Genomic DNA, 57671 nt, shown 5'->3' on the forward strand with positions numbered 1-57671 from the left:
AACTGATGAGTTATGAGACAGCCTCTTTTATTTTTTACATACTAATTAAAGTGTCTATTTAGAGCTATGTAATGTGCTAAATAATGAATGATATAGACATGTGTATTTTTATTAATTTCATTGAGTTTTTGTATATTCTGATCTTTCATGTACGAAATTGTTCCTTGTAAACCTAGATGATGTGCCAGAATAACTTTAAGATAATCATCTTCCAGATAATTCAAGTGATGCATAAAATATTGAGCTACCGCATGTGTACTGGCTTTAACACATTCTCTCTTATCTGAATTTTTATAAATAAGTCCAAGTTCCAACGCAGTGTCATACTTAAATTGCCAAATTCCTTTCGCACCAGTACTACTTTCAGCTGTTGGATTCATATGACTTTCAAGAGCCGCGACATATTTTAGATCAGTGTGTAACTTGTATTTTGAAAGAATACCGTTTACATCAAAAATGGATTCATTAATTTGGCTAAGGTATTCGAAATAGAATTTTTTGGATTTTGTAAGTGATAAATACTTTTGGAGTATTCTTTTTTTACCGTCTTCATCAATTATAATTAACTGATTGGCCACCATTATACTATCGGGTACAACAGTAGTAGCAAATGCTCCCCCGTAGATAAAATAGACACAGAAGAGTAAGGGTATTAACTTAATCATTTAAAAAATACTTGGTTAATTGTTACAATTGATCAAACAACCCTATTTTCAAAATAGTTCAATTTATGTCGATATAGTACAAGTTTTTTCTTAAGACATGTATTTGTTAAAAACTATAGAATTTAGCTTATAAAAATGGCATTCTATAGTTTAGAGGTGAATTCTTAAAATTATAATCTATTAGAAAATGATTTTAGCATGAACATAATTTGATATTTTGTTTAATTAAACAATAAATATTACAAAGCAATAGATTAAAATAAGTAATTCTTCATTTCATCTCGTTACATTTAAATCATGAAACAACTCACAGTAATTTTTATCTTATTATTGACCTCTTGTCAGAATAAACCTCAAGTATTAGACGTACAAGGGCATAGAGGGTGTAGGGGAGTTTATCCAGAAAATACCGCACAAGCATTTTTAAAGGCCTTGGAACTCGGGGTAACTACTTTGGAAATGGATGTAGTGATCTCAAAGGATAAAAAAGTTGTTGTATCTCATGAACCATTTTTCTCTCACGAAATAGCCACTTCTCCAAATGGTCAATACATAGAGAAAGAGGATGAACTTAATCATAATCTTTATGCAATGACCTATTCTGAGATTAAAGAATATGATGTTGGACTAAGAAAGCATTTACGGTTTCCAAACCAAAAGAAATTCAAAGCTTACAAACCATTATTGAATGAAGTGATTGAAAATGCTGAGAAATATACAAGCTCAAATGGTATAAATAAGCCTTTTTATAATATCGAAATCAAACGAAATCCTAAATATGATAATATATATCATCCAGGGGTAAAAGAGTTTGTTCGACTAGTTTTAGATGAAATCAATCAATTTGACATCAAAGAAAGAGTAACTATTCAATCTTTTGATGTTGGTTCTTTACAAGAAGTTAAAAGAGTTGATCCGAGCCTTAGTTTGGTATTGCTGATCGAGAACACTAATTCGTTAGAAGATAACTTGCAAAAATTGGGTTTTATTCCTGAAATTTATAGTCCCTACTTTGAGATAGTGACTGAAGAATTAGCAACAAAATGCCATCAAAAAAATATCAAATTAATTCCTTGGACTGTAAATGAAGAGGATGATATACTTGAAATGATTCAATTAAATGTAGATGGTATAATCACAGATTACCCTCAGAGATTAAAAAATGTCATGGAAGAAGAAGGTATAAGAACTATGTGATATTCTCGATTTTCTTAAATTCATAATAGTAAATCAGCACGAATACTTTTCCCAAAAAAATGTAATTCAATTATTCATTTTTCACTCTTAGGTCTTAATTCACTACATTTGTTTCACTTTAAAAACAAACATATAGCAATGGCAAGTTTAGAGTGGAAAACAGTTAAAGAATACGAAGAAATTACCTTCAAGTCATTGGATGGTGTTGCTCGTATTGCAATCAATAGACCAGAATGCCGTAATGCATTCACACCAAAAACAGTTGATGAATTATGGGAAGCATTGATTATTTGCCATGAAAGTCAAGAAATTGGGGTCGTATTAATCACAGGTGAAGGACCTTCTCCAAAAGATGGAGGTTGGGCATTTTGTTCAGGTGGTGATCAACGTGTAAGATCAAATACTGGTTATAAAGGAACAAATGGAGTGAACCGTTTTAACATCTTAGATGTACAACGTCAAATCCGTTTTATGAATAAAGTAGTGATTGCTGTCGTACCAGGTTGGTGTGTTGGCGGTGGACACAGTTTACATGTAGTTTGTGATATGACGCTGGCTAGTAAAGAGCATGCTCAATTTAAGCAAACTGATGCTGATGTAGCTAGTTTTGATGGAGGCTTTGGTTCAGCTTATTTAGCGAGACAAGTTGGTCAAAAGAGAGCAAGAGAAATATTTTTCTTAGGTGCGACTTATACTGCACAAGAGGCTTTTGAAATGGGTATGGTCAACAAAGTGGTTCCTCATGATGAGTTAGAGCAAGAAGCATTTGACTGGGCACAAGAAATTATGACAAAAAGTCCAACTGCAATCAAAATGTTGAAGTTTGGATTCAACTTAATTGATGATGGTTTAGTAGGGCAGCAAGTATACGCAGGTGAAGCAACTCGTTTGGCTTACGGTACAGAAGAAGCCGTTGAAGGAAGAAATGCCTTTTTAGAAAAAAGGAAAAGAGATTTCTCTAAATTTCCAAAATTCCCGTGATTTATACATAATAATATCTATAAAGATTTCAAAGGCTTCACTTTCAGTATTAAAGTGGAGTCTTTTTTTGTATTCACTCTATGCTGTATAAAATCAATTTCTATTAGTATCAAATTGCAACTACCAAGAAACTCAAAAATTTTAATTTCCCAATATCGTTATATCTCTCTAAAAAGTATTATATTTTCCTCATCTTAAAAGTAAACTATATTTCATGAGTCCATCTTTCTTCAAAAGACGAATGAAATTCAATTATTTATCCAAAAAACAACTAAATGCAAATGGAATTAAAAGAGAAAACAACCGAAACTCTAGAGAAAGAATTAAAGTCTCTTCAAACTTTAACTGGAATGCTGGCCGGAATACTGGCACTTTTATTCATTGTGTGTATTTACGGGTTAATCAGTGAAGGTCCCAAAAGTACCATAACGGCTTTATTGACGGTGCCTATTGCTTTGGGTGCAATTCTACCAATGAATTATAAAAAAATAAAAGAAATTAAAATTGAATTAGAAGAGAGGTAAAATCAACTTCTTTTATCATTTTCTATGTTGAGAGATCTTTTTGGAAAAGGGGTCTCTCTTTTCTTTGTGTTTGTGGTGTGTGTTGAGAGGATAAAAAAATGGAATAAGAGTTGTAATTTGTATTCTACACTTTAAATAAATTATTAGATCGCTGTTTTATTATTCTATCATGAAATCAAAATTGTTTCACCTTATTTTATTGATTTTTTCTTCAGGATCGGCTTTTAGTCAAACAGACTTTTATGAAAAGCTTGCGGATTCAACACTAACGCTAACAAAACAGCATGTAGTTTACGATCCTTCTTATTTTAGATTAGATTATCCGAATGGAGATGTTCCATCAAATAGGGGAGTGTGTACTGATGTTGTCATTAGAGCCTATAGAAAACTTGGTATTGATTTACAAAAAGAGGTACATGAAGATATGGTTGCTCATTTTAATAAATATCCCAAAAATTGGGGTTTGACGAAAACAGATAAAAATATTGATCATAGAAGAGTACCCAACCTTATGACCTTTTTTGGTAGACATGGTTCGACGTTACCCATCACTCAAAATGCTAGTGATTATAAAGCAGGAGATATAGTTTGTTGGAATTTTGGAGGAGGTCTTACTCATATTGGTATCGTTTCTTCAGAAACAACGCTTTTCTCTAAAAGACCAATGATTATACATAATATGGGTAATGGTCAAGTATTGGAAGATATGTTATTTGATTATAAAATCATCGGGCACTATCGGTACAAAAAATAGATTATCTATTACAGTCTTCAACGTTCACTGAAGTGAAATGGTACATGTTTTCCATCTTCTCTAACTTCATAACCTTGGTATTGATGGTTTAGAATCATTTCATGTAAAAATTGATCAGACCCTTTTAATTTTAGTTTTGCTTTTTTTATATCTTCAAAATAGAAAATTGGACCTAGAACGTCATAAGCGTGACCTGAAAGTTCTGATAAGATTGTAAACTGAATATATACAGGAGAATGACTGATATCATTCATAACATTAGAATTATCATAATACAATAAATAGTCTTGCTCAAAAAGAATTGCAGCTTCATCAATATCTGTAGTACTACAATATTGTTCATTAGGGTCTATCGCTATAAAGGTCCAGCCTCTTAACTGGTACATTAATGTTTCAAAATTTGTACGGTTATTCTTATTTAATGGTGTGTATATTGGAAGCCGCCCTGTTTTGACAGCCTCCAAAATAGTATATGCCATATCCTTGTAAACATCATTACCTTTAAAAGTGGTATTGATATGAACCTCTTTGTACTTTTCTTGTGAAAATGAGATCAAAGATAAGCTCAAATAGCACAAGAAAAGTACACTTTTAAATCTAAATGGAGGCAATCTTTTCATCTAATGAAGCTTTTGAAAGTGGTACAATAGTAGTTTTGAACTTAATACTATTCATTTTTTCACTTGAAAGTTTTAGAAGTTCTCCTTCTGATAATTCACCAATTTCTACTTTTTCTTTATTTGTAAGAGGATTAAAAGAGAACAGTTTTACATTTGATAATGAGGCATCTACTAATACAAAATCGTTAACTATATTTTCACTATTTACAGTGTAGTATATTATAGTATTTAAATGTGGATAATAAGCGTAAACCTTATCGATATTTTTATTTTCAATTTTGAGTTGGTAGGTAATTAATTCCTCTTTACCGATGAGATAATCATAATTATACAAACCATTTCCTTTAATGTTCATGGTCTTATAAAGCCATACGGAGTTAGATGCTCCTTCTGTCCAGCTTGACCATTCAGAACCCCAGTCATCTGACTCATCTGAAAAACCTTCTTCTAAATTACCTTGTTTGGGTTTAAGAGCGCCCCAATCTTCTGAAGTAGAATTATTGGAAGCATAATCCAAAACAGGATTTTTTAAGTTATCCCATTTTTTATCTTGCACATTATATTGGAAACCATTGTAATGGTCATTACCATCAGATATATATGAGACCTTTATGTCTTTTTGAAAGTCTACTTTTTGGCCATTAGCGGTAACTTGTATGGAATACATTCCGCCAGACACATAAATTCCATTTTGATCTTTCATTTGTATGTCGTCTAATAACATATCGTAATAGTTCGCATACATTTTAATAGTGATATCTACCTCTTTCACATTTGGATCATTGATATGGAAAGTGTTTTCTTTGATATGAAGCAGTAAAGAATCTTCAAAAAAACCTAGAGTTCCACAAGAAGAGTTGTTCCATTCTTGTTGTTGGATGGATTGAGAGTGTACACTAAAGTATTGTAGTGTAAGGAAAAGAATGAGTGTGAAATTTTTCATCATAAATTAGTGGCATGAATTGAGTTAATTCGTATGTTGTTATTCTAGCTAATACTAGCTAAAATACAAGTAATCAAACATATAATAATAATTAAATAACCATTTTAATCATAGAAAACATCATACCAAATTTTTATTTTGGTAGTAATTGAAGGTTTCATTTTTGTGATGTATTCAATAATATATTTATTACTAACGTAATTTGTTTTTTGTATACGTTGAAATTCTTTAGTTTTTTAGATGTAGAAATAAATTGTAAAATAGGAAAAGAGAACTATTGATAAATCTGTATTTCAGAAATAGTAATGTAAGTTCCCTTTTCTTCTGAAGTAAATGCAACTTTTGCGTTTAATGCATTTACTCTGAACTTAATATTTTTGATTCCAATCCCTTCATTACTACTACATGTACTGAAACCAATTCCATTGTCCTCATAAAATATCGTCATCATGTGGGTTGTTTGGTCAAGCATAAAATCAATAAATATGTCAGTTGCTTCACTATGTTTTAAAGCGTTGCTAAATAGTTCTTGCAAGATTCTATAGCAATGATTTTTGACAACTTGTGATTGAATTGGAACATCAATAGTATAAGTTGTATGAATATTGAGGTGATTACTTTTATATTTTGCACATAGATCAAGGAGTATATCTTCAAAATCTTCTTTATCATATTCTGGAGATACCAATCCATGGCTTAAGCTTCTTACACTTTTAATAGTATGTTTTAATATTTCTTTTACGTTATCCGTATCAAGGTCTTTCGATTTATTAATCAAAGCCAAGTTGCCACCAACATGATCATGAAGTTCTCTACCAATTCTATTTCTTTCATCTTCTTGCCCTTTTATGACTGCTAAAGAATACTTTTGTTGTATCAGTTGATTTTGAATCTGTAGATCATTTCTTTCTTTAATGATAGATGACGTTTTCTTTAATATAAGGAGGAGGTAATAAATAATATCAAAAGTGAAAATGATAAAGTAGAGTGTTCGTGTAAAGTTGAGTTTTTTGTATACGCCCATATTGGGGAGTACAGAGAAAAACAACACAAAAATTGTTGTGATCAGAAAAATTACTAACGTTGGTATCGCTAGTTTTTCTTTTGACTTTATACCTAAAATAATAACCATTAGATAAAGGCAAAAAAGTACCAACGTAAAAATAGTAGAGAGTTGTGCAAGTAAGAAATTAACAATGTTGGGGTAATAAGATGAGAAGGGATACATTAAAATACTTATAAATCCTACAACACTTGCAATATGTACAATTTTAAAAGCAAATTTTGGAACTCTATTTTTATTGGAAAATATCAAGAACACATAAAAGTAGAATGTACTAATCGAATAAGAATAAGAACTGAAAACAAGAAGATACTTTGTTAAATTAAAGTGATTATGACTTAAAAGATTAGTGATGATACCGCTTTCAGATTCAAAGAATAAAAATGCACTGATTGAACTTAAAGTATAAAACAAGAAAAGCTTTTCTTGGATGATTAGTCCTAAAATTATCCCAATAAATAATAGACTTATCACAATTGTTCTTGTTGTGAGTTTAATGTTTTCTTCAAAGTCTACCTCCTTTTCAAACTCATCTTCACTGAGGACCCAAAACAGGTTATCAACTGGAAATCCTTTATTATTAATCTGATAATAGAAGTCGACTGTCTCTACTCCATTCAATGCAAAAGTAATTGGAATTCCCAAACTTCTGTCGTACTTGGTTGGTTTGGAATTATTTTCCATGTCAACAAGAAGTTTTGTTCCGCTTCTATCAACTTGCCAAAGTTTAAAGTCTTCAAATAGTATATAATTAAACCTTAGAACATAGTTTTCTTTTACTGTACTATGGACGGTAATTTTGTGGTATTGAGTATCAAAAAAATCGTAATTTTTAGGTGTGCACTCTGAATTACCAGGAATAGTATTGACATCAATTTCTGAAAGTGTACAGTGTGAAACGATTAAATTAGTATTCGTTTGAGCGTAAGTGTGTAACGTAAAAAGTAGTAATATAGAGGTGAAAAGTATTTTCATTATGTCAGTAAGTTTTCAACGGCATATTTGATTAATCCTGCCTTTGAATCAATCTTTAATTTTTGTTTAATTTTTTTTCCATGAGTGATGGCTGTATCCGGACTGATATTTAATAATTCGCCGATCTCCTTCATTGTTTTTCCCATTGCTATATATTTTAGGACTTGTTCTTCACGAGGAGAGATAGGAGTAAAGGTTTTATTGATGTCAATTGTATTATGATTAATTTTTGGACTCATGTACAGCTTATCATGCAAGACAGCATTTGTTGCATTTATAATATCTTCTACATTATCATCTTTAAGCATATAACCTTGAACACCAAGTTTTTGTGCCTTTCTAATAAGTGAAGGTTTATTGTGCATAGAGATGATGAGGTACTTAGAAATATCACCTCTTTCAATCACCTTTTCAATAAGTTCCAAACCTTTCATATTTGGCATATCCATGTCAACAAATACTAAGTCAAAATCAGAAAAATTATAAGCTAGTGAAAGAAGAGGATCGTGGATAGTAGTAACTTTTGATGGTATATATTTTTCAATAATCTGTTTCAGACCATTGCTAAATAATTCATGATCATCAATGATAAGAAATTTAAACATTTTAGATAAGTTGCATGAATATGAATACAATTAGATACCGAAAGGTAAGAGAAATATTAGTAGTATGAAATACCTATTTGTGGGTATTTTGATGGTTATGCACATTGTTATTCATTAAATAGGGAGCTTAGCTAGAGATCTATTTTAAATCTTTGATGAACTTATCAAGGTCTGTTTCTTTATCTAAATTCATTTTCTTTCTTAATCTATATCTGTTCATAATCACACTACGATTTGTAATATTCATGATATTTGCAATTTCATTATTGTTAAGGTTAAAACGAATCAATGCAATCAATCTGTGATCATTAGAAGTTAATTGAGGATACTTATTTTGAAGAAGAATAATAAAATCGTGGTGCAGTTCTGAGAACAATTTATAAAAGATGAAGTTTTTCTTATCATTGTTCATTTCATCATCTATTCTATCAATCCATAGTTTTGCATTTTTATGTTTTATGATGGATAGACCTTCACTCATCTGTCTTAGAAAATCATTTTTTCTTGACAATTCTTCAGCATACTGAATAAGTTGCTCATTTTTTATCTCAAGTGTTCTTTTATCGAGATCAATTTTTTGTTGTTTCTTTTGCTTCTTCTCGGCTTTTTTGTTGATCATAACCCATAGTTTATAAGATAGGATATAGGCGAAAAGTCCAATAATCAATAGAGGTAAAATAATCCAATAGGTTTGATACCATTTTTTTTGAATTGCTATAGCTACAGATACACTACTAGGAGCACTATTATTGATTTTAGATTCCACTCTGAATTCATAATTACCGCCTTTAAGCATTGTATACTCTCTTTCGTTGTTTTGACTCCAATCAGACCAATGATCATCAAAAGGAATAAGTCTCGTTCTGTATTCTACGATGTCATTTTTATCCTTTGTCACACCATACACTAGTTTGATATTATTCTCATTTTTCTTCAGTGTAATTGTAGGGTCGATAAAAGGATAAACATATTTCTTATTTTGATTCATTTTATCAGAGGTGATCACCTTGGATATAACAGGCGGAGGAAGTTGTATTGATCTGTACTTTGAGTTAGGATCAAACGTTTTAACACCTCTTTCAGTCGCAATATAAAGTTCTCCATTATGGAAGTGAATAAACTCATGATCTTTCAAGAATTGACCTTGTAATGATTTGAATAGATTGCTGTAATCATAAAAATTACCATTGACAATATTCATTCTCATATGCAGCTTTCCGTTACTGATATAGGCATAGGTTAATCCTTTATCAATTACTTTTAGTGCTGAAATTTGAGGATCTTCCAATTGATTGAGGGAAGGTAAGTTGATGACCTCAAATGATCCATTTTGGAAAGTAGATACTTTTCCTTCGACTAGAAAAAGTAATTCATCATTGTTTTGAGGGAATATTTTTTGGACAGAAGCATATTGTAAAATAGATAGTGTACTATTTCCTTTATATTGATATAAGACACCTGTATTACTCTTCGCCCAAATACAATTATTTTTTTGATCAAAGTATAATTTAGGACTTCCAGGATAATTTAAATTTTCTTTAGTGATTAATTTTTTATTTTGGATTATTGAAAGATATAAACCTGAGTAGGTCGACAAGAAATAATTCCCATTTAAAAATGAAATATCCATTACACCCATGTCAGTATAAAGCGGAATTAGTTTCTTGTTTACTAAGATAAATAACCCTTTGTCGTGACAGATAAAAATCGTATTATTAATTTTTTTGATATTCCAGACTTGCCCTTGTGATTGAGGGATAATTTTGAAATTTTCATCCCTTTCAGAAGCATACAGACCTTTATTAGTCGCTAATAAGACATTATGCTCATTTTGGATTATAACATTATATGTGGCACCACTATTAAAGATGGTTTTGATTTCTCTTTGCATTTCAATTCTTGAAATACCATAATCTAATCCACACCAAATATCACCATTTTCATCATTGAAAACAGCAAGAATAGTATCATCTTTTAATCCATCTTTTGAGGTGATATGCTGAATTATTTTTTGATCTGTAATCGAATAAATATAAAGTCCAGAAGATATTGTGCCTATCAAAATGGTATCACTGTCATATGATTTTACAGAAAAAAGACCTTCTTGAGAGATTTCACTAGGTAAATTAGTCACTTTCTGAATGAGGCCTCCGTTAAATGAAAAGACCGCACCGTTGGTATGTAAAATGTATAATTCATTTTTATGTGTAAAGAGAGCTCTGACTTTTTGATGTTCAGTAAGTTGGTCAATCACAACAAACTGATTGTTAATAATATGTCCTAATTGATTTTTATTGTCAGTAGCCCAAATTGAATTATTCCATTTTTTTAGACTAGAAAAACCACCAGTTGTTCTGACCCTATTTATTTGATCCGTCTTTTTATTATAGATAATGACTTGTTCTTCGGTTCGAAAGTAAACATTGTTGTGACTTGTTTCTATATCCCAAATTTGTCCACCTTTAACAGTTCCGCAGTGTTTATATTTTAAAACGGTATTATCATCTTTATAAAAAAAACCAAACTCAATATTTCCACCCGACCAGATGATATCACCTTCAGTTTTTAGAGAAATAATAACATCATTATTTTGAGTTGGTACTAGTTCCCATGAATCATTTATATTGACCAATAAACCTTGATTATTGGCAATGTATATTATTTCGTTTTTATCTTTTACTATATCCCAATTCTGTCTTCCAGCATTATAATCAAAACGATCATATGAGATGACCGAAGGAATCACTTTTTGGCCAACGCAAATTAAAACCTGCAATAAAAAAATTATAGTAATACTAATTTCTTTCATGAAGTTAAATTTACGCCTTTTTTTAAAGTTTATAAAAGAAAAGCATGTTATTCAACTTTTTCAGAAGAACAACATGCTTATATGTAATGTTATTTTTTTGATTAAATAGATGAAGCTTCTTTCTCCATATTCTTTTTACCAAAAAGCTCTTTTACGATGACATGAGGATAAACTGTATGTCTTTTTCCTTCATAATCTTCTGTATCAAAAAAGGATATTTTTCCATTTAACCTTTGTTTTATTGGTTTTGGTTTTCCGCTTTTAAAAGACAAAACATCTCCTTTTGAGTTTATACTCAAGAAAGGAAGTTTTGGTATTGGTAAATAAAGTCGGTTACTTTTAACGTACTTTTCTGGAGCATAATTAAACTCCTGTTTTCCTTTTAGAGGAACCCATTTAAGATTTTCTACGCTATTATCATAGATATCTCTATTGATGTGCCAGACCTTTTTTCCTTTTGCATTAAAAACGGGCAAAAATGTTCTTCCTACAAGTGTATGTAAATAGGCAGTACTTTTAATCTTCTTTCCCTCTTTTTCCTTTTTTAAGGTAACCTTAAGTTTTTCTGTCACATTACATTTATAAGCTTTCAAAAAATTAAAATTACCTTCCTCATAGTCTTGTTTTAATAAGACAAGGCCGTCCATGTTAATCATGTAATCGGGGAAACCGGGTATTTCTTCAAATCTTCTCAAGGTGAATGCTAGTTAAGTCTATAATTAATATTGTTTGCTAGATTTAATAATGGATATTTGTATCATATCTATATTCAGACTTGCAAAAACAACAACAAATCAATTTTTAGCAGATATGTGATTTGTTTTTGTATTGATAAATGAGTCCTAATTCACATATCCTACTTTCAAATATAAAAGTCATGAGTTCTTATACAAACATGGTTAACTTATATTAAAACAAAAATTATCTTATTAATTTTAAATATTAAAACAAATTAACATCAAAGTGAATGTTAATTCATAATACTAATCTATACCAACAATAATGAACAGATTATTTAGTTCTAAAGAAGACCGTGATCGATTTATTGAAACTATTATTCAAGAAGATAAACAGGATTGGCTTTACAACGAGATCAAAAAACAAGATAATCCTTACGGAAATCAATTAGCTTGGGCTTTATCTGCTCTTTGTGATTTGAACGGCGATTGGTTAGAAAAGCATAGAGATGATATTGTTGATTGGTTACCAAATTTCAAAACTCAAGGAATTAAACGTTCCATTTTACGGTCTGTTATTCCTTTATCACTGTCTACCGAAAAAGAAGGGGAGTGGGTTGATTATTTATTTGAAGTCATCCAAAGTATGGAGACTGATATTGCAGTGAAAGTACATGCAATAGAAATTTTAGCGAAGTATGTAATGCAATACCCTGAACTAGCCAATGAATTATACTTAATTCTTGAAGATGGAATGCCTTATTATGGTCCGGCATTAAAATCGCGAAGTAAAAAAGTAATGCAAAAACTGTCTAAAATTATGATCTGATAAAAGGTAAGTCCTTGAATTGGTTTTTATTTTTTATAGAAACTATTGTAAAATAGTGGTGTATTATCAGTGTTATGGGATATGTTATTTGTTTTGGAACTATCTTAATTTAACCAAAAGCTAAAGATATTAAAATGAGTCAACCTAAAATTTTACCCAACCTACAGCCCTTAAGAGGTTTTCTAGCATTATGTGTAGTCATCTTCCACATTCCAGAAATATCAAAAACGGTCAATATTGTTTCATTTTCAGATTGGCCTATTTTTCACAAAGGAGAAGAAGCAGTTTGGGTATTTTTTACATTAAGTGGTTTTCTAATAATAGGGCAATTATATAAAGAATTGAAAAACGGCAATGTCGCTATCAAGAAATTTTATGTTAGAAGAATGCTCAGGATTTACCCTGTTTATTATGTAGTACTTCTTTTTGGGTTTATATATTATAGTTTAATACTTCCTTTTTTTGATATTGAATATCCTGTAGAATATTCGATTATTGAAGGTTTAGCATGGTGTATTGGTTTTTTACCTAATGTATTTAAGGTATTATATGCTCCTGGAGCCATATTGTTAGTATTATGGTCTATAGGAATTGAAGAACAATTTTATTTGATGGTTGCTCCATTAGCCAAAATATCAAAACCTAAACCTTTTACCGTTGGGCTGATTGTTTTTACCATCATTAGTTTTGTTCTATTTTTTCTTCCTGATTTTGATTTTTTACGCAAATATCATTTTATTTATTTTTATATGTCTTTCGGAGGACTTTTATCTGTATTGCATTACGAAGGAAAAGTGAATTATTTAATCATTAAAAACGATATTCTTCGTATTCTGTATTACTTTATGTTTTTTGCCTACTTCTTTACCAATGCTTTTGTGTTTAGCGAAGATGTCTTCATTCATCTTTTCAGTTTCCCATTCTTTGGTATCTTCATTTTAAATATCTCAAATGAAAAGCTTTTTATTATAAATAATAAGATGTTAAACTATTTAGGAACGATATCATATGGTGTTTATATGTATCATATGATCGCCATCAATTTTGTTTTGTTTCTAATTATGAAGCTAGAAGATTATCTTAATCTTAGTGATTTTTCATTAATTCTTTTCATCAACATTACTTGTATTATTTTAACTATTATCATTTCTCATATTTCATTTTACCATTTTGAAAAACCATTTTTAAGATTAAAAAAGAAGTTTAATGCATAAAATTCCCAAAGTATATTTTTGTGAATTTTTTGAAATAGGATATTTCTAATAATATATATTCTCATAAAACTGAAATACGGTATAGAATATTGATTAAATCAAAAGTTTAGTAAATTATTAACGTACTTATACTACATTGTTTATACTATTGTGCTTTTCTACTAGAACCTTTAAAACCCAATAGTAACTAAACATAATAAAATCTAAACTCTTGAATCTCGACTTAATGAATATAAAAAAGATCACCATATCATTATTCATTTTTACGCTATATTCAATTCAAACTTACGCCCAGTTTGAAACTAATATTAATTATAAATTACTCGATTCACTCAAGGAATTAAGATATGATGTGGCGTATTCATTAAAGATTCAACAAGAAGATATTTTTGCAGCCAAAGAAGCCTTACACTCGACACAAAAAAGTTGGCTTTCTTCCTTTACGATTGGTATAAGTAGTTTTAGATATTCCTCTGATGGAACAGTTACGCAAGTTTCAGCTTTTTCTGATATTGGTGTCACACTCTCTCTCGATTTGTATTCTTTCACTTCGTTGAATAATAGAATAAAAATTGCAAGACATGAATTAAGGAAAAAAGAATTACAATATTTTAGTCAGCAAAAAGCTTTAGAAAGAGAGTTAGTAGGGGTATATTCCGCCTATTTATTAGCTGTTGAAAAACTGAAGTTATTGACTAGTCAAGAATCAAATCAAATAGAAATATTAAATATAGTCAAAGAGAAATTTTTACGAGGTGAGGCAAAAATTGATGATTACCTCGCGATAGAAGAACTTTTAGAAAAAACTCGAATTGCCAAAATTGAGGCTGAAGTAGCCTCTCAAATGGCTTATAAGGAATTACAAATACTAACCACTGATTAAGTAACTATATTAAGTGCAAACTATATATTACATATTATTTGAAGTCTTAAAACGATGGTATTTGTGGACAATTCCTCCGGCAATAGCAGCAGTATTCGTTTACACAAAAACGGCAGATTTTAAGAGCTTTGAATCCAAATCCAAACTTCAGTTTGAGCTAACAAGCGATGAAAACTTAACTTTGAATAGTAAATCGATAAAACTATTTGAGTATGGTTTCTTATTTAGTGATGTGATTGAGGTAGCTCGATTACAGCATGTTACTCAACGTATCCAATTGCGAATTCTAAAAGACGGTGTAGGAGATAAGCGATACTTTGATTTTGAAGTAGATGAAAACCTTTATGGCCCTAATGAAATCATCAATAGGATAGATTTTTTAATCGAAAAAAATAAACTATTGGATATGCAACGTCCAATAGATGTAGTGATTTTACAGTTATTAGAGAAAAATGGAATTACTCCAGCTGCAGTTGAATCCAAGATTAAAATTTCAAGAATTGGTTCTAGTAAGTATATGACAATTACAGCTGAAGATAAGCTTGCTAAAGTAGCCTATTTTTATGTAAAAGTAATGGCTGAAGAATGGACCCAAGAGTATAAAAATGAAATTGGGCATCAACTAACAGGTAAGAGAATTATTATAGAGGAAACAACGAATAAGGCCAAAGACGAGTTGGATTACTTACTTGACTCTTTAAGAAACTACCAAGAGCGTTTTAATGTTTTTAATGTAGAGGCTTCATCAGATGCTGTTAATGAGAGAATTTTGGAGTTACAGAAAATGTTAGGAACATTATCAAAAAACCATGCAGCAAGAAGAAGAGCTATTGATTATATAAAACATCAATTAGAAGTGAAAAAAGATTATGGTTATGCAAACGAAAATCAGGACTTACATGAACAGATAATACATTTAAAAGATTCTTTACAAAAGCTGAAATTAAGTCGTGAGTTTGATCAATTTAAAGCAGATCAGCTACCATTTGATTATCAGTCAAATTTAGAAAATGAAATATCACATCTTGAAAGTCGATTGCAGAACTCTCTAAATGAGACAATTATAAACACTACTTATGATCCCTCTGCAACTAAACAAAGTATAGTTTCAGATTTAGTTGTGCTAGAAATAGAATATGAAAAAGAGGAAGCCATGATTCCGGTAGTAAAATCACAACTTTGGGAGGTGAAAAGTGAAGGAAAAAGGTTAGTGGGTATTATATCACATGTAGATAACTTAAAACATAAAATCAATACAAAAGAAAAGCATTACCTCAAGCTTTTAGATAAACTAAATGTGGCTTTGGTGTTAGAGAAAGATGCAGGTAAAGATTTATTTGTGATCGAAGAAGCGAATTTCCCTCTCAAACCAAAGAGTTCTAAAAGAATGCTTTTGGTGATTGGTACTTTCATGGGAGGGTTACTATTAATCATAGTTGCTATTGTTGCCACATTAGCTTTAGATAAAAATCTACATAAGCCTTTCCAATTTGAACATGAAACAGTGATAAGTACCGTCGCCATTGTTTCAGGTCGAAGGCATAAAGTCAATAAAATTATTCAGAAAATACCAAAGTTGAACCAATTTATTCATAAGCGATGTCAGAAGAAAAATAAGGTATTAGACGCACTTGAACGAGATGTGATTAAATCCATCAGAAAGCAAGTTTTGGAAATTGACACTAACGAGTCAGGCATTATATTATTTAACTATGTAAGAAGTAATAAAATGCAATATCATACGGTAAAGAAGCTGTATGATTTTTTGCGTGTATTGGGAGTTGAAACTTTGATACTTTATGCAAATTGGGATCTTCCTGATGTTGATTTTGAAGATGCACCCGTCATTGGTAATAGTTATGCAGATGTAGAGACTGCGACAGCTTCAGGAATGATAGATCTTTCTAAGTATGCTGCATCGCCTTATGATTATGCGTTACCGAGTAAGTGGTTCAAAATGTTGAAAAGATTAAAAGAGCAATATAAATATATTTTCATTTTACCTCCTCCAATCTATCAATCATTGGAGTGGAAAGAGTGGATGGATTTGTCATCAGACCTTTACTACATGTATGAGTTACATTTTCCATTCAATGAAGATGATGCTAAAAATCAAAATGAGATGTATGAATCGCACCTCAATATTTTAGGTACTATAATTACGGAAGACGATGAATATTAATTACCTTGACCTAGCCCATACTATTTTTCAGTTCATAAGTTTCTATTTCTTATGCTACAGTTTTTACTGGATGATGACCCTTTTTATTGGATCCTTTTACAAGGAACCAAAAACTAGTTCTTTTCCTATGAAAGATAGGTGGTTGGTAGTCCTTCCTGCCTATGCACCTAATTCTACTTTTTTTGAAGTTTTAAAAAGTATAAGGGATCATCAACCCCCGAACTTTATAGAAATGAAAACCTATGTTTTATTTCAAAATACCAATGCAAAATTTATAGATCAATGCTATAAAAAGATGGATTTCCTTTGTAATCATAAAAGCTTCCATAATCAAGAAGGAAACTCTTATGTACATGCATTAAAATTTATTTGTCATCAAATTACATCTGATAATCAGTTAAAGCTTTTTGATCCTACACATATTATTTTATTGGATAAAGATAATATCATTGCTCCTGATTTCTTCTATAAAATGTATGCATTAAGAGGAAATGGTTACGACCTCATACAAGGGAAAAGATTACCATTATCACATGTCAATGGGGTAACATCTTATGATCAAATATCGGAGTCTCTGAATGATATGATGATGCGACAATACAGAGTGAAAATGGGATGGTTGCCTGAACTGAGTGGAAGTGGCTTTTTGGTCGATAAAAGATTATTTGTAAAAGGGATTAATAAGTTAGATGAAAATAATCCAGGAATGGATAAGAATTTATTGATTAATTGGTTATTGAACTTCAATGATATAAAAGCTTGCTTCTCAAATTCAACTTTAGTTTATGAGGAAAAAACAGATGACCTTAATGTATTAGGAGCACAACGAACAAGGTGGTTTGCAGAACAATATCAAACATTAGCAGCTTATTTTGCTCCTCTCGTAGCAAAAGGGTTTTCCACTTTTAGATTCGAAATATTAGACTATGTATTTGCTTTATCTCGTCCACCGAGAAGTATTCACTTATTAGTAGTTCCTATATTATTGATATCGGAATTAATCGTATTCAAAACTTCAATTTTCAATTTATTGTCTTTATTGTTTCTTGTTTTTGGAGTGATTCTTTTTCTAACGAATCAAAGACTTTGGGGTGCTGCATTTCGAGTCTTGAAGATGTTCCCGTCTTTAATCCTGAGCAATTTGAAAAGTATTCTAAAAATTGGAGCTCAAACGAAAGGAAATTTCATCCATACTGAACGAGAAGAAAAATAAGATGGAACGATGATGAGGGTAGCAAAGAGAGTAATAAAGAAAATGATAGGAGAGCGGTATAACACCAATTTTGGTGCTTTCTGCCTCATTACTTTTGCATTTGCAATCGCTATATTGGTGATGAAAACCAATTGGGTAACAGGTATTGTACTTGCATTTGTATGTGTGGCTATTCCTATTTTCTTTTCTCTTTTCGTTAAACTTGAGTTTGCGATTTATTTTTTCCTTACCCTCTCAATTTTTATAGGTGTTCCCTTAAAAATCCCAACTTCAATACCGATTGGTATTTCCTTTGATGGATCTATTCTTTTCACTTTTTTTGGACATGTTTTTAGATGCTATGAAAGGAAAGATTATAAATCTACATTCAAATTTTATCCCGTTTATTTTGTTTATGCTTGGATGGCCTACAACTTTTTACAAGTAGGCAACCCTTGGGCAGCATCTAGAGCCGCTTGGTTTTATACTATGCGTCCTTATGTTTTTTACCCTCTCATTTTTGTTTTAACCTATTATCAATTTAGAACCAAAGAACAGATCCTTAAAGTTTTACATTATTTCCTTGTCATCACTACTATTTGTGCAGCATGGGGTTGTTATCAGTTTTTGTTTGGCTATCTAAATTTTGAAATGATGTGGGTTTTAGCCAACGATGCAAAACATTTGGTCTATATCAATGGGCGTTGGAGATCTTTTGGTACTACGGGTTCCCCTGCCCATTTTGGTGTTCTAATGGGTTTAATGTTCAATTTTTATGCGATATTAATACCCGTATATAAAAAGCTTTCTCAAAAAATCTTCATGATGATAGCTTTATTAATTATCTTCTTAGGTTTGGTTTGGTCTGGTACACGTTCAGGATTTGCAATTGTACCGATTGGGTTTATTATCATTATTGGTCTTTGGGGAAATACGAAAATTTATATTGTTGGTGCTATACTAGTGGCAATTATGACCTTTGTGATTGTTACTCCTTCCAACAATTACCATATACAAAGAATACAATCTACTTTCAATGCAAGTGAAGACGAGTCCTATAAAGAAAGAAAAAGAAATCAGGAACGAATCAAACCTTGGTTAGCTAAACACCCTATCGGAGGAGGATTGGGAAGTACAGGGATTTGGGGAATGAAATTCTCTCCTGGCACAATGCTTTCGGGATTCGCACCTGACTCAGGTCATGTAAGAGTAATGGTAGAAACGGGGTATGTAGGGTTGGTCATCTATCTTGCTTTTTATTTCGCAATGTTACTACCTGCTTTTTTTAAAGTCAAAGTATGGAGTTTGCAAGATCAAGATTATAAACTTTTAATTCTCACTTTCTTTGCATTTTATGGCGCTTTTATGGTTGTAGAACAAGCACAAGATATCAATGGTATTTTACCATTTAGTGTAGGTTTATGGTTCTTCTCAGCAATTTTTTGTAGATTAATAAAGTTAGCATTGGCAGACGAATTAAGAAGGTGGGTTGAATTAAACGACCAACGTAAAGAAGAATTTGAAGAAAGAGAAAAACGAAAATTTGCTAAAAGACAAAAATACTTGAAAAGACTCTTTGAAGAGTAACTAAAAGTTTAAAATATACTCTTATAATCAACCAAAAACGAAACTAAAAACCGAAGTACAAGATTGTTATATAGAAATATTTAAAGATGATGCATAATTATAAAAACGTAATTATGGAATCAATTCTTGAGATGAATTTTTCTTTATAATTCTATGTTCTTAGGTAAAGAATAATTACCACCATGAGAAAAGTACTATATCTAGAAGACGACCGATTTATGTTTGAGTTTGTGGAACATGTTCTTAAAAGCAAATATGAGATCATCGAAGCAAGAAGTATTGAACAAGCTGAAGAAATCCTATCCAAAGTCTCAATCTCCTTACTATTGTCAGACCTACATATTCATGATGAAAGCATGATTGATTTTTTAGGAGAGCTCAAACAAAATGATGCTTATAAAAACCTTCCTATCGTTGTATTGACATCAGAAATTGATGTCAATTGTAAAATGGAACTCTTAAAGTCAGGTGTAAGTGAGTACATCACGAAGCCCTTCGTTCCGGAAAATTTAGATCTAATTCTTCAAAATGTTATTTATCAATTTGAGGTACTCGAAAACTATGATACGGTAGATTTCCCAGATAAGAAACTGATCAAAAGAAGAAAAAACCTCTACGTATTATTAAACGACTTTACAAAACGAATCTTTGATATTGTTGTTTCTTCTATTCTAATCATTCTGTTGTCACCTTTATTATTATTAATCGCTGCGGCAATAAGAATTGAATCCAAAGGGAATGTGATTTATTCCGCAAAGAGAGTGGGGAGGTATTACGCTATTTTTCCTTTTTATAAATTTAGATCGATGAGGGTTGATGCTGATAGTATGGTAAGTTCATTACAAAAAGAAAATGCATACAATAAGGAGGAAGAATCTAATGAAAACGAAGTACCGAGTGATCAAAAGCCTCACATGCTCTACAGCGACAAAGGATATCAGGTAACCTATAAGGACTATATTAAAGAAAAGAATAAATCTTCCTTTTTTAAACTTAAAAATGATCCGAGAGTAACAAAAGTAGGTGCCTTAATCCGTAAAACAAGTCTTGATGAATTGCCTCAATTATTTAATGTCCTTTTTGGTCATATGTCGATTGTGGGGAATAGACCTCTTCCTATTTACGAAGCTGAACAAATGACAAAAGATAAATCAATTCTAAGATTTTCAGCACCCGCAGGAATTACTGGATTATGGCAAGTAGAAAAGTCGAAAAGAGCTTTTATGACTATTGAAGAACGTATTGAGTTAGATACAAAATATGCTAGAAAGTATAATATTTTTTATGATATAGGATTAATGCTAAAGACCATTCCAGCAATGATCCAAAAAGAAGAATAAATCATATTAAAAGTAAGAATAAGAGTTAGTATACACTATATAACATTGTTTTGTACAATCTTTATATTTTATGAATGATACTGATATTATTTAGTATTTTAGATAAATAACAATAACCAATAGAAAAAATGAATATTCAATTTCTTTCATGTTTAGAAGGAAAGTTTGGTATTGGTCAATATTCAGAAAGATTAGCCCAAGGAATGTACCGAGATGGTTTAGAGATTTTACTCTCAAGAAAAAAAGGAGCTGAATTTCCGTTTACGAATCACTATCATCATCGCTCGTTAAGAAACTTAAGAAACTATATTGCACCCTTTTATATGTCTAGAGAACTAAATCATCAACATAGAGAATTCTCCATATATCATGCAGACAATATTGATGCATTTACGGGGTACTATTGGTCAAATAAAAAAAAGACTGGTAAAAATATAGTGACAATTCACGATGTTATTCCTCTTCATTTTAAAAATACAAATCCAATTGTACATCAATATTATTTGTATCAGTTAAACACTTCTATTAAGTATTCTGATTTAATAGTAACAGTGTCTGAAACCTCAAAACAAGATTTGGTAAGAATGACTAATGCTGACCCTGAAAAAGTAAAAGTAGTCTATAACGGGATTGATCACTCTACATTTTATTGGGATAAGGACCTTAAAACTGAAAATAAAAAATTTACAATTCGATATTTAGGAGGTTTGGGCGTTGTACATAAAAATGCAGTTGCATTGATAGAAGTCGCTCGAATCCTTGAAGAAAAAGGACTTGATTTTAATATGGAAATTGGAAGTGGCAACGCTGCTTACACCAACCTTCCTGATTTAGTTGAAAAATACAATTTAAAGAATGTTTCATTTGTAGGGTATGTAGCGGAAAAGGACTTGCAAAATTTCCTTCAAACAGCTGACGCCTTTTTATATCCATCAAAATTTGAAGGGTTTGGGTTTCCACCATTAGAAGCAATGGCTTGTGGTACTGCTACGGTATCTTCCAATGAAGGCTCTTTAGGAGAAGTACTCAAAGATGGTGCATTACTTTCATCCTCAGCTCCAGCAGAACTTGCTGATAATATTATAAAGTTAATGAAGGATGAAAATTTAAAGAAAGAATATGAGCAAAGAGGAATCCAAGTCGCCCAAAAATATACGTGGTCAAAAGCCACCAACGAGCTAGAAAGTATCTACGAAAATCTGATGTCATGAAAATAAGTGTTATAGTTCCTACTCACAACAGAATGTCGTCTATGCTTACCTTGGCAGAGGCATTAAATACACTCGATTACCCAAATTACGAGGTGATTGTTGTTTGTGATTCTTGTAAAGATGATACCAAAAAAGAATTAGAAAAAAGGTATGGTCAATATGAAAGTTGGAAGATTCTTGAAGTAGAAAAAGCAGGACCTGCAAAAGCCAGAAATACAGGAGCAAGGTTGGCTACAGGTGAAATACTTGCATTTACGGATGATGATTGTATACCTGATTCAAATTGGTTACAAATTATTCATCTGAATCTATATAATAATGATAAAGTTGTTGGTCTAGAAGGTCTTACTTATACTTTCAAAAAAGAGGTGACACCACTCACTCATCAAATTGAAAATCTAGAAGGAAATCCTGCTGTACCAACTTGTAATGTAGCCTTCAGAAAAGAAACATTTGAATACCTCAACGGTTTTGATGAGACTTTTCCTTATGCACATAACGAAGATGCTGATTTTGCTTGGAGAATGAGAGAAGTAGGAGAGATCGTCTTTGTAGAGGAAATGAAAGTATGTCATCCACCACGTCAAGAATCATTTTCTAAGATGAAATCTAGAATGAAAATCTTAGAAAGTGAGTTTCTGCTTTATTATAAAAATACAAACCTCTATCATAAATATAGAAACACTTCACCATGGGTGACCATATATTGGGAAGTATTTTTCTATCATCAATTAATGAATTTGAAAAGTACATTTAAGTATTTTTTTAGGCCGAAACTCTTTTTAGGAGGACTAAAACTTATCTTTTATTGGTGGATTGATTTAATTCTACTTTTCCCAAAATACTCAGCCTCAAACTTTAAATATCAAAAACAATTTCAATCATAAACTATGCATATTTTTAGACCCATTGTATTACAAGCACTAACGAGAGTCGATGAACAGTTTGGTGCTACATCTATCTCTTTAGCGAAAAAATGGTCTAGAGATAGGTTAGTATTTTATGTTGATCATCCTTATACGTTTAAAGATCTTACAAACGAAGCGTACAAAGAGCAACTCAAAAAAAGAAAGGCACTATGGAAAGATGATGTCTTCTATTTTCAGCCTTTTGATGATTATCCCAATTTTATAAATATTTGTCCGCCACCGGTTTTTCCAATTAATTTTCTTCCTCCTGGTTTGATTTACAATCAATTAAAGACCAAAAATTGTAAAACCATTTGGAATGCAATTGATACTGTCTTAGATCGTTTTCATGTGAAAGATAATTTTGTTTATATCAACTCATTTAATCCCGTTTATTTTTCAGTTCATTCTAAGAAAAAATACATTATGTCTATCTATCATTGTGTAGACCTTATTGAGGGAGAGAAGTACATTGCAAAACATGGAGTTGTAGCGGAGAAGAAAGCCGCAGAAAATGCAGATTTAGTTATCACTACTTCAGATGATTTGAGATATCGTTTAGAGCCTTATGCGAAGCAAATAGAAACAGTATATAATGGTGCTGATTATGATTTTTTTCAAAGGGATACTTATTCTGAATCTCACCTTCTAAAGAATATCCCAAAAGGGAAACGTGTAACCTATGTGGGAAATATTGGGCTGAGAATTAATTATAAACTATTAGAAAAAATTGTCAGTAATGATCCAGATTTGCAACTGATTCTCGTAGGACCAATTAATCAAAGAGAATTTAGAGGTGGAAAATTATTAGATTATGATAATGTACATTATCTGGGACCTCAAAAGATGGAGGACGTTCCTGATCTAATTTATTATTCAGATGCTTGTATCATTCCATTCCTTTGTAATGATTTGACACAATGTATTTATCCTTTAAAAATCAATGAATACCTGAGTGTTGGAAAACCTGTATTGACGACTCCTTTTACCAACTTAGATGATTTTAAAGATGTTATACATATCTACAACGATGATGCTTCTTTTGAGGAAGAGTTAACAAAAGCCTTGAAAGATTCGACGGAACAAGTCACTCAAAGGAAAAAAATTGCCAAAAATAATAAGTGGGAAAACAGAGCAAGTCAATTTCATAATATATACCTCAATAAAATAAATAGAAATGCTCAGTAGCTTAAAACTATATGTTCAGAATAATGACTGGCTTAAACAGTTTATTCATCACTCTTTAGTGTTGTATTACAGACCCCGTTTTTGGGTGCGATTATTTTTATTTCCATTTTATATTAAAAGGGGGAAAAAGGCTGTAATTCGTTCGTCGGCTCGACTGGATCTATTCCCATTCAACAAAATTTCAATTGGAGAGAAAAGTATCATTGAAGACTTTGTGACACTCAATAATGCAGTTGGAGATTTAATTATAGGTAATAATGTGATCGTGGGTATTGGTAATACGATCATAGGGCCAGTTGAAATAAAGGATAATGTCCTTTTTGCTCAAAATATAGTCGCTTCAGCATTAAACCATGTCTTTGAAGACCCTAATCTTCCCATTGTTGATCAGGGAGTAAATACTAAAAAGATAACTGTTGGAGAAAATTCATGGATAGGAGCCAACGTAACAATTACACAAGGTGTAAACATTGGCAAGCATTGTGTAATTGGAGCAGGAAGTGTAGTGAATAAAGATATACCCGACTATCATGTGGCTATTGGAAATCCAATTCGACTAGTTAAAAAATATAATTTCGAAACCAAAAACTGGGAAAAGATCCCCAAAACTTGATATTATGCTTTCTATTATTACTGTAAATTTTAGGCAATTAGATGTGACTTTAGAATTAGTGAAATCGTTAATGAAATTTGCTCCTGAAGATTCAGAATGGATAATTGTTGATAACGGTTCACAAAAAGATATCTCTGTTATTTTAGAGAAGTTAGACCCCAGAGTAAAAGTGATTGTATCCAAAGAAAATCTAGGATTTGCAGGCGGAAATAACTTAGGTATTGAAGCTTCAAAAGGAGATTTTCTTTTTTTTATTAATAATGATACTGTAGTTACTGAAAGTTCATTTGAACCTTTATTAAAATCACTTGAAGATGAGAAAGTTGGGATGGTTTGTCCAAAAATTCATTACTACTACACACCCAATACTATTCAATACTCAGGTTTCACAGATATTAATCCATTTACAGGAAGAAATAGTGTAATTGGTGAAAGAGAACAGGATCAAGGACAATATGACAATATCAAGAAGACCTATTTTGGGCATGGTGCTGCTATGATGCTGAGAAGGAAAGTTGTTGAGGAAGTCGGAGGTATACCTGAAGCTTTTTTTCTTTATTATGAAGAAATGGATTGGTGCAAAAAAATTCGAAAAGCAGGTTACGAAATTCAATATAATGGTAATGCTATGATTCTACATAAAGAGTCTATTTCAGTTGGAAAATTGAGTCCGTTGAAAGAATATTATATGACTAGAAATAGAATTTTATTTATGTACCGAAATTACCCCATTTTTTATTTTATAGGCTTTCTTTTATTTTTTATGATACTCTCTTTTCCTAAAAGATATGTGTTTTTGCTCAATAAAGATAAGAAATTAAATATTGCACTAAGGGCAGGACTTTTATCAGCACTATTGTATCTTTTTAATAAAAGTATGGCACAACCCAAAGATGGGCTAAAATACGCTTAGATATTCCACTTAAATTTTGTACTTTGTTTATGTACTAAATTCTAAATCAAGAAAATTTTTAAGCTGTTTTTTATAATCTTATAACTCTTTTTTACTGTCTAGTTTTACTGCTATGTAGTTGAATCAATAGAATGAGATTAAACAAAAAGATAAAACCAAAAGAATTAGTCTTAGTACTAACAGTTAAATAACCTAGAAATGACTGCGAATTACCAATTACTATTTTGGGGACTCCTTTTTATTGTACTTTACAGTGCTGTTGGGTATCCAATATTGCTTTATACAATTCTATTAATTAGAAGAATTTTTAACCATAGGAAAGATTACTCAATATGGACAGATGAAGCATGTCCTGAGGTGACAATAATAATTCCTGCATATAATGAAGCATCAATAATAGATGAGAAAGTACAAAATACATTAGCACTTCAATATCCTACAGAAAAGAAAAAAATACTTTTCATTACGGATGGAAGTACGGATGAAACACCTGACATTGTTCGAAAATATAAAGACCAAGGAGTTGAGTTACTACATTCTCCTGAAAGGTGTGGTAAATCAGAAGCTCTAAATAGAGCAATGACATTTGTAGAGACAGATATTGTGGTTTGTTGTGACGCCAATACTATGATCAATAGAGATGCATTAATTCATTTGACAAATCATTATAGAGATCCTAAAGTAGGGGGAGTATGTGGAGAAAAGAAGGTTGTTACACCAACTTCAAATGGTGCAGCTTCCGAAGGAGAAGGAGCATATTGGCGTTATGAATCTAAACTGAAAGAATGGGATGCAGAATTGACAAGTGTAATGGGAGGTGCTGGAGAACTTTTCTCAATCCGTACTTCGTTATACCCTTCAATTCCTAAAGAAATTATTTTAGATGATTTTTTCATTACTATGCATATTGTTCAAAAAGGGTTTAAGGTGGCATATGAAAAAAATGCATATGCCACTGAAACATCTTCAGCCTCAGTTAATGACGAGATGACACGTAAAGTTCGTATTGCTTCAGGAGGTTTTCAGATTATGCTAGTGTTATTACCAATGCTCAACTTCTTCAAATATGGTTGGGTATCGTTTCAATATATATCTCATAGGGTATTAAGGTGGTTGATCGTTCCTTTTGCCTTACCATTGATATTCGTTCTCAATATTTATCTAGCATATGAGCTAAGAGGAATATATGAGTTCACACTTTTTGTACAGCTCCTCGCTTATGCAACAGCATTAGTTGGAAGATTTTTAAAGAAAAATAAAGTACAGATCAAAGGATTGTTGTTTCCCTATTACTACGCTTTTATGAACTACTGCGTTCTTTTAGGCTTTTTCAAATTTTTACAGGGTAACCATTCCTCGATCTGGGAAAAAGTAAACCGACAATAAATGTTCAAAACTACCCAAACATATCGACTTCTTTTTACACCATTGCTGACATTGCTATTAGCAATGATTCCTTTGAAAACCCATTATGATTATCTCACACTAGGATCTTGGAGTGACAAAGGTGTACCTTCTTATTTAGATGGACGTATATCCGTGCCCACTGAAGTAGTTGACAGAACTAGAGAACTTATAGAGGACTCATTAAGAATTTCTGGTAATGCATTTTTAGATAGAAATGCTATGGATATATATTTAAAAACAGAAGGAGAAGTATTTGTTACTTTGCTCTATGAAGATGCAGGGTGGAGAAATACCCTTGGTTTTTATACTTACACAGTGGATGATATACCTCAATCTACCAATGAAGTGGGTGATCTAACTATCATTTTTCCCAATATTGAAAGTCCGGATGTGGTAGATAATGGAATGAGAATTAGTTTGGGTACCTATCCTAAAAATACTGTTTTTGGTTTCTTTCTTGTCGCCCAAGGTTGGGACGGAGGTATTACTGATGGTGATTATACACTTTATACTAACGGCGATTTTAATGCAGCATTTACAGCAGGTACTTTATACAATCAGATGACCATCATTTTTGCTAATGATTTAACTTCAGCCAAAGATTTTGACTTCCTACTATGTATGGAAGATAATGTAGATATCTCAGCTGGTGATTATGATTATAATGATGCCGTTTTTCAATTAGAGTCATCGCCAGAAGCCTCATTAGCTCAATTTGTGCCAGAGGCTTTAATTGAACCTACAGCAGAGGATACACTAGTAACCGTTTTTCAGCACGATACTGTTACTTTCTCTATTGATAGTTTATTAGAAGATCATAACTACATTGATTATTCAAGTTTAGAAATATTGACACCAGTCGATAGTGAAGACCTTTCATTAATTTCATTTAATGGAACTGACCTAACTGTAGGATTAACCGATGGGTTATTTGATACTTTAGCCTTAGATTATAGAATCTGTAATGAAGATTTTACAAACTTATGTGATACAGGTATTATCTATATTGCATTAGGTAGTATTAATCAACCACCAGTTGCTCTAAGAGATTCATTGATACGTTATGATATTTCACTTACTACGACAGGTATTCCTTTAAGTAAATTAGGATCCGACCCTGATGATAACCTCAATCCAAATCATTTAAAAGCTTTATCTTCTGTAAATGATCTATTTTTTACAATATCAGATAATGGTCATATCAAAATAGTTCCACAATTGAATGCTAGTGGGATTGATACCGCTTTCTTTGAAATATGTGATTTAGGAACGCCAATTTATTGTGATACAGGATTCTTTTTAGTGGATTTTCCGGTGTTGCCAGTGGCGGTAGACGATGCAGTGACCTTACCAGATGGACATGAAATTAGTATCGATGTTTTGGCCAATGACACTCACCCTGATGATGATTTAGACCCATCGACTTTAACAATTATCGAAGAACCAGATATTGAAGGAGTTGAATTTGAAGTGGTCAATGGTGAGATAGTCCATACACCTCCTGAAGATTTTGTAGGATCTTATGATCTTACATATCAAATATGTGACAACTCAACACCTCCTGATTGCGATCAGGCAGTTTTAACGATTACTGTATTTGATGATGATCCCCTTGCTACTAATGATACTTTAATGCTCCCAGATGGTGATCCGGTAACTATAAATGTATTGGGTAATGATACCCACCCTCAAGATGATATCAATCCAATTACTTTGAGAATTGTATCAGAACCTGCAATCGAGGGCGTAGATTTTGAAGTTGTAAATGGTCAAATCACCCATACACCACCTGAAGGTTTTGCAGGAGAGTATGAATTGACTTATGAAATTTGTGATAATTCAACTCCTGCTGATTGTGATCAAGCTGTCGTTTATATCACTGTATTTGATGATGATTTACTAGCAGTCAATGATACCTTAACTCTTCCAGATGGAGATGTAGCAACAATAGATGTAATTGCAAATGATTTTCATCCAGAAGACGAGCTCGATCCTTCAACTCTAAGGATTATTGAAGAACCAGATATTGACGGTGTAGAGTTTGAGGTTCTTGATGGAGAAATTATTCATACACCACCTGAAGGTTTTGAAGGAACTTATGAGTTGACTTATGAGATTTGTGATGCTGCGACACCTGCCAATTGTGATCAAGCTGTAGTAGTTATCACAGTTGTTGATGATGATCCAACACCTGTTGAGAATTTACCACCAGTAGCAAAGGACGATTTTGCTGTTACTGATGTAGATGTTTCTGTAACGCTTCCTATTCTTGAAAATGATTACGACCAAGATGGCGGATTAGATTATTTCACTGTTTCCCAAATCACAGCTCCTTTAAACGGTTCAGTTTTGTTTGATGGTAATATCTCAGATGGTGATACTTCTGTGGTGGCTCATTATTTCCCTAATAAAGGTTATACTGGTGTTGATATTTTCACTTATGAAGTTTATGATAACGGTAGTCCAAGAAAGAAAGATGAAGCATTGGGTATTATTTTGATTGGAGATGAAGGTTATGTTTCTGAAAACTCATCTTTATACTGGATTGATTCAGTTAAAATATATGAGGGTGAAAGTTATAATCACCCATTAGAAGAGAAAGTAAATCTAGTCACTGATATAGATCTATCCTCACCTGTTACTACATTATTTGGTTCTCCAAACCTTGAAGGTGCATCTGCTGATGCAGTGGATTCATTGAACATTTTATATACTGCTCCTGATTCAGTAGGAGATGACGGTGAAAGAGATTTTGTTTACTATCGAGTATGTAATACTGACGAAGATTGTGGGTATGGTTTGCTTATTATCGATGTTTATAAAACAGGTACTGTCATAGAAGAGCCAATTGATATTACTATTTATAATGGCTTCTCACCGAATAATGACTTGATTAATGATGTATTTGTTATAGAGAATATTGAGAGATATAAAGACAATCAATTGAAGATCTATAATAGATGGGGCCAAGAAATATATCATAAAGATGGTTATGCGAATGAATGGACTGGAAATAATAATAACGGGGAGCCATTGCCTGATGGTACTTATTTCTATGTGATAATGATTGAATTAAATAATAAGACCAACACATTTAATGGCTATGTAGTATTGAAGAGATAAAAAGATGAGAAAACTAATTATAATTCTAGGACTAATATACATAATGGGAAATGAGGGGAAGGCACAACAATTACCAATGTTCACCCAATATGCTTATAATACATTGGCGATCAACCCTGCTTTTGCAGGTACAAAAGATGGTATTGACTTTCTGTTACTGAATCGATGGCAATGGGTAGATTACGAAGGTGCTCCAAATACATTTAATTTTAATTCTTCATTTAAAGTGGCTGATAAAGTGGGAATGGGTGTGAATTTTGTGAATGATAAAATTGGAGTTTCTACCACTAATACGATGCAACTTGCGGGCTCCTACATGACACGACTAAATGAAAAACTAACTTTATCTTTTGGTCTGGCACTCTCAACAACTTCATATAAGCATGATTGGAATAATATAAGTCTTCAAAATCCATCTGATCCTACTTTTGGAGCGAACAATGAAAATCTAACAAATATCAATGCAGGTTTTGGTCTATACTTATATAGTGATAAGTATTATGTTAGTTTTTCAATCCCTTACATTCTTGAAAACAAGATCACAAATACATCAGAAGCTCAAGAATACAGGCACTATTTTCTAAAAGGAGGAGTTCATTTTAACCTGTCCGAACACGTAGATTTTGTTCCGTCGGCACTTTTAAAGTATGTAACCAATAATGACGTTCAACTCGACATTACAGCCACTTTTATCTTACAAAAAATGTTGTGGTTGGGAGCAACTTACAGATCACAAGATGGTTTTGCTTTAATGGCACAACTTGACGTTAAAAAGAGGTTTAGGATTGGATATGGATATGATATTCCTGTTACAGATATACAAACAGCCACTTCAGGCTCACATGAAATAATATTGGGTTTTAATATCAAATCAAGAACGAATAATGTGATTGTGAGTCCAAGATATTTTTAAATATGAAATACACGATTGTACTTACTTTATTGCTTCAACTATTGTCTCAAACTATTGTACTTGCTCAGTCTACTCATGATACGAAGTACATGAAAAAAGCAAATGAATATTTTGAAAGAAGCGACTATATTTTAGCCATCGATTATTTTGAAAAAGCCAATAAATTGGACATTATTTCAGAATATAAATTGGCTTATTCTTATCAGCATACACTACAGTATCAAGAATCTGTACGCGTTTATGAAAAATTAGTCAACTTTAATTGGGAACTCTCTGATGAAGTATTGTTGAACTATGGACTTATGTTAAAGTCTTTAGAACAATACAGTAAAGCAGGAAAAGCCTTTCAAAAATATTTATTCAAAAATCCTAGAGATCATGAGGTTAGAGATCTCTATTTATCTTGTCAAGGCAATCAATTAAAACAGTTAAGAAGAAATAAGTTTAATGTCATCATTGAGGGGTTATCTTTTAATTCTGAACAGAAAGATTTCAGCCCACTTATATTTAACAATGGAATTGCATTTTGTTCATCAAGACCTCTTAAAAAAAGAATCAATGTTCATAACCGTGATGGGTATTCATTTATTAATCTTGTAAAGGTAAATAAGACAAAACTTGGAGCTTACACCAATGTAGAAGTATTAGATAAAGATATATTTTCAAACCATCATTTAGGCCCATCTTATTTTGATAAATCTTCTAATACGATGTATGTAACCATCAATGTCGATAAAAATGAAGTAATTGATGGAGAAAATTTTGATATACATCATTTAGAAATAAGAACCACTAAATACAAAGATGGGCAGTTCCAACGCATGACTGATTTTGAACTGAATAACAAAGAGTTTTCAGTAGGACACCCTACATTGACAAAAGACGGTAACACTATTTATTTTATATCTGATATGGCTGACGGAAAAGGTGGGACAGATATATATGTTAGTCATCGTAATCTATCTGGAGGTTGGGATCCACCTTATAATATAGGAGAAATGATTAATACTTCTGGAAATGAAGTATTTCCTTTTATTTATAATGATAGCACGCTTTTCTTTTCTTCCGATAGACATATTGGATTAGGAGGATTGGATATTTATAAAGCCAATATTAGAAATAACAGGGTAGTTTCAGTAGAAAACATGGGTTATCCTTTTAATTCCTCTAAAGATGATTTTGGTTTAGCAATCGATCATGATATAGAGGAGTTTAACGGGTATTTCTCATCTAATAGAGACGGTGGAACTGGGGCAGATGATATATACAGGTTTAGAGAAGTACCTGATAATGTATCAGTGCTAGTAGTTGATAGTTTAACGAAAGAACCATTACCTAACTCTACCGTCGTTTTATCTGATTGTGATAGAGAACCAATTTCTAATGGTTTAACAGATAACAAAGGGTTTTATTCTACCTCTGTTGATCTACATAATTTCTGTCAAGTGGAAGCAGCACAAATGGGATATATTCCAAAAACAATTAATACAAAATATCTGGAAAAAGAGTTTGGAGGAATGTATGTTATTGTAGACTTAGTCAGAGGAAATCAGATTAGGATGGAAGGTGATATTATTGATGAAAATACGAAGGAGAAAATTCCTAATGCTCAGATTGTTTTACAAGACAGTAAATACATTCATCTCAACAAGACCTCATCGGATCGGTTTGGACATTATCAATTTATTTTTGGAGAAAAGGCACCAGATCAAAATATGAATTTGAGTGTTTCTGCATCAGGATACTTAACAAAAGATGCTAGTGTAAATGCTCAAAATATTAGTAAAGATGGAGTAATTCGTAGAGATGTCTATCTGAAGAGAATGATTAAAAACGATCTCCTTGAAATTGAAAATATCTATTATCCATTTGATAAAGCTTATCTAACCACTGAAGCAAAAGTAATCTTAAATGATTTACATAGAATAATGACAAACAACCCATCTCTTGTTGTCGAATTAGGATCGCATTGTGATGTTCGTGGAAGTGATGATTACAATATTGACCTTTCTAAAAGAAGAGCCAAATCCGTAATAGCTTATCTGAATGCAAAGGGTATCAATACCAATAGGCTTATTTATCAGTTTTATGGAGAAAAAGTAAATGCTGTAGATTGTGTTTCATGTACTGAATCTCAACATCAGTTGAACCGAAGAACAGAATTTAAAATTCTAGATTATTAATGGAAGATCATATCAACTTAGTAAGCTGTCAGCATTTCTTTTCCGGAATAGGGCGGTATAGTTTTGAATTAGGTGAGGAGATGTATAAATCGTCACCAATACAGCTTTTTAAGCCTTCAAAGCCATCAAATGCAGATCATTTTTATGAAGATCAATATGATTGGATAAAAGGGTATTTTTATAAATCCTTTAGGAACTTACACCCTTATGTTTTACCACTTTTTATAAAGCAGGCACTAAATAAATCCTTTGACCCGAAGAAAATATATCATGCCCATTGGTTCTTATCAGGTTTAGCTTTGTCTTACTTTAGTAATGCCAGGTTTGTAGTGACAATGCATGATGTTTCATTGTTACATGTTCATGAGGGTGATCAATGGTTTATGAAATATTATAAATGGGCGATTCAACGTTTTAAGGAACGAAGAGTACCCATTATCGTCGTTTCTGAGAATGCCAAAAAAGATACAATCCAATACGCAAATTATCCGGAAGAATTAGTACATGTGATTCATAATGGTATCAATTTCGACCAATTTTATCCTCCAAAAAAAGAAAAGAAAAAAGCGAACCAATTCAATATCATATATACAGGAGGACTAGGAGAACGAAAAAATCTTCAATTGTTGTTACATGCATTTCAAGCAATTGAAAAAAAATACTCTCACGTTAAATTAAAGATAGCAGGGATGTATCCTGATCGAACCGTTTATCCCAAAATTGCTAAAGAACTTAGTCTAAAGAATGTGGTATTTGAAGGGTATATCCCTGATGAACAATTGATTGATTTTTACCATAGTGGTGATCTTTTGGTTTTTCCTTCTTTATACGAAGGTTTTGGCTTTGCTCCATTGGAGGCGATGGCATGTGGTGTTCCTGTTTTGAGTGCTACAGGAGGATCATTAAGAGAAGTTGTAGGAGATGGTGGTGATTTCTTCGATTATGAGAAAGAAGATCTTCAGTCGAAAATGATGAATGTAATCGATGATGAAAATTATCGACAAGATCTAATACAAAGGGGAAGTCAGTGGGTGAAAAAATTTACTTGGGAAGAGAGTGTTAGGAAAACAAAAGAGGTATATTCCCAAGTTTAGTTTATAAAGTTTATCAATAATAAATGCTGAATTATTTAAGGTCAAAATGCCATAATAATTCAGCATTTATTTTATACTTTTTTCAATATCTTTTTTCTTAAATGATAGATCATTGTGAGTGCTTCTAAACGCATTAATGGTATAATCTTCAAAAGGTTGATATTCTCATTTCTTAAGTAGAATATAAATATTACAACAGCTCCTAGAATTTCAGTGACTAAAGCAGGTAATACAGTACCAATTTCACCCATATATGCTACCATTACATAAGAAAGTATTATTAATACAATACTGTTCATCACAACTATATTGGTACTTAGTTGTGGTTTGCCTTTTGCGTTAGTATAGCTTGCAAAAAAGGCTCCTAGTGGTGCAAATAATGAGGTAACTACAAGTATTACTAATAAATGGAAAGAATCTGAATATTGATCTCCGTGTAGCAATACGATAAATGGTTTGATTAATAGCAAGAAACCAATTGATATTGGTAGAATAATAAAATACACTTTACCTAAAGTCTTTAAGAAGTATTTCTTGAACTCTTCCATGTCACCTTTTTCATAAAGCTCAACTATTTTTGGATAGAAACTCAGTTGAATCGCATTGGATATGGAGAGAATAATAACCAAATAACGTTGGGCAAGACCCAACATCGCTGTAATTTTTAATGAGATAATCCCTGCAGATAAAAATAAAGTCATTTTGGATGAAGCCGTTCCAAATAGAGCTTTTAATGTACCTTGTTTTGCATAATGCATTATTTCCTTAAAAGTTTTCTTATCAAATGGACTGAATAAGATGGCTTTAAAGGGTATTGTAGTTAATGAAATAAGGAATGACAACCCATAAACTGCTACAATTGCCAATACAAGGTTTTGTATGCTCAATGTGTTGTAGTGTACATAATAGAGGGCAAAGCCCAGTAATGTAAGTGAGATAATATTAATAATAACTGCTCTGTATAAAGTATGTCTACTTTTATGGATATTTTCGACCCATTTTAAACAGTTATTAGTGATTGAAAAGATAGGGTAGACCATTAAAAAATAGGAGATATCAGGAAATACTTCAATATAACCAGTGAAAACAATCAATAAACCTATGACAGCTTCAATAATAAGAATAGCTATAATTACAGTTTTATAGGTCTTATATGCTTCATGATTATCTTTTCCCGATGAAAACTTCACTAATGCCACGTATGTAACACCTTCTCTTATATTAATTGAAAAATTAAATATAGAAAAGAATATAAACCATAAACCTACATCTTCAGCACTATATTCCCGTGTTATAAAAAAAAGAAGAATGTATCCAAAAAGTAATTCTGAAACAGTGAGAGAGTAGGTTGTTATAAAAGGATATTTATTTAAAAGTGGTAATAGCTTTTTCAAATGTAAAGGTCATATAGGGTGATAACTACATAAATAAGGTAATTTTTTTGACAATAGTTTTAGTTTATTTCAAACATTTATAAAAGTACTACATATAATTATATAAGTGATTATAATAATAATAATATAAGTTGCAAGTTGCAACTAAAAAATATTATGTATAACCTTAAACAAATACCTTTAGAAGGTAAAACACATACAAGCATTGTAAATAGGAGAGGACTTGAATTAAGCTTATTTCAAATTATACTAAGGTGTCATTGTACAAATGAAGAGAAAATATAATATTGAAGTAAACATACAATTGTATATTAATAATACAATAAAATAACGCATATACGAGTATTGATATTTACATAGACACATAAATGCGTGTATACAAATGTAAATTATTTATTATATTGTTCGATTGAATAGTGATTAAAACGTTAATTATTCCTTTTTTTCAAATACTTTTGTGTTATGAAATTTTTATGGATTGATGGTATAAAAGTAGAAGTCAGTGAGAAGGATAAGACATTGGTTGATACTATTAGAAATGCAAAAAAAAGTATTACAGCTCCATGTTATAGAACCTTGAGGCAATTTGGTACCTGTAACTCTTGCCTTATTGAGATAGATGGAGAAATGAAATTAGCTTGCGGTAACCGTCCCGTTTGTGATGAGTCAATTATTCTAAATAGAAATGACTTAATAGAAGAAAGGAAAAAGAAAGTAAAAGCTTTTAAAAAGCATAAAGAAATGATGGAGAAATATTTGTAGTTGTCTTATATAGAGATAGTTAATGCTAATAGACATAGAATTTCATTTCATATGTGGAATTATTAGATAGTAATCGAAAAATGTATATTCCAGGAGAAGGCACTTCTGGAATAGTATAATTTATGATGAAATCACCTTCAATATTTACTGATAGGAGACTTTCATCGATGATTTGTCCATTGGATGAAATTAGAAATGACTTAACGGTTGAGTTTGTTCTAACACCAAAAATCTCAACTGTTATTGTTGATCCAATTGTAACTACATTAGGATAAATCTTGCCCGATATATCACCACTATTATTATTAATATTAATAGGTCCATATATTGTAAAATTACCATCAAAATCAACTTGTTTTAATCTGTAAAATCTTTGAACAGAAATAGAATCAATATAGGAGTATTCTACTTCCGTGTTTATGTTGCCTGAGCCAGGAATGCTATCTAAAGTCACCCATTGTTTTTGATCATTGGAATTCTGAACCTCAAAGTGACTATTATTAATCTCTGTAGCAGTTTCCCAGTAAAGTATATTCTGCTGTTCTTCAGCAACTCCATAAAAGTAAGTTAATTCTACAGGTAAGTCTTCATCATTTATTTTTTCACAAATCTGGTTGTTAGGAGAATTTTCTCTACAATTTTCATCATCACTTATTGTGCACTTTGTATTTGTGCCAAATTGAAGTTTTCCTTCTATGGTAGCGTCTATACTTTTATTACATGTTAGGTATACATTACCACTTATGACTAAGCATCCTTTTTCACCAACATATATTGTCTCTTTTCCAAAGAAATCAACAGAGTTTTCAATATGGAGCAGACCAAAAACATTAATTGTTCCACCTCCTCCACTATTGGAATCAATATTTCCTTTAACACGCCCGGTACCGTTTTCTCCAATTTCTAAAACAGCCTTTCCATCATTTCTATAATTACCATTGATTATAAGTTCACCGTCACAAGTATAAGTACTACTTCCGCCATTCAATGAATTAAAATCACCACTAACGTTGACAATTCCTCCTTCATTGATGAAAAATTGATTATTGGAATTATTGAAAGTAATATCTTCCGAGACATTCATGGAGCCATTAATGTTGAATTTAATTTTATTACCATTAAAGGTAACACTCTCATTAAGAGTGAAATTACCATCAATTTCAAATGAAGTAGTGATATTTCCTTGTAAATCAATTTTGAAAGAAACAGAAGCTTCTGGATTAATGATTAACCTGAAGTTTTGCCGTACTAAAGAGTAGGTGAGTTGAGTACTAATCTGATCTAGGTTAAAACCAATCCTCAAATATTCAATATTTAATCTAGTATTTTGAGTTAGAATGATATCATTATTGGAGGGATAATTATTTTCTTTATCACCATCAATGTAAGTCCAATTTTCTTCATTTTTCCAATCTTCTATGGTTAGGTACTCCTCTTGATTAGGAATAAATGAAGCTTGAGAAAATGTAAGTAGTGGAAAAAAAGTTAAACAGAAAATAGAAAAAATTAGAATTTTCATAAATATTATAAATGATAGAATCAGGCTGAATATTTTACAGAAATATACAAAATTGCTTAGGTTCCATTTATATACTCTTCGTTAATCAATAAAAGATATTGATTTATTGAATAAACAGGCCGCAATGCAAAGATTCTATACTACATATCTATGATAACGTTAGCTCCTTAAACTTAACTAGTTTATGGATGAAGACAAGAAATGATAGTAATCGAAAAAGAGAAGGGAGGAGTCAACCTCCTCCCGAATGATATAGGATTAAGCCATCACCACTAACCCTCTAGCTTCTAAAACATCTCTTAAAGCCGCTACTAAGCTATGATTGTGGTGAGAAACCTCGTGTCCCACTTTTTTGAAAATTCGTACTAAAGATTTGTCATCTAAAGTTGAATAATGATCTACGAACTGTATATAAATATCTTGTGCTAAACTCATGGTAATAGGAATTAAAGGGTTGAAAGTTGATTATCAATTAGTTTAACTCTCTTTTTGATGGAGAGTCTACCATTTTTTATGATCAATCGATCATCCTTGAAATTTCTTTTACTGATTTCGTCATTGAGAGCACTAAGAAATTCACCTCTTGGATTACTCCAAGTAGTGTTTCCAACTTCAGCATTAAAAGTATCAATCAATGCTTCGTTACGTAGTGTTGAAAGTTCATTGACTTTCTGAGTGTAGAATTCTTCTTTTAATGTCATTTTTTTTAGATTATAAAGTGAATAATCATTGAATGACATCAAGAAAAAACGTGAAAATTAAGTGGGGGTAGGTTTTTGTCCATCCTACGGACCACATCGTTTTTACCACCGTGGATTAAACTCGGTTGGTATCCATTCAAGGATTCTTGATGATGCTACAAAGTTAGATTATTTTTATTTTAATATCAAAATAAAAATTCATTATCAATTTGTTTCGGAATTATATCTATCAGATTTACAGAGATATCTATTCTTTTATATAAAGGTTTAGTTCTGTAAAATTATAAATTTCATCGACAGAAAAGATGTCATACAGTTTTTCGGCAGTGATTAATCTAGGTCCTCTATTATCAATTGTAACAGTCAATCTATCTTTTAATAAAGAAGTGAGATACTGTTCAGATTCTGTCCAGTTCGATTGGTAATTTAGATCAGCAATAAGATTATTTTGATCTACCTCTTCATTGGAAGGCATGTCGTATTGATCAAAAGGGTAGTGCTTATCCAATAAGTGTTTATAGATACGATTGACTTCAATTTGACCTTGTTGACTTGAAGCCAAATGTGTTAACATTGCTTTTAACCAAAGTAATCCACTAAAATCCTTATTATCTCTGATAATGAAAATGTTATACCAATATTGATTGATATTTTTGGATAAAATCTCCATAAAAACACCTACTACCCAGCTCTTCTTTTCTCTGTGCTTGTGATACCCTTTTCTTTCAATATCTTTCAATGATTTTGATAAAGCCTGTAGGATATCATTCTTAAGATCTTCAATATATAAGTCAGTATATGGGAAGTGTTCTTTAGCATACCTTTTCCAAACCTTAAATATTTTTTCTCCTTTTTCAGGTAAATTATTGATGGGAGATAGATCCATGATTAAAATTGATTAATTCCATTAAATTTTATCAAAAATAGAATATTAAGGATAATTTTTCCTCATTCTTTGTTGTAAATATAAAATACCATAGGAAAATTATATTATTCTAAGAATATAGTTCATTGAAGAAGCAAGTTGAATCAGATAATTATTAACTGATCGCTACAATGTTTATATTTAATTAGACAAAGTACGTTACTAATACCCAAAACGATCCTTATGCGAGATACTATAATGAGTTCAGATCATTTATCCAGGTTCATCCAGCGGATATATGAAATCAAAGAAAGTCGTGCTAATGTAATTACCCAAAGCGATCTGAAAGCTGCGGCGAAAGAAATCGGCGTTACTGACAGAGAATGGGTAAAATTGCAGGATCTTTTTTCTTCGCATTTAGCAAGGGCAATCGGATATCATAAATACAAAAATTGGGATGATGCAATATTCGAACTCGATCAAGCACTAACAATTAACCCTTTTGATTCAAAAACCCTATTTATGATTTCTTCTTGTTATGCTAACAAGTACTACGAGGAAGAAAGAAGAGAGGATAGAGACTTATCGATCAGCTTTGCCAACAAATGTCTAGAGGTAAACCCTTTGGATGAAAAAGCATTACAGTTACTCAGTTCTTTAAAAAAAGAAGAAAGACAAAGAAGAGTCATTGAAAAAGAATCTTTGAAAACACTGATCGTAGCCTGTTCTTTTGGAGCAATTATTTTTACTGCATTAGCCTATTTATCATTTTCAGACATTGTTGTCACAACTATCCCTTACACTGCCGAAACGGTAGAGATAAGAACCACCGAGTTTAAACCTAAAGTTCATTTCTTAAATGCTGAGTACAATAACAGTTATTTTAGAGTGAATGATAACATCATTAAAATATTTGAAAGAAAAGCCGCTTTAGTTTTACAAGGAGAAATAATGAAATCAGATAAAGCTATAAATGGCGTATTTATCAAATGGAAAGATATTGATGGAAACATTGTACATGCAGAGCATTTCACCAATCAATATTTACAGGATATTAAAGATCCCGCAAATGATAATTTTAAATTGATTCGATTTTTAGAATCAGAAAAAGCGATATCAATTGCCAACGTGGATATAGTTCTTAATTAGTTGAAAGTACACTAATTGCTTAGTAACGACAATAAATGAAAGTTAATTATACATCCGTTTCTTCATAAATGGATGTATTTTTTTATTAAATAGACCTAAAAGTTCATATTAACTTAATTTTTTAGTGACTTTTTCATCTAAATGTGTTGAAATAGCAAATTAACCCTTACTTTTGGGGGCATTATTGGGCTTCTGAAAAATCAATTGGGCAAAATGGTACTCTTTTTCCAAGGCAATACAGACAATGTATTTGCAGTACACGCCGGTCAGGCACTTTCAAAAGAAAATCTAGAAAAACTTTCTTGGTTATTTGGCAATGCAGAATTGTCAGAAAAAACATCTTTAGACGGCTGGTACGTAGGACCACGCAAAGAAATGTTAACTCCTTGGAGTACAAACGCAGTTGAAATTACTCAAAATATGGGCATTGAGGGAATTATTCGTATTGAGGAATTCCTTCACGTTGAATCTGAGAAATCAGCTGATTTTGATCCAATGCTACAAGCTTTGTATGAAGGATTAAACGGTTCAATCTACACCATTGATGTAGAGCCAGAACCAATTCGTCATATCGAAGATATCGCTTCTTATAATGAAGAGGAGGGATTAGCATTGAGTGAGGATGAGGTAACTTACTTAAAAGAAGTAAGTGAAAAATTAAATCGTCCTTTAACAGATTCTGAAGTTTATGGCTTTGCACAAGTCAATTCAGAGCACTGTAGACATAAGATCTTTAACGGTATTTTTGTGATTGATGGAGAGGAAAAACCTACTTCATTATTCCAATTGATCCGTAAAACTTCAGACGAAACTCCAGATAACTTAGTATCTGCTTACAAAGACAACGTAGCATTTATTAAAGGTCCTGTAGCGGAACAATTTGCTCCTGCTACTCAAGACAAGCCGGATTTCTTTGAAACTAAAGATTTCGAATCAGTGATCTCTTTAAAAGCAGAGACGCACAACTTCCCAACAACGGTTGAACCATTTAACGGTGCTGCTACAGGTGCTGGTGGTGAAATCAGAGACCGTATGGCAGGTGGTAAAGGTTCTATGCCATTGGCAGGTACTGCGGTTTATATGACATCTTATTCAAGATTAGAAGATGATCGTCAGTGGGAAAAAGGTATGGCGGAAAGACCATGGCTTTACCAAACTCCAATGGAAATCTTAATTAAAGCATCAAACGGTGCATCTGATTTTGGTAACAAATTCGGTATGCCATTGATTGCTGGTTCAGTACTTACTTTCGAACATGAGGAAGAAGCTAAAAAACATGGCTTCGACAAAGTAATCATGATGGCAGGTGGTATCGGATACGGTAAGAGAAGAGATGCCTTAAAAGATACTCCAGAGAAAGGTGACAAAGTTGTTGTAATGGGTGGTGATAACTACCGTATCGGAATGGGCGGTGGAGCCGTTTCTTCTGTGGCAACTGGTGAGTTCTCTAACTCTATCGAATTAAATGCAATTCAACGTTCAAACCCTGAAATGCAGAAACGTGTATACAATGCGGTTCGTGCAATGTCAGAGGCGGATGAAAACCCTATTGTATTGATTCATGATCACGGTGCGGGTGGTCACTTGAACTGTCTTTCTGAATTAGTTGAAGAAACAGGAGCACAGATCGATGTGGACAAATTACCAGTAGGTGATCCAACGTTATCGAATAAAGAAATCGTGGGTAACGAATCTCAAGAAAGAATGGGATTGGTGATCAACGAGAAAAATATTGATACTTTAAAGAGAATTTCTGCTCGTGAGCGTGCCCCATTCTACGTAGTTGGTGAGACAACAGGCGATATGCAATTCACTTTTAAAGATACAACAACAGGAAATGCTCCTATTGATATGCCTTTAGATTATATGTTTGGTAAAGCACCAAAAACAATCATGAAGGATACAAAAGTAGCTCCTACTTTCTCAGCTGTTGAAGTGGAAGCTTCAAAAGTACATGAGTACTTAAATGATGTATTGCAATTAGAATCTGTTGCATCAAAAGACTGGTTAACGAACAAAGTGGACCGTTCTGTAACAGGTCGTGTAGCAAAACAACAAACAGCAGGTAGTCTTCAGTTACCATTGAACAACGTTTCAGTGATGGCTTGTGATTACAGAGGAAAAGCAGGTATCGCTACAACAATTGGTCATTCTCCAGTAGCTGCCTTGATCGATCCTGCTGCAGGTTCAATCAACGCAATTGCGGAGTCATTGACCAACTTAGTATGGGCACCATTGGCACACGGTTTAGGTAATGTTTCATTATCAGCGAACTGGATGTGGCCTTGTAAGAACGAAGGTGAAGACGCTCGTTTATACGATGCAGTTGAAGCTTGTTCTGATTTTGCAGTAGCATTAGGAGTGAATATCCCTACAGGTAAAGATTCACTTTCAATGACGCAAAAGTACGGTGACGAAAAAGTGTACTCTCCAGGTACTGTAATTATTTCTACAGTAGGTGAGGTAGACGATTTGAAAAACGTAGTTGAGCCAGTCGCTAAAGTAGGTAAATCATTAGTTTATGTTGACCTTGCACAAGGTGGTCATGAATTAGGCGGTTCATCATTAGCACAGGTATTAAATAAAGTAGGTGACAAAGTTTCTACAGTAACAAAACCTGATTTCTTTAAGAACGGTTTCGAAGCAATTCAAACTTCAATTAAAGCAGGTAACGTAGTTTCAGGTCATGACGTTTCAGCAGGTGGTTTAATCACTGCATTACTTGAAATGACTTTCCCTGAGCAAAACGTAGCGTACAAAGTAGATGTATCAGCAATCTCTACTGCTGATTTGACCAATGTATTGTTCTCTGAGACGCCTTCAGTAATCTTCCAAGTAGAAGACGAAGCAGCTTTAGAGTCAGTAATGAAAGAAGCGGGTGTAACTTACCACGTAATCGGTCAAGCAGTAGAAGGAACTCAAACTGAAGTGACTTACAACGGAACTACTTTGGCATTTAATACAGAAGAGTTAAGAGACGTATGGTCGAAAACTTCTTACTTATTAGATCAAAAGCAAAGTGGTGAGGAATTAGCGAAAGAGCGTTATGAGAGCTATAAAAATGCTCCATTGCACTATTCATTTCCTGAAGGATTCGAAGGAAAGCTTTCTACATTGGGTATCAACCCTGATCGTAAAGAGCGTTCTGGAATCAAAGCGGCAATTATCCGTGAGAAAGGTGTGAATGGCGATAGAGAAATGGCTTACTCTATGCACTTAGCTGGTTTTGATGTGAAAGACGTCCACATGACAGACTTGATCTCAGGAAGAGAAGATTTAACTGACGTAAACTTCATCGTTTTTGTAGGTGGTTTCTCTAACTCAGACGTTTTAGGTTCTGCTAAAGGATGGGCTGGAGCATTTTTATACAATGAGAAAGCAAAACAAGCTTTAGATAATTTCTACGCTAGAGAAGATACATTGAGTTTAGGTGTTTGTAACGGTTGTCAATTGATGGTTGAATTAGGTTTAGTGACGAAAGGTCATGATGAAAAACCTAAGATGTTGCATAACAACTCTCATAAATTTGAGTCAGGTTTCGTGAACATGGTGATTCCTGAAAACAACACTGTAATGTTGAACTCATTAGCAGATACTCGTTTAGGTGTTTGGATTGCACACGGTGAAGGTAAATTCAACTTCCCTTATGCAGAAGAGAAATACAATATCGTAGGTAAATACGGTTATACTTCTTACCCTGCCAACCCTAACGGATCTGATTACAACACTGCAGCGTTAGCTTCTGAAGATGGTCGTCATTTAGTAATGATGCCTCACTTAGAGAGAGCAATCTTCCCTTGGAACTGGGCACACTATCCATCAGACAGAACTGATGAGGTTTCACCTTGGATCGAGGCGTTTGTAAATGCTAAAAATTGGGTAGCTGAGAAGACTAAATAGTTTTTCAGTCCTTAAAAATATAGAAAACAGCTTATGATTAATTTCATAGGCTGTTTTTTTATCATTAAAATGATAGACTCACATCAAGTATATTCCAAAACTAAGAAATTGTAAAAATATAATTATTCAAACATGTAAGTTAAAATACTCTTGAAAAGAATAATTATTAATACTATTTTTTGTTTAACCTTTTTAAAATTAAGTTACTCATTTTGCAATTGTATCGCATTTATTTAAAACAAAATGGTATGTGACTATATGTTTAGGACTATTTTAATACAAAAAAAGAGAAAACATAGAACCTTTGTGAATTGTACAATAGTTAGTTTGTTAATGTTAGGATTATCTATTAATCAATGTTATCTTCAATAATATCATAGATGAACAGAAAGAATTGTATATATTTCTCGTAACCAAGTTTCTCATTCAAAACACAACCCAAGAAGAACTATCTCATATAAATCCAACAACCACTTGATAGTTGATCTACGTGTAAATACTACTATTACTGATATGAAGTATTATTTAAAAAGACCAACCATGCAATGTACAATCCTAATGCTAATAGTATTTATCATAGACTTGATAATACCCTTAGGTGTAGCTGTTGGTGTTTTATATGTATGTTGTATTTCACTTTTAATTAGGGAAAAAATAAAAGTGACTAGAAGGTTTGCCTTTTTTGCTACTATTCTTATCACAATTATTCCAGTTATTACCTTCAATGAGCAAACTACTTGGATGGCTTTTGTCAATAGAGGTTTATCTGTGCTTGCAGTTTGGATCATTTATTTAATTGTTGTTAAGCACCGATTATTAGACCATCAGATGAAAGTATATACGTCTAAATTGGAAATTAAAAATAAGGAACTTGAACAATTTAATTATATAGCAAGTCACGATTTACAAGAACCCTTAAACACGATAAATAGTTTTAGTAGTTTATTGAATAAACAATATAAAGGAGTAATTGATAAAAATGCAGATCAATACCTTGACTTTATTCAACAAGCAACCGATCGAATGAGCGACTTAATTAAAGCTTTACTAGATTATGGTATGATTGGCCATAATATGCACATTGAAAAAGTAGATTGTAACCGTGTTTTAGAAGAAGTAAGATCGGATATCAATGCTCTTATATCAAAAACTAATACAGAACTGTTGATTAATGACTTACCTGAAATTAATGGTTATGAAACAGAATTAAGACTCTTATTCCAAAATCTCATTAGCAATGCGATTAAATTTCAAGGAGAACAAACCACTCCAGTTATTAGAATAGGAGCGACTTTAGAAACAAATCAATGGATTTTTTTTGTCAAAGACAATGGAATCGGTATTGAACAAAAATATAAGGATAAAATTTTTGCAATTTTTCAAAGATTGCATCCTGCTTGTGAATACGAAGGTACAGGAATCGGCTTAGCTCATTGTAGAAAAATAGTAGACCTTCACGGAGGTAATATTTGGCTCGATTCTCATTTAAATCAAGGCACAACGTTTTATTTTAATATACCAGCTTAGCCAGGAACAAAACCATCAGCGACTAACGTTTTTTTACTACAAGGTTATCTTTTGAAGTGATATTAAAAAGGAGATCACGATAAAGATAACCTTATTTTACTCCATCGGTGTAATGAATTAAAAACAAGTGATTTATGATTAAATTCATCAAATTTATCACCCAAATTTGAAAACTTTTAAGAAACTCATAAGTTCCATTGATAGTTATTTTGTAATCGTTGTTTTTTAGATGAAAATAAAATAACTTAATGATACAGACACATAGTAATAACTTGTATGGAACAACACACTAAATTGAATTAATTCTTTTAGAAGATGAGTTAATTATTTATACCAATAAAACACAATCAACATAGATTTAATTTTCTCATTATTCCAATTTTAGTAATCACAGATCCCTAAATAATCTATCTGACTGTAATTTATTAATGAAGCAACAACCCTAGACTCAATTATGAATTTCACAGACGAAAGTAAGTGCCCTTTCCATCAAGGGACAAATTCTCAAACACAAAACAATGTACAAGAATGGTGGCCCAAAACGCTTAATTTAGATATTCTTCACCAACACGATGCAAAAAGCTCACCTTACGGTACCCCCTTTAATTATGCAGAAGAATTCAAGAAGTTGGACCTTGAAGCACTGAAAACTGACCTAAAAGCCCTAATGACAGATAGTCAGGACTGGTGGCCTGCCGATTGGGGTCATTATGGTGGTCTAATGATTCGAATGGCGTGGCATGCAGCAGGAACCTATAGAACTTCTGACGGACGAGGAGGAAGTAACACCGGTAACCAACGTTTTGCACCATTGAACAGTTGGCCTGATAATGCAAACCTAGACAAAGCAAGACGTTTACTTTGGCCAATCAAAAAGAAATATGGAAATCAAATCTCATGGGCCGATCTATATATCCTTGCGGGAAATATGGCATATGAATCAATGGGATTTAAGACCTTTGGATTTGCTGGTGGTAGAGAAGACATCTGGCATCCTGAAAAAGACATCTATTGGGGAAATGAAAAAGAATGGCTAGGCAATAACCGTTATGGTGATAATGACGATAGTGATTCTTTGGAAAACCCACTAGCAGCAGTAGTAATGGGATTAATCTATGTGAACCCTGAGGGAGTTGGAGGTAAGTCCGATCCTCAAAGAACTGCACATGATGTTCGTACAACATTCGGTCGTATGGCGATGAATGATGAAGAAACCGTAGCACTTACTGCAGGTGGTCATACTGTAGGTAAAGCTCACGGTAATGGTGATGCCTCAGTATTAGGGGCAGAGCCAGAAGGTGCACCTATTTATGAACAAGGTTTGGGATGGATTAATCCTAAAGGAAAAGGCAGTGGAGCTGATGCGGTAACCAGTGGTTTGGAAGGTGCTTGGACAACGACTCCAAACAAATGGAATCACACTTATTTCCACCTTTTACTAAATCATGATTGGGAATTAAGAAAGAGCCCTGCTGGGGCGAATCAATGGGAGCCTGTAAATATGAAAGACGAAGACAAACCCGTTGATGCTTTTGATCCTAATGTAAAGAGAAACCCAATCATGACAGATGCAGATATGGCGATGAAGGTAGATCCAGAGTACCGTAAAATATCTGAGAAATTCATGAACGATCCAGCGTACTTTGAGGATGTATTTGCAAGAGCTTGGTTCAAATTAACCCATAGAGATTTAGGACCGAAATCACGTTACTTAGGTGCTGATGTTCCTGCTGAGGATTTAATTTGGCAAGATCCTATTCCGAAAGTAGATTATACTCTATCAGAATCTGAAGTAGAGGATTTAAAAACTGAGATTTTAGGTTCAGGATTGACCCCTCAAGAGTTAATCAGTACAGCGTGGGATAGTGCAAGAACTTATCGTGGTTCTGATTTTAGAGGAGGAGCAAATGGTGGTCGTATTCGTTTAGCACCTCAAAAAGATTGGGAAGGCAATGAGCCTGAACGTCTACAAAAAGTCCTTTCGAAATTAGAGGAAATTAAATCTTCTTTTTCGAAGGATGTAAGTATTGCCGACTTAATTGTTTTAGGAGGTACAGCAGCCGTTGAAAAAGCTGCACAAGAGATTGATTCATCTATCAAAGTTGGATTTATTCCTGGTAGAGGTGATGCAACAGCAGAGATGACGGATGTAGATTCATTCTCAGTATTAGAACCTGTTCATGATGGTTTCAGAAACTGGCTGAAAAAGGAGTATGCTGTAAAACCAGAGGAAATGCTTTTAGATAGAGCTCAATTATTGGGACTTACAGCTCCTGAAATGACGGTTTTAATAGGAGGTTTGCGTGTCTTGGGTACTAACCACAATAATACTAAGCATGGTGTATTTACGAAGGATGTCGGCAAGTTGAGTACTGACTTCTTTGTGACTTTAACGGATATGAAATACAATTGGAAACCTGCTGGTCACAATTTATATCATATTGTAAATCGTTCATCAGGTGAGATTGATTGGACAGCAACACAAGTTGATATTGTATTTGGTTCAAACTCTATCCTAAGATCATATTGTGAATATTATGCACAAGATGACAGCAAAGTAGCTTTCGCTAAAGATTTTGTAAAAGCTTGGGAGAAAGTGATGAATGCGGATCGTTTTGATGTTTAGAACATAAAAATAGTTTATCAGTTAAAAGTCCACTAAATTAAATTTTTGTGGGCTTTTTTAATACACTTTAGACTATGAAAAATTTTGAAGAAAGACTAAAAGGAGGGCACCCAAACTCTCTTGGCAATACAGTTGAAATTGTTGAAGAGGTATTGCAAGAAAGAGATTTATTTGACGAACTATTCAACTGTTACTTTAGTGATGATGAAGTTGTTCGCTTAAGAATTTCCAATGCTATGAAAAGAATTGGGAAAGCAGATAAGACTTATCTAATTCCTTATATTGACCGTTTTATCAATGAAATTTCAAAGATTGATCAAGCTTCCACACAATGGACTTTTGCTCAGCTATTCCTTTTACTAGAAAAAGAAATTTCAGATCAACAGAGGCTGGAAGCAATAAGCATCATGAAAAGTAATCTAGAAAATCACAATGATTGGATAGTATTAAATCAAACCATGGAAACCCTTTTTAAGTGGTCAAAAAAAGATGAAGGTCTAGAGGAGTGGTTGTATCCTCATCTAGTACGTTTATCAAATGATGAGAGAAAATCTGTTAGTAAAAGAGCTTTAAAATACTTGTCGACATTGAAGAAATAAAGATTGATTTGTAAGAGCTATAAGAATTTTGTATTATTTAATTCAAAATAAAAGTAACCCAACAAAATGATTAGAAATCTATACCAAATTGATAAACACAGAATTTCAAAAATAGAATACGAGAATGATCCAGATGATTTAGGAGAAAATCTGGAGTATTGGTTAGAAATCAAGGTAGATGACAGACAAGAAATTTTATCTACATTGGAGGATCATGATTTTGATCAGATGATCCTCAATGATTTTATAAAACCTAAGAAAATGAGGAATATTCGACTAACTTCAAAAACAATGGTTTTGAATATACCTATCAACAACACAAAAAATATCTATCAACAAGAAACATTAACGATGATGATCAGACCAGGCTTATTGGTCACTATTGTTCATCAATCTAATGATATCTTCTCAGAAATTTTCGGAGCATTAAATAACAACCCTTTCGATTTAGCCATTGACCTGAATTATTTAGTTTACTTTATGGTCAATTATGTATTAAAGAAAACAGCACATTGCATTCAAAAAGCAAGAAATGAGGTAGATGATCTTTCTCAAAAATTAGATGAAGACCCAGATGAATTAGATATTTCTGATATTATTGATGTAAAAGATAATGTACATAACCTTTCCAATATTGTCGAAGACCAATACATCGCATTACAGTCCATTCCAAAATTAAGATGGGCAGATGGGGTAGTAAGGATTGATGATGAAATAGGAAGATCGATAAAGAATTACTCATTTATTCTAGACTTGACAAGTAGGCTGGAGGAAAACATAAAAGGGGTACAGTCACACTACCAATTACTATTACAAGAAAGAAGTAATAAAAAGCTTAATACGCTTACAATCATCCAAGCGATCTTTGTTCCTTTAACATTGCTTACGGGGATATATGGAATGAACTTCGTCAATATGCCAGAGTTAAATATGAGTAATGGCTATTACATATTTTTAATTGTGATTAGTGTCATCGCTATTTCTGAATTATGGATTTTCTGGAGAAGGGGATGGTTTGATTGATATTTTATATCAGAAGCGATAGTTTTTATCTTAACATTACCCAATAACATAGAGCACAATTGCTGTTTTCAAGCTTAAACTTCTAATACCGATAACAAGGTGAATTATTTCATATTTCTACGGTTACATTTGCGACAACATTGCAAAAATGATCTTAATGAATAAACTAAAACTAATCTACGTTGTCTTGATTCTTACTTTACTTTCTTGTAATCAAGAAGAAGAATCAACAGAACTGAGCATTGAAAATCTAAAATACGGAAGAGGAATATCTGGTCACGGTGACAATCAAATAGGATACGCTGATGTGGATCTACACTTAGAAGCACAAGTTTATGGAGATGAACTAGCTTCTGAAGTTTTTGTAACGATTGAATCCTTATCGGATACAAGCTTCGCTTCATATGATTATTCACAATATTATGAAGGCAGAAGAAACACCTCAATTCATGAACATCCAATCGTACCGGCTTACTTTGACACAGGTGCTTATCACCTAGAACTTACTGTTATCGACCAAAAAGGCAATAAAGCAGTAGAAGGAGGAGACCTGCATATTGTTCCTGTTATACGCTTTTTAGATATTCAATTAGAAGGAGATATTTCTCCGTCAGAACAAATTAAAATAGCGTTTCAATTAGAAGGATTAAATGTATTGAGAGATTTGTATATCAAATTAGTTGACGAAAACGATAATGAGTTTCTTTCTAATTATTACGATTTCACGACAGCAAATTCAAGGATAATTGATTTTAAGGATGCACTTCTGATCCCATCAGATTTACCACCTGGTGACTATACCATGAAAGGTATAGCCACAGATGCTAGAAATAATACCGTAATCGAAATTTTTAATTTTTAAACCAATTCATTTATAAATGAAAAATTACCTTTTTTTACTGCTTTTATTTAGCTGTACCTTTTTTTCATGTCAAAAAGATGAGATTCTTGACGATGAAACTGAAATACCAGAGAAACCAGAAGACGCACCTTATGGAGAGTTTGAAGGCTTAAAACTTTTAGTCACTTATAATGATCATAGCTTTGTGGAATTAAGAGAACCACATAGTGACCGTATCGATACTTTATTTGTACAAGAAGGTGGTACTAAAGTGATCAAGGAGTTAGGGCCCAAAATTGCTAACGCAAAAGTATATAGTGAAGATAGAGTGTACTCGATTTTCACGGGTCTTGATTTACATATGAATCATTTTCACACGTACCCTCCTAAAATAAATGTCACTACAGAAACTGTACAATTAACTACACCTGACTGGAGTGATTTCTTAGCAATTTGGAGATCTAATGAAACAGGAAATATTTTTCATATCAATGCAGAAGATGTGCTAAATAGTGGTCAAGCAAAAGAGGTAGAATTAGATCATTACCAAAAAGCTGGGGTGAATACAACTTACCTTTCATCAGGATTTGGAGACAATTATTTCCTATTAGTAGATGAAAATAATAAACTGGAACTATACAATGTAGATTCAGCAAAAGTGATGTATTCATACCCTGATTTTAATGAAATCTATGCGACGAACATTTATTCTGAAAACTGGGATGAGAATTATGGCCTTATAGCTACAGATGAAGGACTTTTAACAATTGTCTTTACAAATGAAGGCGATTGGAGTAATCCTGACATTGTCATGCATGAGAATATGATCGAATATCCAGAGGAAGGTGTAATGTTTGATCAGATTGTCTATCGTAAATATTACAATGGATCAGCCCATATGAAAATTGCATTAGGTATTGATCGTGATAAGGGGATTTATAAAATCCATGCAAAAGAAGGCAAGATTGAAAAAGTATTGGATGCTAATGGTATTGTTGATTTTGAAATCAATTACATGATGGATAGATTATATGTACTTTCAGAAGACAAAAACTTTGTAGCTTATGACTTAGGTACTTTTGTTCCAATCAATAGTACTACAGTAAATGAAGATTTGAGTATGAATGTGAAGGTTGCTGTAAGTGAAAAGTTTGCTTATGTTCATTCAGGTTCAAACTCATACATCAATGTTTTTGGTGCTAAAAATATGGTAGAATATACTCCAATTGAAACAGAAAAATCAATTTCAGATATCGGAGTTTTCGGTAATGTGATTGAATTAGAAATAGATAATCACGATTAGGTTTACTTATTGGTTTTAGATACAGAATGGACAGCTAAATGGTTTTAGCTGTCCTTCTTTCATTTTTAGGTTGGATAAAAATTAGACATTATCTAGTTTTCCTCATTAAAATTCATTGTTGAATTAATCATTTCAGTACTCACTTTGATAACGATGCTTGTTGTAAGTAGGGTAATGGTAATAAATAAGATCATAATTTAAAGGGTTTAAGTAAAGTTAAGAAAACTCCCCAAATATTGAGGAGTTTTAAACTACTGATTGAATTAAATGCTTAACTAAAATAGTAGAATTCTATTGCATTGATTTATTCTAACTTGATGATCTCGAAATTTATTTTCTGAATACAAATACTGTTTGAAGTCTTACTTCATGCTGACCAACATGATCAGGCTTTACAACATTGTTATAGTATTGCACACCCAAGTTTACAGGTAGTTTACCCATAAATACTAACTTGTTAATACCGCCTCCAACAGGAATCGTCCATTGTTGTCCTTTTTCAGCATTCCAGTTACCAGTAATGGTCGGGAACGTATTGATAACCCATCCTTTACCTAAACTTTTTGCAATTAGAGTTTGCGCTACGAAATTGTTTACATCAGGTCTTGTGTCATCACCTGCGAATGACATAGTTTGACGTAAAATCATGTCAAATGTCCAACCATTTGTTTGGTATACTAAAGCTAATGAAGCTCCAGCGCTCCATTTACCATTTCCTAGCATATCATTTGTCGCTGTAGGCATACAAATTGATGGTCCTATACCCCAAGCTACTTTACCAACGCTCTTTGGAGCAAAGAAGAAAGAGTAGTTGAGGTCAGTTAAACCAAACTGAGGGTTTAGATTATTTTCAAGTCCCGTAGTAGATGGTAAATACGATAAACCAACTACAGCACGGTGTACAAGACTAAACTTCTCGAACTCTTGAGCAACGATTGGTTGTAAAGACATGGTATAGGTAGTACCATCTAAACCAGGTACACCAACTCCCATATTATGTTGGATGGGAAGGGCTACAATACTTGAAAGTGGATTTTGCAGTTTATTCGCAATCTCTTCAGCAGTTTGCGCATTAACGCTGTTAATACCCATTACAGACATAGTCAAGATAGCAAAGATCTTAATTGATTTTAGTTTTAAAATTTTCATTTTCTATTTGATTTTCGTTCTATTTGTTATCACAAAAGTAGATGAACATCAAACAAAAGATTGGGATAAAAGAATTTGTTTTTGGTAAAAAAAGAAAAGGTGGTACAATATGCCATAGCCTGATGACTATGGCATATAAAGTAGATTATTTTTTAAGAGAATAGATATTGATGAAGTATACATAATAAAAACAGTGGTGTTTACGCCGTGGTATATAATATAATGGATATCAAATCAACCATGATGCTCTTTACGATCATTCAAAGGTGTAAGTCCAAACTCCTTTTTATAAAGCTTTGTAAAATGAGAAGAATCCGTAAAACCTAAAAGGTCTGCAATTTCAGTCATGCTCTCCTTTGTTTGAATTACCTTTCTTCTTGCCTCATACAATCTTTCTCTTATTATGTATTGATGTGGAGACAAGCCAAACACATTTTTAAAGTCTTTCCTTAATTTGGGAATACTTACACCATAGTCTATACTTAAAGCTTCAATAGTAGGAGGGTGCATCAAGTCCTCAACAATTTTACTCTTAATATTAAATATCTTGACGGTTTCTTCCTCAGTGAGATCAAATTTTTGTTGACCCGTGCGGTGGGTGTAGAGTTGTACAAAAAAGTGAGCAATTAATTCTAATACCTTGGCAGCAGTAAATCCATACCTTCCCACTTTTTCCGTTTGCAAAGCAAAAAGCTCTCTTAAACACTGCTCCATCTCGTAGGACATGGATTCAAATAATACGAACTGATTTTGGTTTTCGATAAGATCTTTTAATCTTTCAAAGTTTTCCCGTCCGGTTTTCCTCATTAATTCATGAGAGAGGTGGCATGTAATTCCTTTAAAATTTCTTCCTTTATCCAAATCTAAAGAGATGACTTTATCAGAATTAAAAAGTACTGCTCCTTCAGAAAAGCCATTTCCAATTGATGTATTATTAAAGCTAACAGTTGAATCTAATATGAAAGAAATAAGGAAACCTTTTTCTTTTTCATAATGATCATGGAATTGGATTGTCTTCTTCGTAGTAACATCAAACATTATTGAACTCAAAAGATCTCCCAGTTCATCGAACAGCCAATAATTAAATTCTCCATCTGCCGATTTCCCCCAATAATGATTCCTTTTGATTTCAAATTCATCAAAAGTAGAAATATAATCCTTTAAAGCACTCTCAGTGTACTGACCATTTAAGAAGTGGTTATTCATTAATTTCGTATTAAATGCGGTTAAGTTGATAGAGATATAAATCTATCTCTAATATGATTAATAATTATTTCCCTGTACAATTTAAGAAACTGTATTAATTAAGATTTTAAAAGTGTCATTATCTTTTTTACCAATACTACTTCCGAATCTACCAAAGAGCTAATTCTGCTTTAATTTAATTTGTAAAAAGAGTAAAAATATTTCTCAAATTTCAATATAACAAGACTAAAATGCGATTAACTGAATCGAATATATACTGTAAAAGACATTATTCCCTAATACTTAAGGTATCAAGTTTTCATCATTATAATAAAGCACCAATATGAAAAAGATAATTAGCAGTTTATCCTTTCTATTGGTATTCTTCATAAGTCACAATTTGATGGCTCAAGATCATGTATTATGGCTACACTACTTTAATACTTATAAACTATCGTATCGGTTTTCTTTAGACTCAGATATCGGTTATAGGAGTGATATCATGGGTTTTGAAAGGTGGCAATATAGATCTGGATTAAGATTGGAATTGACTAATAATATACACTTAAGAGGAGGGGTGAAATATTTACATGGTAATACAGTACCCAATGAATTTAGGCCTTTTCAAGACATTATTATTAATAATCGAATTGGTAGCTTGAGGTTTACGAATAGATTTCGTTTTGAACAACAATTCTTTGATAATGAAAGACCGCTCAATGTTCGATTAAGATATAGCCCTTCCGTTAGTTTACCGACATATATCGGTGTTTTATCCGTGGGGATTGAACCTTTTATCAATTTAAATAGTCCATCAGGAATAGAATTAGCAAGTAATCGGACGATTTTTGGCATTGCTCATAGTGTGAGTAAAAACACTTTCTTGACCATACAAATTATAAAAGAAAGATCCTTTATTGGCAATGAAAATTTATTAAACAACAATAGTAAGCTCATTCGAGTAAGGATTGATCATACTATTAAACCATTGAAGTTTAATAAGTTATTTGAAAGAAAAAAGTGAGGTTGACCATTTAATACAATACACCAATTTTTGGCAATAATACAGCTTTCTTTTTTTACCAAAAAGAGATTTTTATATACCATAAAGTTAGTCGTAGAAGTACCAACTTTGTAATGTTGAAAATGATTCAACATCATTTCTCATACTTCATAAAGAACAACTAAAATGCGATTAATAATTAAAACTATAATACTAATGTTGTTGGTCATAATGGTTTGTAGAAACCTTTATGCTCAGGACAAATTGCAGTTTTCAGCTGAAGCTGATCTTGTTAATCACTATGTATGGAGAGGTATAGACTATGGATATAGCCCTGCCATACAGCCAGATGTAGAATTGAACTACAAGGGATTTTATGTTGGAGGATGGGGTACTTATGCATTTTTCAGAAATAATGCAGTGTATGAATTTGAATATAGAGTAGGGTATACTTTTGAGAAAATAGGGTTGAGCCTACAAGTAATAGATTACATTTACTCAACGGCGACTTTTGATAGTCCTAAAACGACACACAATATTGATGAAGGCGAATCTTACGTCGGTCACTCATTTGAGTTAGGAATAATACAAAGAATTAAGAATTTCCATTTTGCAGGGTACATTAACTTAAGTGAAGATAATGATATTTATGTAGAAGCGGGATATAATTATAAAGGGTTTGAATTGATCATTGGGGCAGGTAATAATGAGTATACCTTAAACGACAATTTCAATTTAGTCAATGTTAGCTTGACGAAAACCTTTGATCTGAAGCTTACTGAAAAATACAGTCCGTCCTTATTTTGTGGAACGGTCTACAATCCAGATGCTTCAGCCGTTCACTTGATCTTTGGAGTGAACTTCTAAATAGCATAATAGTTTGATAATGAATAGATATTAAAATCACGTATTTTAGTTTAATAATTTTTTACACGTCCTGTTTTATAAATGGGGCGTGTTTTTTCAAAAGCTAAATACATAACTATCATTTCAATGCTTGAAAATTAAAATCAAATAAAGATAGATATGAAAAAGTTAGTAAGTGCAGTATTGTTATTGATATTCAGCTTTGGGTGTAAAGGTGTTAAAGTGGGTGTAAATGAAAACACTTCAGATCCTTTTGAAGGAAAAAGAAGCTTTAATGATTTTATGACCATTCAGAAAAACCATTCCATTTACAATGAAAAAACATTAACTGAATTACCCTCTTGGCCAGAAGAATATAAGATACATGGTGACCTAAGACAATGGGAAAAAGTCGTTTATAAAGGAGAGGAATTAGTAGGTGCGATATGGATGTCTAAATCAGGAAAATTAAAAGTAGATGGCTATCCTTATGATCAATTTGTATTGGTTATAGAAGGTAAAGTGACATTACAACCTGAAGGAGAAAAAGAGAAAACGTATTTCCCAGGAGATGTATTCTTTGTACCTAAAAACTATGCAGGTACTTGGGATATGCCCTCTGATTACAAAGAATTAATTGTGGTGGAGAGAAAAGCTTGGGATACTTTCGGAGAATAAATTCATAG

47 protein-coding genes and 1 riboswitch are annotated in these 57671 nt (G+C 32.4%); of the genes, 33 read left to right on the forward strand and 14 right to left on the reverse strand.

Features of this window, described 5'->3' with window-relative positions:
• Positions 1-41: 41 nt before the first annotated feature.
• Complete coding sequence (locus PL77_RS22050) at positions 42-665, reverse strand: transglycosylase SLT domain-containing protein (protein ID WP_044210360.1); 624 nt, start codon at positions 663-665, stop codon at positions 42-44.
• 297 nt (positions 666-962) lie between these two features.
• Here PL77_RS22050 and PL77_RS22055 point away from each other — a divergent pair, with 297 nt between their 5' ends.
• From PL77_RS22055 to PL77_RS22070, 4 genes are all read left to right on the forward strand, one after another.
• Positions 963-1862, forward strand: a complete 900-nt coding sequence (locus PL77_RS22055) for a glycerophosphodiester phosphodiesterase (RefSeq protein ID WP_044210361.1) — start codon at positions 963-965, stop codon at positions 1860-1862.
• Between the two features lie 138 nt (positions 1863-2000).
• Complete coding sequence (locus tag PL77_RS22060; RefSeq protein ID WP_044210364.1) at positions 2001-2843, forward strand: 1,4-dihydroxy-2-naphthoyl-CoA synthase; 843 nt, start codon at positions 2001-2003, stop codon at positions 2841-2843.
• Positions 2844-3124: 281 nt separating this feature from the next.
• The gene (locus PL77_RS22065) at positions 3125-3367 is read left to right on the forward strand and encodes a redox-active disulfide protein 2 (RefSeq protein WP_156152483.1); all 243 of its coding nucleotides are present in this window, start codon (positions 3125-3127) and stop codon (positions 3365-3367) included.
• A gap of 169 nt (positions 3368-3536) precedes the next feature.
• Positions 3537-4121, forward strand: coding sequence for a DUF1287 domain-containing protein (locus PL77_RS22070; protein ID WP_044210368.1), 585 nt, complete (start codon positions 3537-3539; stop codon positions 4119-4121).
• 17 nt (positions 4122-4138) lie between these two features.
• Here the strand turns inward: PL77_RS22070 and PL77_RS22075 are convergent, their stop codons facing one another.
• The 6 genes from PL77_RS22075 to PL77_RS22100 all read right to left on the reverse strand — a co-directional run bounded on the left by PL77_RS22075 (position 4139) and on the right by PL77_RS22100 (position 11831).
• Positions 4139-4741 (reverse strand): hypothetical protein, encoded by a 603-nt coding sequence (locus PL77_RS22075; protein WP_044210371.1) that lies wholly within the window; start codon positions 4739-4741, stop codon positions 4139-4141.
• Positions 4719-5687 carry a hypothetical protein gene (locus PL77_RS22080; protein WP_044210373.1) on the reverse strand — a complete coding sequence of 323 codons (969 nt, stop codon included), beginning with the start codon at positions 5685-5687 and terminating at the stop codon, positions 4719-4721. Before PL77_RS22080 ends, PL77_RS22075 begins: the two co-directional genes overlap by 23 nt.
• Positions 5688-5958: 271 nt before the next feature.
• Entirely contained in the window at positions 5959-7722 is a 1764-nt protein-coding gene (locus tag PL77_RS22085) for an ATP-binding protein (protein WP_044210374.1), read from the reverse strand.
• The gene (locus PL77_RS22090; RefSeq protein WP_044210377.1) at positions 7722-8327 is read right to left on the reverse strand and encodes a response regulator transcription factor; all 606 of its coding nucleotides are present in this window, start codon (positions 8325-8327) and stop codon (positions 7722-7724) included. Before PL77_RS22090 ends, PL77_RS22085 begins: the two co-directional genes overlap by 1 nt.
• 139 nt (positions 8328-8466) lie before the next feature.
• Positions 8467-11136 carry a triple tyrosine motif-containing protein gene (locus tag PL77_RS22095; protein ID WP_044210379.1) on the reverse strand — a complete coding sequence of 890 codons (2670 nt, stop codon included), beginning with the start codon at positions 11134-11136 and terminating at the stop codon, positions 8467-8469.
• 101 nt (positions 11137-11237) lie between these two features.
• The gene (locus PL77_RS22100; RefSeq protein WP_156152484.1) at positions 11238-11831 is read right to left on the reverse strand and encodes a hypothetical protein; all 594 of its coding nucleotides are present in this window, start codon (positions 11829-11831) and stop codon (positions 11238-11240) included.
• A gap of 307 nt (positions 11832-12138) precedes the next feature.
• Between PL77_RS22100 and PL77_RS30920 the strand changes: the two genes are divergently transcribed.
• The 17 genes from PL77_RS30920 (at position 12139) to PL77_RS22185 (ending at position 34593) form a co-directional block, all read left to right on the forward strand.
• The gene (locus PL77_RS30920; RefSeq protein WP_052444634.1) at positions 12139-12642 is read left to right on the forward strand and encodes a hypothetical protein; all 504 of its coding nucleotides are present in this window, start codon (positions 12139-12141) and stop codon (positions 12640-12642) included.
• Positions 12643-12776: 134 nt separating this feature from the next.
• Positions 12777-13856 carry an acyltransferase gene (locus PL77_RS22110; RefSeq protein ID WP_044210384.1) on the forward strand — a complete coding sequence of 360 codons (1080 nt, stop codon included), beginning with the start codon at positions 12777-12779 and terminating at the stop codon, positions 13854-13856.
• 226 nt (positions 13857-14082) lie between these two features.
• Positions 14083-14739 (forward strand): TolC family protein, encoded by a 657-nt coding sequence (locus PL77_RS22115; protein WP_044210385.1) that lies wholly within the window; start codon positions 14083-14085, stop codon positions 14737-14739.
• Positions 14740-14752: 13 nt separating this feature from the next.
• A complete protein-coding gene (locus tag PL77_RS22120; RefSeq protein ID WP_156152485.1) occupies positions 14753-16921 on the forward strand; it encodes a hypothetical protein in 2169 nt (722 codons plus the stop codon).
• A gap of 127 nt (positions 16922-17048) precedes the next feature.
• Positions 17049-18134, forward strand: coding sequence for a glycosyltransferase (locus PL77_RS22125; protein ID WP_172665925.1), 1086 nt, complete (start codon positions 17049-17051; stop codon positions 18132-18134).
• Positions 18135-18143: 9 nt separating this feature from the next.
• Positions 18144-19700 (forward strand): O-antigen ligase, encoded by a 1557-nt coding sequence (locus tag PL77_RS22130; protein WP_044210392.1) that lies wholly within the window; start codon positions 18144-18146, stop codon positions 19698-19700.
• A 182-nt stretch (positions 19701-19882) separates the two neighbouring features.
• Positions 19883-21040 carry a sugar transferase gene (locus tag PL77_RS30925; RefSeq protein ID WP_052444635.1) on the forward strand — a complete coding sequence of 386 codons (1158 nt, stop codon included), beginning with the start codon at positions 19883-19885 and terminating at the stop codon, positions 21038-21040.
• A 128-nt stretch (positions 21041-21168) separates the two neighbouring features.
• On the forward strand, positions 21169-22251 hold the full coding sequence (locus tag PL77_RS22140; protein WP_044210395.1) for a glycosyltransferase family 1 protein: 1083 nt from the start codon (positions 21169-21171) through the stop codon (positions 22249-22251).
• A complete protein-coding gene (locus tag PL77_RS22145; protein ID WP_044210397.1) occupies positions 22248-23138 on the forward strand; it encodes a glycosyltransferase family 2 protein in 891 nt (296 codons plus the stop codon). Before PL77_RS22140 ends, PL77_RS22145 begins: the two co-directional genes overlap by 4 nt.
• 3 nt (positions 23139-23141) lie before the next feature.
• Positions 23142-24347, forward strand: coding sequence for a glycosyltransferase (locus tag PL77_RS22150; protein ID WP_044210399.1), 1206 nt, complete (start codon positions 23142-23144; stop codon positions 24345-24347).
• On the forward strand, positions 24337-24960 hold the full coding sequence (locus tag PL77_RS22155; RefSeq protein ID WP_044210401.1) for a DapH/DapD/GlmU-related protein: 624 nt from the start codon (positions 24337-24339) through the stop codon (positions 24958-24960). The genes PL77_RS22150 and PL77_RS22155 overlap by 11 nt, the downstream gene beginning before the upstream one ends.
• Before the next feature lie 4 nt (positions 24961-24964).
• Positions 24965-25873: a glycosyltransferase family 2 protein gene (locus PL77_RS22160; protein ID WP_044210403.1), complete on the forward strand. Its 909-nt coding sequence runs from the start codon at positions 24965-24967 to the stop codon at positions 25871-25873.
• 198 nt (positions 25874-26071) lie between these two features.
• Entirely contained in the window at positions 26072-27259 is a 1188-nt protein-coding gene (locus PL77_RS22165) for a glycosyltransferase family 2 protein (RefSeq protein ID WP_044210404.1), read from the forward strand.
• On the forward strand, positions 27260-30403 hold the full coding sequence (locus PL77_RS22170; RefSeq protein WP_082026679.1) for an Ig-like domain-containing protein: 3144 nt from the start codon (positions 27260-27262) through the stop codon (positions 30401-30403).
• 4 nt (positions 30404-30407) lie between these two features.
• Positions 30408-31316, forward strand: a complete 909-nt coding sequence (locus PL77_RS22175) for a type IX secretion system membrane protein PorP/SprF (protein WP_082026680.1) — start codon at positions 30408-30410, stop codon at positions 31314-31316.
• A gap of 2 nt (positions 31317-31318) precedes the next feature.
• Positions 31319-33499: an OmpA family protein gene (locus PL77_RS22180; protein ID WP_044210412.1), complete on the forward strand. Its 2181-nt coding sequence runs from the start codon at positions 31319-31321 to the stop codon at positions 33497-33499.
• A complete protein-coding gene (locus PL77_RS22185; protein WP_044210414.1) occupies positions 33499-34593 on the forward strand; it encodes a glycosyltransferase family 1 protein in 1095 nt (364 codons plus the stop codon). The genes PL77_RS22180 and PL77_RS22185 overlap by 1 nt, the downstream gene beginning before the upstream one ends.
• A gap of 71 nt (positions 34594-34664) precedes the next feature.
• Here PL77_RS22185 and PL77_RS22190 read toward each other — a convergent pair whose 3' ends face one another.
• Complete coding sequence (locus PL77_RS22190; protein ID WP_044210417.1) at positions 34665-35987, reverse strand: oligosaccharide flippase family protein; 1323 nt, start codon at positions 35985-35987, stop codon at positions 34665-34667.
• Between the two features lie 462 nt (positions 35988-36449).
• Between PL77_RS22190 and PL77_RS22195 the strand changes: the two genes are divergently transcribed.
• Entirely contained in the window at positions 36450-36749 is a 300-nt protein-coding gene (locus PL77_RS22195) for a 2Fe-2S iron-sulfur cluster-binding protein (RefSeq protein ID WP_044210419.1), read from the forward strand.
• A 25-nt stretch (positions 36750-36774) separates the two neighbouring features.
• Here the strand turns inward: PL77_RS22195 and PL77_RS30930 are convergent, their stop codons facing one another.
• The 4 genes from PL77_RS30930 to PL77_RS22210 form a co-directional block, all read right to left on the reverse strand.
• Positions 36775-38268, reverse strand: a complete 1494-nt coding sequence (locus PL77_RS30930) for a hypothetical protein (protein ID WP_052444636.1) — start codon at positions 38266-38268, stop codon at positions 36775-36777.
• 258 nt (positions 38269-38526) lie between these two features.
• The gene (locus PL77_RS31865) at positions 38527-38703 is read right to left on the reverse strand and encodes a hypothetical protein (protein WP_156152486.1); all 177 of its coding nucleotides are present in this window, start codon (positions 38701-38703) and stop codon (positions 38527-38529) included.
• 11 nt (positions 38704-38714) lie between these two features.
• Positions 38715-38969 (reverse strand): hypothetical protein, encoded by a 255-nt coding sequence (locus PL77_RS22205; RefSeq protein WP_156152487.1) that lies wholly within the window; start codon positions 38967-38969, stop codon positions 38715-38717.
• A gap of 61 nt (positions 38970-39030) precedes the next feature.
• A riboswitch (SAM-I-IV-variant riboswitch) is annotated at positions 39031-39127 on the reverse strand.
• Between the two features lie 89 nt (positions 39128-39216).
• Positions 39217-39855, reverse strand: coding sequence for a hypothetical protein (locus PL77_RS22210; RefSeq protein ID WP_044210424.1), 639 nt, complete (start codon positions 39853-39855; stop codon positions 39217-39219).
• A 222-nt stretch (positions 39856-40077) separates the two neighbouring features.
• Between PL77_RS22210 and PL77_RS22215 the strand changes: the two genes are divergently transcribed.
• From PL77_RS22215 to PL77_RS22250, 8 genes are all read left to right on the forward strand, one after another.
• Positions 40078-40983 carry a hypothetical protein gene (locus tag PL77_RS22215; RefSeq protein ID WP_156152488.1) on the forward strand — a complete coding sequence of 302 codons (906 nt, stop codon included), beginning with the start codon at positions 40078-40080 and terminating at the stop codon, positions 40981-40983.
• A gap of 213 nt (positions 40984-41196) precedes the next feature.
• Positions 41197-44883: a phosphoribosylformylglycinamidine synthase gene (gene purL / locus PL77_RS22220; protein ID WP_044210428.1), complete on the forward strand. Its 3687-nt coding sequence runs from the start codon at positions 41197-41199 to the stop codon at positions 44881-44883.
• A gap of 513 nt (positions 44884-45396) precedes the next feature.
• A complete protein-coding gene (locus PL77_RS22225) occupies positions 45397-46410 on the forward strand; it encodes an ATP-binding protein (RefSeq protein ID WP_082026681.1) in 1014 nt (337 codons plus the stop codon).
• Positions 46411-46864: 454 nt separating this feature from the next.
• Complete coding sequence (gene katG, locus PL77_RS22230; protein ID WP_044210431.1) at positions 46865-49036, forward strand: catalase/peroxidase HPI; 2172 nt, start codon at positions 46865-46867, stop codon at positions 49034-49036.
• 74 nt (positions 49037-49110) lie between these two features.
• The gene (locus PL77_RS22235; RefSeq protein ID WP_044210433.1) at positions 49111-49635 is read left to right on the forward strand and encodes a hypothetical protein; all 525 of its coding nucleotides are present in this window, start codon (positions 49111-49113) and stop codon (positions 49633-49635) included.
• Between the two features lie 66 nt (positions 49636-49701).
• Positions 49702-50658, forward strand: a complete 957-nt coding sequence (locus tag PL77_RS22240) for a magnesium transporter CorA family protein (RefSeq protein ID WP_044210435.1) — start codon at positions 49702-49704, stop codon at positions 50656-50658.
• 157 nt (positions 50659-50815) lie between these two features.
• Complete coding sequence (locus tag PL77_RS22245) at positions 50816-51520, forward strand: DUF4625 domain-containing protein (RefSeq protein WP_172665926.1); 705 nt, start codon at positions 50816-50818, stop codon at positions 51518-51520.
• Positions 51521-51536: 16 nt separating this feature from the next.
• On the forward strand, positions 51537-52802 hold the full coding sequence (locus tag PL77_RS22250) for a hypothetical protein (RefSeq protein WP_044210437.1): 1266 nt from the start codon (positions 51537-51539) through the stop codon (positions 52800-52802).
• A gap of 330 nt (positions 52803-53132) precedes the next feature.
• On the opposite strand, the gene PL77_RS30935 is transcribed toward PL77_RS22250, so the two are convergent.
• Both PL77_RS30935 and PL77_RS22260 read right to left on the reverse strand, forming a co-directional pair.
• A complete protein-coding gene (locus PL77_RS30935) occupies positions 53133-53951 on the reverse strand; it encodes a hypothetical protein (RefSeq protein WP_052444638.1) in 819 nt (272 codons plus the stop codon).
• Positions 53952-54185: 234 nt separating this feature from the next.
• Positions 54186-55157, reverse strand: a complete 972-nt coding sequence (locus PL77_RS22260) for an AraC family transcriptional regulator (RefSeq protein ID WP_044210438.1) — start codon at positions 55155-55157, stop codon at positions 54186-54188.
• A 322-nt stretch (positions 55158-55479) separates the two neighbouring features.
• Here PL77_RS22260 and PL77_RS22265 point away from each other — a divergent pair, with 322 nt between their 5' ends.
• The 3 genes from PL77_RS22265 to PL77_RS22275 all read left to right on the forward strand — a co-directional run bounded on the left by PL77_RS22265 (position 55480) and on the right by PL77_RS22275 (position 57663).
• Entirely contained in the window at positions 55480-56160 is a 681-nt protein-coding gene (locus tag PL77_RS22265; RefSeq protein WP_082026682.1) for a DUF2490 domain-containing protein, read from the forward strand.
• Positions 56161-56355: 195 nt separating this feature from the next.
• Positions 56356-57006 carry a TorF family putative porin gene (locus PL77_RS30940; protein WP_172665927.1) on the forward strand — a complete coding sequence of 217 codons (651 nt, stop codon included), beginning with the start codon at positions 56356-56358 and terminating at the stop codon, positions 57004-57006.
• A gap of 159 nt (positions 57007-57165) precedes the next feature.
• Entirely contained in the window at positions 57166-57663 is a 498-nt protein-coding gene (locus PL77_RS22275; RefSeq protein WP_044210442.1) for a cupin domain-containing protein, read from the forward strand.
• The last annotated feature ends 8 nt before the right edge of the window (positions 57664-57671 follow it).

Source organism: Flammeovirga sp. OC4, from assembly GCF_000812565.1.
In the GTDB taxonomy this organism is placed as follows: Bacteria; Bacteroidota; Bacteroidia; order Cytophagales; family Flammeovirgaceae; genus Flammeovirga.

Bases quoted from the DNA above. Each gene is read 5' to 3' on its own strand.
- PL77_RS22050 (WP_044210360.1), bottom strand. From the start codon at position 665: ATGATTAAGTTAATACCCTTACTCTTCTGTGTCTATTTTATCTACGGG.
- PL77_RS22055 (WP_044210361.1), top strand. From the start codon at position 963: ATGAAACAACTCACAGTAATTTTTATCTTATTATTGACCTCTTGTCAG.
- PL77_RS22060 (WP_044210364.1), top strand. From the start codon at position 2,001: ATGGCAAGTTTAGAGTGGAAAACAGTTAAAGAATACGAAGAAATTACC.
- PL77_RS22065 (WP_156152483.1), top strand. From the start codon at position 3,125: ATGGAATTAAAAGAGAAAACAACCGAAACTCTAGAGAAAGAATTAAAG.
- PL77_RS22070 (WP_044210368.1), top strand. From the start codon at position 3,537: ATGAAATCAAAATTGTTTCACCTTATTTTATTGATTTTTTCTTCAGGA.
- PL77_RS22075 (WP_044210371.1), bottom strand. From the start codon at position 4,741: ATGAAAAGATTGCCTCCATTTAGATTTAAAAGTGTACTTTTCTTGTGC.
- PL77_RS22080 (WP_044210373.1), bottom strand. From the start codon at position 5,687: ATGATGAAAAATTTCACACTCATTCTTTTCCTTACACTACAATACTTT.
- PL77_RS22085 (WP_044210374.1), bottom strand. From the start codon at position 7,722: ATGAAAATACTTTTCACCTCTATATTACTACTTTTTACGTTACACACT.
- PL77_RS22090 (WP_044210377.1), bottom strand. From the start codon at position 8,327: ATGTTTAAATTTCTTATCATTGATGATCATGAATTATTTAGCAATGGT.
- PL77_RS22095 (WP_044210379.1), bottom strand. From the start codon at position 11,136: ATGAAAGAAATTAGTATTACTATAATTTTTTTATTGCAGGTTTTAATT.
- PL77_RS30920 (WP_052444634.1), top strand. From the start codon at position 12,139: ATGAACAGATTATTTAGTTCTAAAGAAGACCGTGATCGATTTATTGAA.
- PL77_RS22110 (WP_044210384.1), top strand. From the start codon at position 12,777: ATGAGTCAACCTAAAATTTTACCCAACCTACAGCCCTTAAGAGGTTTT.
- PL77_RS22115 (WP_044210385.1), top strand. From the start codon at position 14,083: ATGAATATAAAAAAGATCACCATATCATTATTCATTTTTACGCTATAT.
- PL77_RS22125 (WP_172665925.1), top strand. From the start codon at position 17,049: ATGAAAGATAGGTGGTTGGTAGTCCTTCCTGCCTATGCACCTAATTCT.
- PL77_RS22130 (WP_044210392.1), top strand. From the start codon at position 18,144: ATGATGAGGGTAGCAAAGAGAGTAATAAAGAAAATGATAGGAGAGCGG.
- PL77_RS30925 (WP_052444635.1), top strand. From the start codon at position 19,883: ATGAGAAAAGTACTATATCTAGAAGACGACCGATTTATGTTTGAGTTT.
- PL77_RS22140 (WP_044210395.1), top strand. From the start codon at position 21,169: ATGAATATTCAATTTCTTTCATGTTTAGAAGGAAAGTTTGGTATTGGT.
- PL77_RS22145 (WP_044210397.1), top strand. From the start codon at position 22,248: ATGAAAATAAGTGTTATAGTTCCTACTCACAACAGAATGTCGTCTATG.
- PL77_RS22150 (WP_044210399.1), top strand. From the start codon at position 23,142: ATGCATATTTTTAGACCCATTGTATTACAAGCACTAACGAGAGTCGAT.
- PL77_RS22155 (WP_044210401.1), top strand. From the start codon at position 24,337: ATGCTCAGTAGCTTAAAACTATATGTTCAGAATAATGACTGGCTTAAA.
- PL77_RS22160 (WP_044210403.1), top strand. From the start codon at position 24,965: ATGCTTTCTATTATTACTGTAAATTTTAGGCAATTAGATGTGACTTTA.
- PL77_RS22165 (WP_044210404.1), top strand. From the start codon at position 26,072: ATGACTGCGAATTACCAATTACTATTTTGGGGACTCCTTTTTATTGTA.
- PL77_RS22170 (WP_082026679.1), top strand. From the start codon at position 27,260: ATGTTCAAAACTACCCAAACATATCGACTTCTTTTTACACCATTGCTG.
- PL77_RS22175 (WP_082026680.1), top strand. From the start codon at position 30,408: ATGAGAAAACTAATTATAATTCTAGGACTAATATACATAATGGGAAAT.
- PL77_RS22180 (WP_044210412.1), top strand. From the start codon at position 31,319: ATGAAATACACGATTGTACTTACTTTATTGCTTCAACTATTGTCTCAA.
- PL77_RS22185 (WP_044210414.1), top strand. From the start codon at position 33,499: ATGGAAGATCATATCAACTTAGTAAGCTGTCAGCATTTCTTTTCCGGA.
- PL77_RS22195 (WP_044210419.1), top strand. From the start codon at position 36,450: ATGAAATTTTTATGGATTGATGGTATAAAAGTAGAAGTCAGTGAGAAG.
- PL77_RS30930 (WP_052444636.1), bottom strand. From the start codon at position 38,268: ATGAAAATTCTAATTTTTTCTATTTTCTGTTTAACTTTTTTTCCACTA.
- PL77_RS31865 (WP_156152486.1), bottom strand. From the start codon at position 38,703: ATGAGTTTAGCACAAGATATTTATATACAGTTCGTAGATCATTATTCA.
- PL77_RS22205 (WP_156152487.1), bottom strand. From the start codon at position 38,969: ATGACATTAAAAGAAGAATTCTACACTCAGAAAGTCAATGAACTTTCA.
- PL77_RS22210 (WP_044210424.1), bottom strand. From the start codon at position 39,855: ATGGATCTATCTCCCATCAATAATTTACCTGAAAAAGGAGAAAAAATA.
- PL77_RS22215 (WP_156152488.1), top strand. From the start codon at position 40,078: ATGCGAGATACTATAATGAGTTCAGATCATTTATCCAGGTTCATCCAG.
- purL (WP_044210428.1), top strand. From the start codon at position 41,197: ATGGTACTCTTTTTCCAAGGCAATACAGACAATGTATTTGCAGTACAC.
- PL77_RS22225 (WP_082026681.1), top strand. From the start codon at position 45,397: ATGAAGTATTATTTAAAAAGACCAACCATGCAATGTACAATCCTAATG.
- katG (WP_044210431.1), top strand. From the start codon at position 46,865: ATGAATTTCACAGACGAAAGTAAGTGCCCTTTCCATCAAGGGACAAAT.
- PL77_RS22235 (WP_044210433.1), top strand. From the start codon at position 49,111: ATGAAAAATTTTGAAGAAAGACTAAAAGGAGGGCACCCAAACTCTCTT.
- PL77_RS22240 (WP_044210435.1), top strand. From the start codon at position 49,702: ATGATTAGAAATCTATACCAAATTGATAAACACAGAATTTCAAAAATA.
- PL77_RS22245 (WP_172665926.1), top strand. From the start codon at position 50,816: ATGAATAAACTAAAACTAATCTACGTTGTCTTGATTCTTACTTTACTT.
- PL77_RS22250 (WP_044210437.1), top strand. From the start codon at position 51,537: ATGAAAAATTACCTTTTTTTACTGCTTTTATTTAGCTGTACCTTTTTT.
- PL77_RS30935 (WP_052444638.1), bottom strand. From the start codon at position 53,951: ATGAAAATTTTAAAACTAAAATCAATTAAGATCTTTGCTATCTTGACT.
- PL77_RS22260 (WP_044210438.1), bottom strand. From the start codon at position 55,157: ATGAATAACCACTTCTTAAATGGTCAGTACACTGAGAGTGCTTTAAAG.
- PL77_RS22265 (WP_082026682.1), top strand. From the start codon at position 55,480: ATGAAAAAGATAATTAGCAGTTTATCCTTTCTATTGGTATTCTTCATA.
- PL77_RS30940 (WP_172665927.1), top strand. From the start codon at position 56,356: ATGTTGTTGGTCATAATGGTTTGTAGAAACCTTTATGCTCAGGACAAA.
- PL77_RS22275 (WP_044210442.1), top strand. From the start codon at position 57,166: ATGAAAAAGTTAGTAAGTGCAGTATTGTTATTGATATTCAGCTTTGGG.